Below are 54,723 nucleotides of genomic sequence, written 5' to 3' on the forward strand. Positions count from 1 at the left end.
GGCGCGGCCGGCGGCGGCGGCGGCACGGGCGGCTGGCTGTCGGGCGGCGGCGTGGCCATCAGAAGGCCTGCCCCAGCGAGACATAGACGGCGACCTTGGCATCGCCCGGCTGCGGATTGATCGGCGTGCCGACATCGACGCGGATCGGGCCGAAGCTGCTATAATAGCGCACGCCAAGCCCGGTGCCGACGCGCAGGTCACGGAAGCGCGGCAGGAAGGTGGTCGAGATATTGCCCGCGTCGAGGAAGGGCACGACGCCGAAATTGCCGAAGCGGATGCGCGCCTCGGCGGAAAATTCGATCAGGCTCTTGCCGCCGACCGGATCATCATCCGGGCCGTAGCGCGGGCCGATCGCCTGATAGCCATAGCCGCGCACCGACGCGCCGCCGCCGGCATAGAAGCGCCGCGAGGGCGCGATGCGATCGACGGTGGAGCCGAGGATGGTGCCGAGCCGGGTCCGCCCGGCGAGCACGACACGATCATTGATCGGCTGATAGGCGCTGGCGTCGACCTGCGCCTTGGCATAGCCGAAGGTCGACCCCTGAAAGGAGAGTTCGGGGCTGAGGCGGCCGCCGAGGCGGAAGCCCTTGCTGGGGTTGAGCAGGTCGTCGCTGCCATCATAGGTCAGGCTGAGCGGCACCGCGCCGATGAAGAAGGTACGGCGGCTGCCGCTGGAAAAGGCGTCCGCTTCGTCCGAGGCGATGAGTTCGGCGCCGACGCGCCAGACCCAATGTTTCTGGAACAGGATGTTGGTCTGCCGCTCCAGCCCGCCCGACAGGGTGATGGTGCGCGCGTCATAAGCGTCGCGGCGGATATTACTGTAGGAGACGAGACCGGTCAGCACATGGTCGCGCTCGCGGAAATTATTGCGGCGATAGGTCGCCTGCGCCGTCTGTTCCTGGGTGCCGAGAACGCCGCGCAGGGTGAGCGATCCTTCGGGCGGGAAGAGATTGCGATGCTGCCAACTGACCTCCGCGCGATAACCTTCACCCGTGCCATAGCCCAGCTCGCCCGCAATGGTGCGCATCGGCGCCGGGCGCAGATCGACATCCAGGTCGACATGTTCGCCATCGCCCGCATCCTTCGGCGTCAGGGTAACGGACGAGACGAGGCCGGTGGTGACGATGGCCCGGCGCAAATCCTCCACATCGGTGGCGCGGTAGGTTTCGCCCGGCTCGAACCGAGCCATGCGCTGGAGATGGCGGGCGCTGAACACATCATCATTGTCGAGCAAAATCTGGCCGAAGCTGCGATAGCCGCCGGGCGTGACGATGATGTCGAGATCGCCGTTGCGCGCTTCATGGTCGATCCGCACTTCGGGTTCGTCCACCCTGGCAAAGGGATAGCCATTTTCGCCCAGCGCCGTCGCCAGCGCGGTCTGGCCCGCAAGGATGCGGTCGGCGTTGATCGGATCGCCCGACTTCATCGTGAAGGCGCCGCGCAGCGTCTCCTCCCGCGGGCCGGTCTCGGCAAGGCCGGCAATCTCCACCGTGTCGAGGAGATAGAGAGGGCCCGACGTGACATCGAAGATGACGGACAGCTTGTCGCTGCCGGCGGGCGGCGGCGCGACGCTGCCGCGCACCCGCGCGGCATAATAGCCGTCGGCGCGCAATAACCGGTCGAGCAGGTCGCTGTCTTCCTTCACCCGGCGGTTGATCTGGGCAAGGTTGGCGGCCTTCCCCTCCCCCTGGTGCAATATCGACAGGCTGTCGAAGCGTGGCGCGATCTGATTGTCGCCGATCGCCTCGATACCGCGCAGGGTGACGCCATATTTGCGCTCCTCCCCCGCGTCGGTGAAGGTGACGACCTCCTCGGCCGGGCCGGTATCGGCGGCGTCCGCGGCCTGCTGCGCTGGCTGATCGGAGGTATCGGGTTCGCTGGCTGCAACCGGATCCTCCGGCAACGGGGCGACCGTATCGGGCTGGCCCATGTCGGGCCAGTCGATGCCGATGTCGGGCATGGCATCGAGCGATGCGGCCGGATCGACCGGCGGACTGGCGGGATCGGCAGCGGGATCAGGCGCAGGCTGGGCCGCCTGCGCGAACGCAGTGCCGGCGGTGCAAAGCGCCAGGGACAAGAGACATAGCCCTGCGGCGCGCGGATCAACGGGAAAGCGGCGCCCTGTCCGCAAGCCATGGGTCATGCGACCGGTCTAGACCAAGTCGGGGCGACTATGCCAGCCAAGAGATGGCGATGGCGCAATGGTCAGAAGGCGGTGTTGAGCCGATCCATGAGTGCGCGGGCCGGACTGTCGGCCAGCGGCGCGTCCGGCGACAGCATCCGCTCCTCCAGCCGAGCGACCCGGCCATAAAGCTCCTGGCTCGCCTCGATCAGCGAACGGGCGGCGAAGGGGAAGTCGCCGGCGATGCCCGGATCGGTGGCGGTGGCGCGGCCGAGCCGATATTTCTCATCGGCCACATCCGCATCGCCAATCTCGCCGCGCTGCCAGGCGCGCTGGCTGAGCAGCCAGGCGATGATGTGCATCAGCCGGGTCGTCACCTTGAGCGATTCACAGGCGAAGGAGACGCGACGCAGCGGATCGTCGGCGGCAAACTGTCCAGCCTCATCCGCGTCGAAATAGGAGCGCGCCTCATCCGCCATCACCATAGCCTCCATATAGAGGCCATCGACAAGGCGGCGATGAAGACCGGGATCAAGGGCGGCTGCGTTGCGCATAGGCCTAGCTGACATATCGCGGTGCGATTGTCAGGGCCGTGAATGGCGCCGGAAGCCCGCCTGTCCCATTTGGGATCGCTTTACGCCGCAGTCCCGCAATTTTGCGACGCGGCGGACGCATCAGGCGATGATGTCCGGGACCAGCGCGTCTTCGAGCGCAACGATCTCATCGCGCAGCCGCAGCTTGCGCTTCTTGAGGCGCGCGACCTGCATCTGGTCGCCCACCCCGCCATCGACCAGCGCCGCGATCGCAGCGTCGAGATCGCGATGCTCGACCCGCAGCAGCTCCAACCGGCGCATAATGTCTTCGCGGCTCACCAAGCCCCCGCCTTCTGAACCCAACATAGCCTCTCCTGATAGCCCGGCGCGGACGCGCGGGCCATCGCAATTTTACCGACGGCCCATCGCAAAGCGCGAATCATCGCGAGACAGGTCCGCCGAATCATGATCTACTTCGTCATCCATCACCCTCGTAAGGAGAATGTCATGGAAAATTCCCACGTTTCAGCTCTTTCCGCAAAGCATGCCGGGCTCGAAGCCCGGATCAAGGCCGAGTCGAGTCGGCCGATGCCCGACGACATTCTCGTCGCCTCGCTGAAGAAGCAGAAATTGCGGGTCAAGGAAGAGATGCAGGGCCGACATTAAGCCCATTCCGCACGGAAAAGGCCGGGGCCGGATCACCGGACCGGCCATTTTCCTGCCAGCGGGACGCAGCGCATCGATCCGGCCAGAACCCCGGCCAGATTTTCGACATAGTGCAACGGATGACGCCTAGCCGGGGAAGATGACCTGGCGATGACAGGCGTTCAGCGTGGCGGTCTTCGACTAACGCTCGCCCCAAGTGGAGGCGTCGCGGCGGCATGGAACAGGCCGCATATGAAAAAGCCCCACGCGGCGAACCGGCGGGGCCTTTTGCCAACCCATTTACATCATCGGTATCAACGGCGCGTGATCGTCGCCGAACGCAGATAGTCCGGCAACGCCTGCCGCGACACACCGTTGGCGACCGGCTTGCGCGCCAGTTGCGGGTCGATCGGCGCGTCGAAGGCAAAACCGATCTTGTCATCGCGCGACCAGGCGACCGAACCCTCGACCAGACCAACACCGCGCAGTTCGAGACGAAGACGCGTGCCGGCAGGAATGGCGCGTTCGCAATCCGCCATCAGGCCGGTGGCCGACAGATTGCGCACGCGCGCCTTGCCCAGATCGACGCCATCGATCGTGCTGAGGCTGGTGAGCAGGAACAGGCTGTCGCGCGGCGCGGAACGAGCCGGTCCCCGATCAGAATTTCCCGTTTCCTTGTCCATGACTATTCCCGCAAAATGACACTTGGCCAACAGGATAGTCATGCGACGTGGAGAAAGGGTTAACCGCCGCTGGGGGTTAATCGTCGCGGGAGACTTTTTCCTGACGCTCGTGCCGCTCCTGCGCCTCGACCGTCATGGTCGCGATCGGACGGGCTTCCAGCCGGCCCAGCGAGATCGGCTCGCCGGTGACTTCGCAATAGCCATATTCGCCTTCATCGATACGGCGGAGCGCCGCGTCGATCTTGGAGATCAGCTTGCGCTGGCGGTCGCGGGTGCGCAGCTCGATCGACCAGTCGGTCTCGCTCGATGCGCGGTCGTTGAGGTCGGGTTCGCGCAGCGGTTCATTCTGCAGCACAGCGAGCGTGCCTTCAGCTTCGGACAGGATCTGTTTCTTCCAGTCCCAGAGACGCTGCCGGAAATATTCCTGCTGCAGGGGGTTCATGAATTCTTCGTCAGCCGACGGACGATAATCGTCCGGGAGTGTTACGGTCGATTTTGGCGGCTTCACACCGTCTTTATCGGAATTCAGTACCGATGCCATCTGGCTCTCCGACTCGAGAGGCCCCGGCGCTGTAAGTTCCGGGCGCCCATGACTTTTGTTTGAGCGGGCCTCATAGCCACCGCGACGAGGCGATACAAGCGGACAATGCGCACTCCGGCGCATCCCCTAGGTCGGCTGACCCGCCCGGAACGGACGGCGCGACTCCATCCGGGTTTTCCCCGATCCGGCCATCGGGATGTCCACGCAGCCCATCCTTAACGTTCCACAATGACACGTTAACCATTGCAGTTGACTCAAACGCCCGATTTTTCGGACCTTTTACGGCGCAAAGATGGTTAATGCCCTTGCAGTTAACGCTTTATTTTGCGTTGGTATGCAGTAGGGAATGGCAGGGTTCACGCTACGGAAGGGTCCGATGGCGCGAATGGGTAAACAGGACTAGAGAAGATCCTATGTCGGTTCGGATGGCTTTGGCAAAATTGTGCGCCTGCACTTGTGGCGGCGCCATCATTGGCGGGGGCGCCGTCCATGTGGCGGAAAATGCGCGTCCGGCAACGGTCTACAGCACCAAGAGTGTGAAGGCCAAGCCGCGCCAGCGCGTCCTGGCCACGGCCAAGCGCCCGCCGGCCAAGAAGCCCGACCCGATCCGCGTGACTGTGACCACGCCGTCGCCGCCCATCCCACTGCCCCCGCCGCCGGTGCAGGCAGCCCTGCCCCTGATGGCTGGTGGACCGACTCCGACCGCAGCGCCGATCGGCGGCAGCAGCGGCTTTGGCGGCAGCAGCGGTTTCATCGGCGGCTTCTTTGGTGGCGGTAGCAGCGGTGGCGGCACGGTGGTGATCTCCACCACCGGTTCGACCGGTTCGAGCGGCTCCAACTCGCCCACGCCGCCAACATCGACGACCAGCGGTTCGGATTCGCCGACCCCGCCGACGTCGACCTCCAGCGGTACGACGTCGACCACGACGACCTCGACGTCGACCTCCACATCGACTTCGACGTCCACATCGACGTCGACATCTTCCTCGTCGGGCGCGACATCGACCTCGACGTCCAGTTCGACCTCGACCGGATCGTCGAGCTTCGGCAGCACGTCGACGAGCAGCTCGACCAGCAGTTCCACGTCGACCTCGACGTCGTCGGGCACGTCTTCGGGCACGCCGCCGCCTCCCGCGCCGCCGCCGCCGACCGATGTGCCGGCGCCGCCGATGGTACTGCTGTTCGGCGCCGGTGCCGCCGCACTGCTGATGCGCAAGCGCCTGGCCGATCGCAACACGGAGCTGTCGATCGAGGGCCATGGCCCGGCCAAGCCGATCCCGATCATCCGCACCGGCAATATCTGAGCCGGCACTGTCCGAGAACCAAAAAGGGCGGCAAGAGCCTGATCGTCTGAGGTGGAAGCGCTTCGCGCTTTCACCGATGGCGTGAATCAGGCTCTATTCCTTGATTCTAGACATTGATTCACGCTTCAGGCCGATTCAGGCTGAAGCGATCAATGTCTAGGAGCCGCCCTTTTCTTTTACCGACACGATCTCCCGCTCAACTGCGGGCGATGATCTTCTCGATCTCCGCCACAGGATGATTGGCCAGATCCTTGGCGATCTCGCCGACCAGCCGGTCCTGCACTTCCTTGTGATAATGTTTGCGCATCTCGCCCAATGCCGTCGGCGGGGCGACGATGATCAGCTTCTCATAATCCTGGGCAAAGGCGCGGCGCTTGAGCAGGTCGGCCGCCTCCGCCGCGAAGCGTGCCTCTTCCAGTTCATGGAAATCGGTCTGTTCCACGCTGCTGCGATGGCTGCCGACCGAATTGAAGGCCCGGCCCGGCGCATCCGACGCCTGATCGCGATCGGCCGGATTATCCTGCATCTTCACCTCTTCCGCCTCCAGTTGGGGAAAGGCGCGGTCGCCCTTGTTGCGGAAGAAGAGCAATTTGCGCCCGTCCGCCACCAGCACCATCGCATCATGATCGATCTGCATCGCCTTCTCCTTCATTTTGTGGACGCATCACCAACGGGTGAAGGCGCACAGGGTTGCGTGGCCCCGTTCGCGACGGCATAGGGCAGCCATGCACGACATCCGCTTCATCCGCGAAAATCCCGCCGCTTTCGACGCAGCCCTGGCGCGCCGTGGCCTGGCCCCGCTGTCCGCCGACATATTGGCGCTGGACGAGAAGAGCCGCGCGCTCAAGACGGAGCTGCAACAGGGGCAGGCCCGCCGCAACGAGGCGAGCAAGGCGATTGGCCAGGCGATGGCCGCCAAGGACATGGCCAAGGCCGAGGCGCTGAAGGCCGAGGTCGCGGCGCTCAAGGAAGGCACGCCGGCGCTGGAAGCCGAAGAGGCCGAGATCGGCGCGGCGCTCAATGCCATGCTGGCCGCGATCCCCAACTTGCCCGCCGACGACGTGCCGCAGGGCGCGGATGAAGCCGGCAATGTCGAGCTGAGCCGCTGGGGCAATATCCGCGAATTCGATTTCGCGCCGCAGGACCATGCCGATTTCGGCCCGGCGCTGGGGCTGGATTTCGAGGGCGGCGCGGCGCTGTCGGGCGCGCGCTTCACCGCGCTTCGCGGCCAGATGGCGCGGCTTCACCGGGCGCTGGCGCAATATATGCTCGACACCCAGAGCGGCACCAACGGCTATGAGGAAACCAACCCGCCGCTGCTGGTGCGCGACGAGGCGCTGTTCGGCACTGGCCAGCTGCCGAAGTTCGCCGAGGATCTGTTCCGCACCACCGATGGTCGCTGGCTGATCCCGACCGCCGAGGTATCGCTGACCAATCTGGTCGCCGAGCAGATCGTGCCGACCGACGCGCTGCCGGTGCGGCTGACCGCGCTGACCCCCTGTTTCCGGTCCGAGGCCGGATCGGCCGGACGCGACACGCGCGGCTTCATCCGCCAGCATCAGTTCGAGAAGGTCGAGCTGGTCGCGATCTGCGCGCCCGAGGAATCGGACGCGGAGCATGAGCGGATGGTGCAGGCGGCCGAGGGCATTTTGCAGGCGCTGAACCTGCCCTATCGCAAGATGCTGCTGTGCAGCGGCGACATGGGCTTTGGTGCGCGCAAGACCTATGATCTGGAAGTCTGGCTGCCGAGCCAGGCGACCTATCGCGAGATCAGCTCCGTATCCAACTGCGGCGATTTCCAGGCGCGGCGGATGAACGCCCGCTACAAGCCGGAGGGAGAGAAGGCGACGCGCTTCCTCCACACCCTTAACGGATCGGGCCTGGCCGTGGGCCGCACGTTGGTGGCGGTGCTGGAAAATTACCAGCAGGCCGATGGCAGCGTGATCGTGCCCGAGGTGCTCGCGCCCTATATGGGCGGCATCACCAAGCTGGAGCCACGATAAAAGGGAACGGGCGATGCGCATCCTCCTCACCAATGACGATGGCGTCCATGCGCCGGGGCTGAAGGTGCTGGAGGCGATCGCCCGCACCCTGTCCGACGATATCTGGATCGTCGCGCCCAGCGAGGAACAGTCGGGCGCGGGCCACAGCCTGACGCTGACGCGCCCGCTGCGCATTCGCAAGCATGGCGAGAAGCATTATAGCGTCACCGGCACGCCGACCGACGCGGTGATGATGGCGGTCGGCCATCTGATGAAGGACGCAAAACCCGACCTGGTCCTGTCGGGCGTCAATCGCGGCGCCAATCTGGCCGAGGACGTGACCTATTCAGGCACCGTCGCGGCTGCGATGGAGGGCGCGATTTCCGGCATCAAGTCGATCGCACTGAGCCAGGTCTATGCCCGCGAGGCGATGGGCGACGCGGTGCCCTTTGCCGCCGCCGAAGCCTGGGGCGAGCGGGTGCTGCGCCCGCTGATCGCGATGCCGGCCAGCCCGCGCCTGCTGTTCAACGTCAATTTCCCCGCGATCGACCCGGACAGGGTGAAGGGCGTGCGCGTGGTGCGGCAGGGCTTCCATGACATCGACCGGACGAAGATCATCGAGGGCACCGACCCGCGCGGCTATCGCTATTACTGGTTTGGCCTGGGCCGCAGCGATTCCGCGCCCGAGGGGACCGATCTGGCAGCCATTGCAGAAGACTATATCGCGGTGACGCCGCTCCATTATGATCTGACGCAGGATGGCGCGCTGGCGGCAACGGCGCAGGCATTTTCGGACTGACTTACGCTCCGGGGGGAGACCATATGGCTGGACATGACAAGGGGCGGCTCTGGCTGCCCATGGCGCCGCTGCCGCTGCTGCTGGCGGGTTGCATCCCTGCCCCCGTGCAGGACAGCGCGCCCTATGCCGCGCCCCTGCCCCCGGCCCAGCCGGCGCCGGCCATTCCGCCATCACCCAGCATGCCGCCGCAACCGGTCAGGCCCGAGCCGCAGATGATCGAGCGCAAACCGGTCTGGACGGCGCAGCAGGTGACGGCAAATGCGCGGACGGTGGCCGCCAGCCTCTACAGCGTGCAGCCGGGCGACACGCTGCGCGGCATTGGCAACCGCACCGGCGCGGGATCGGACGCGATCGCGCGGGCCAACGGGCTGGCCCCGCCCTATGCGCTGCGGCCGGGGCAGAGCCTGTCGATCCCCGGCGGCCGCTATCATGCGGTGGCGGAGGGCGAGACCGGCATCGCCATCGCCGTTGCCTATGGCGTGCGCTGGAGCGACATTGTCGACATCAATGGCCTGACCGAACCCTATGTGCTGCGGCGCGGGCAGCGGCTGCTGCTGCCCGGTGGCGAGATGCCGGCCGCCCCGGTGGCCGCAGCGCCGGTGCGGGCGCCCGCATCCAGCCTGGAGCAGCGCGCCGCCGCCTTCCGCATCGACATTGACGATGTGCTGACCGGCGGCCAGCCTGCCGTCGCGGAGGAGAAACCGCGCGCGGTGGCCAAGGCCCAGCCCCGCCCCCTGCCCTCCAATGTGCCGATCGCCCAGCCCGGCGGTTTTTCCGGTCCATTCGCCTGGCCGCTCAAGGGCAATATCCTCTCGCACTTCGGCCCCGGCGAAAGCGGCGCCAAGAATAACGGCATCGACATTGCCGCGCCGATCGGCACGCCAATCAGGGCCGCAGCGGACGGCGTCGTCGCCTATGCCGGCGATAGCATCGCGGTGTTCGGCGGCCTGGTCCTCATCACCCATGGCAGCGGCTGGGTCAGCGCCTATGGCCATGCTAACCGGATCGACGTGGTGCGCGGGCAGAAGGTGACGAAGGGCCAGGTGATTGGCCTCAGCGGTGACACAGGCTATGCCAGCAAGCCGAAGCTGCATTTCGAGCTGCGCAAGGACCGGGTGCCGATCAATCCCATGACCCAATTGCCCACCCCATGAAGATCGCGCCGCCGCCTTCGGCATCGCCCATGGCCGGCTTTCTGCGGCGGCGATCGGCGCTGCCGGTCTGGGCGGACCTCGCCTGGCGGGTCGTCCTGGTCTTTGGCTTGATCGCGATCGTGCTGGCGCTCCACTGGTTCGGGCGCGACGGTCTCAAGGACAATTATGATGACCAGATCAGCTTCATCGACGTGCTCTATTTCACCACGGTCACCGTCACCACGGTCGGCTATGGCGATATCGTGCCGGTCTCGCCCGAAGCGCGCCTGTTCGAATCCATCTTCGTCACGCCGATCCGGCTGTTCGTCTGGATCATCTTTCTGGGCACGGCCTATAATCTCTTCTTCCGCAACATCCTCTACAGGTGGCGCATGGCACGCATTCAGGCCGATCTGCACAATCATATCGTCGTCACCGGTTTCGGCACCAGCGGCCAGGAGGCGGTGAACGAGCTGCTGGCGCGTGGCACCGACCCGCGCGAGATCGTGGTGATCGACGGCAGCGAGAAAGCGCTGGACCATGCCGAGGCGCTGGGCTGCAACGTGCTGTGCGGCGACAGCACGCGCGACAAGACGCTGAAGGACGTGGCCATCCACCGTGCCCGCACGATGATCGTGTCGGCCGGGCGCGACGACACGTCGATCCTGATCACCTTGACCGCGCGTCACCTGGCCCCGCGCCTGCCGATCAGCATCGTCGTGCGCAACGAGGATAATGAAGTGCCCGCCCGCCAGGCCGGCGCCACCACCGTCATCAACCCGGTCAGCTTTGCCGGGCTGCTGCTGGCCGGCAGCACCAGCGGCAAGCATATCGCCGACTATATGGCCGATCTTGCCGCATCGGGCGGCCGGGTAAAGCTGCACGAACGGCCTGTCCTGCCGCAGGAAATCGGCCAGCCGCTCTCGGCGATCGGTACCGGGCTTGGCGTGCGCATCTATCGCGGCGACCATCCGATCGGCTTCTGGGAGGAAGGCGCAAAGCGGCTCCAGACGGGCGACTGCATCATCGAGATCGTGGAAGAAACCGGCGCCACACCCCGCGCCGACGATCAATAGGTTCAAACCAGCGACAGACTGAACATGTTTGTTGCGCCACAGCAACATATGGCAAAATTCGTGCTACCCAGGGTGCAGCGCAGCATGAGGCCAATTGCCTTGCTGTCATAGAATGGCAACACTCCCCCTCAGGTCTGATTTTTGAGGGGTAGAATATGCGCTTGAAAAATGTCCTGAAAACCGGCGTCCTGCTGTCCGCCTTCCTTTATAACGCACCGTCTTTCGCCCAATCCACCGCGCCGCAGGCCGATGATGCCGGGGCCATCATCGTCACCGGATCACGCATCCGCCAGAATCCGCTGGACCAGGACAAGCCGATCGTCACGGTCGATCAGGAAGCGATCGCGCGGACCGGCCTTTCCTCGATCGCCGACGTTCTGCAGCGCATCCCGAGCGCTGGCGGCGGCCTCAACACCAAGGTCAACAATGCGGGCAATATCGGCGGTCCGCCCGACGGCACCGGCGTCAGCTCCGGCTCGGCCGAAATCGACCTGCGTTACCTGGGCGCCAAGCGCACGCTGATCCTCGTCGACGGCATGCGCTATGTGAACGGCTCGGCGGCCGGCGGCATCCCTGCCTCGGTCGACTTGAACTCCATCCCCGCCAGCATGATCGAACGGGTCGAGGTGCTGCAGTCGGGCGCCTCCCCGCTCTATGGCTCCGACGCGGTTGCCGGCGTCGTCAACATCATTACCAAACAGTCGCAGAAGGGGTTCGATCTGTCCGCCCAGTTCGGCACCTACGAACAGGGCGATGGCGAAACCTATGACCTCAACGCCAGCTATGGCCTGCAGTCCGATCGGGTGTCGATCGTCTTCGGCGGCAATTATGTGAAGCAGCAGAGCGTCCGCACCGCCGATCGCTCCATCTCCCGCTTCCCCAATCCGGGCCAGACGAGCTGCGCCGACCCGATCGGCGGCTGTTCCGGTGCCACGCCCAATGGCCGCTTCATGATCGGCGACGATGATCTGACGCTGATCGCGCCGGTCAGCGGGCGCCCGACCTATCCGGGCGACTTCAAGAATTTCACCTCGGCCGATCGCTATAATTTCGCGCCGGAAAATTACCTGCTGACGCCGTCGGAACGCTATGGCGGCTTCCTCAACGCCAAGTTCGAATTTTCCGACAATGTCAGCCTGCGCACGCGGCTGGTCTATCAGCATCGCAGTTCGACCACCCAGGCCGCACCGCTGCCGCTGTTCGTCGGCCCGGATGCGGGCAACGGCAATCTGCTCGACACGATCAGCATCGATGCGACCAATCCCTATAATCCGTTCGGCTTCACCTTGTCGTCGGGTGCCAATGGCGAGCCGGCTACCTATTCGCTGATCGCCCGCCGCTTCGTCGAGGGCGGGCCGCGCATCTTCAGCCAGGATGTCGACACCTTCACCATGCAATCGACGCTCGAAGGCTCCTTCGGGGTCGGCGACAAGACATGGTATTGGGACGTCAACGGCATGTATGGCAGCAATGACGCGCATCAGGTGTTCACCGGCAACCTGAACGCCGCCAAGCTGGCCCAGGCGCTGGGGCCAGTCGCGGGCTGCACCGGCGATTGCGTACCGTTCAACATCTTCGGCGGGGCCGGGTCGATCACCCAGGCCATGCTCGACTATGTGACCTTCGACCAGAAGGATCGCAGCACGCAGGAATTGTGGGACGCCACCGCCAACCTGTCGGGCGAATTGTTCGACCTGCCGGGCGGCGCGGTCGGCTTCGCCGTCGGCTACGAGCATCGCAACCAGCGCGCCAGCTACACCCCCGACCCGATCATCACCGCGGGCCTGGGCGCCGACGTGCCGACCAGCCCGGCCGCCGGCAGCTTCAATGTCGATGAAGTCTATGGCGAAATCCGCATCCCGATCCTCGCCGACGTGCCCTTCTTCCAGAAGCTGGAACTGGACGGCGCGGTGCGCCATTCCAACTATAGCAGCTTTGGCAGCAACACGACCTTCACCGTGTCGGGCCTGTGGAAACCGGTCAGCGACCTGCTGCTGCGCGGCGGCTATGCCGAGAGCCTGCGTGCGCCCAGCATCGGCGAAATGCATGCCGGCCGGTCGCGCACCGATCAGACGATCAACGACCCCTGCACCAGCGCAGCGGGCGGATCCTGGGACAATCCGACCGTGCGCGCCAACTGCATCGCCAATGGCGTGCCGGCCGATGGCAGCTATGACGAGCCGACCGGTGGCCAGCTGGGCGTCTTTTCCAGTGGCTCGACCAACCTGAAGCCGGAAACCGCCAAGACCTGGACCGCCGGCATGGTCTACAGCCCGGCCTGGGCACGCAACGGCTTTGCCAGCGCGCTCAGCCTTGAGGTCAATTATTATAATATCCGCCTCAAGAACGCGATCGACTCGGTGCCTGCGACGCTGACCCTGCGCCGCTGCGCCTTCGATGCCGATCCGGTCAGCTGCGCATCGATCAGCCGCACGCCCAGCGGTCTGGTCGCCGGCATCGACGCCACGCTGCAGAATCTCAACGCCATCAACACCGACGGCATCGACGGATCTTTGATCTATCGCTCCAAGCCGGTGGGCGAAGGCACGGTCGGGCTGACGGTCAACGCCGCCTATCTGCTGAGCTATGACATCAAGGCTCCGGCCGAGCTGAATGCACCGACCATCAAATGCGCCGGCACCGAACGCTGCGGTTCGGTCGACCAGGCCTATCCGCGCTTCAAGGCGACCACCACGCTCGACTATTCGGCCGATGCCTGGGGTGTTTCCTTCACCGGCCGCTATATCAGCAAGGTGACCGAGAGCGACGGCCATGTCATGGGATCGACCTTCTATGGCGACATGCAGGCCTATTTCTCGCCGGCCTGGCTCGACCATCGCACCCGGCTGACGATCGGCGTCAACAACCTGTTCGACAAGGATCCGCCGGCCTGCTTCACCTGCGACAGCGCCAATTTCGACCCGACCACCTATGATGTGCCGGGCCAGTTCGGCTACATCCGCCTGTCCTACAAGATGTGATAGATTAGTCGCTTAGCCATGGCGAAGGGCGCGTCCATCCGGGCGCGCCCTTTGTCTTTTCGGCTACCCCGTGACATTTGGCGCAAAAATCCCTATGTGCGCGCCGATCATGGCAACCAAAATCCCAGACGCGCCGAAGATCGGCATGGTTTCGCTCGGCTGTCCGAAGAACCTGGTCGACTCCGAACGTATCCTGACCAAGCTGCGTTCCGACGGCTATCAGATGTCCGCCGACTATGCCGGCGCCGACGTCGTGCTGGTCAACACCTGCGGCTTCCTCGATTCCGCCAAGGAAGAATCGCTCGAAGCGATCGGCGAGGCCATGGCCGAAAATGGCCGCGTCATCGTCACCGGTTGCATGGGCGACGAAGCGGACGTGATCCGCGCGAAATTCCCGCAGGTGCTGGCCGTCACCGGCGCGCATCAATATGAGCAGGTGGTCAATGCGGTGCATGACGCGTCGCCGCCCATCCCCAACGCCTTTGTCGACCTGGTGCCCGAAGGCGGGCTGAAGCTCACCCCGCGCCATTACAGCTATCTGAAGATTTCAGAGGGCTGCAACCACCGTTGCTCCTTCTGCATCATCCCCTCGATCCGCGGCGACCTGGTGTCGCGGCGCATCGACGCGGTGCTGCGCGAGGCGGAAAAGCTGGTCGCGGCCGGCACCAAGGAATTGCTGGTCATCAGCCAGGACACCTCGGCCTATGGCGTCGACACCCGCCACGAGCCGCGCATGTGGAAGGGCCGCGAGGTCCGCGCCCATATGACCGATATGGCACGCGAACTGGGCCAGTTGCGCACGGCGGACGGCGTCGCCCCCTGGGTCCGCCTCCATTATGTCTATCCCTATCCCCATGTCGACCATGTCATCCCGCTGATGGCCGAGGGGCTGCTGACGCCCTATCTCGACATCCCCTTCCAGCATGCCTCGCCGAGCGTGCTCAAGGCGATGAAGCGCCCGGCCAACGAAGCCAAGGTGCTCGATCGCATCCGCAAGTGGCGCGACATCTGCCCCGACATCGCGATCCGTTCCAGCTTCGTCGTCGGCTTCCCCGGCGAGACCGAGGCGGACTTCCAGTATCTGCTCGACTGGCTGGACGAGGCCCAGCTCGACCGCGTCGGCGCCTTCCGCTTCGAGCCGGTCGAGGGCGCCCCCGCCAATGACCTGCCGGGCGCCGTGCCCGAAGAGGTCAAGGAAGAACGCTACCAGCGGATCATGGAAAAAACCGCCGCGATCAGCGCCGCCAAGCTGCAGGCCAAGGTCGGCCGGGTCATGCCGGTGATCATCGACGAGGTCGGCGAGCCCGACGAGGAAGATGGCAGCATCGGCGCCACCGCGCGCAGCCAGGCCGACGCGCCGGAAATCGACGGCAATGTCTTCCTGCGCGACGTCGGCGAAGGCCGCAAGGCGGGCGACATGTTCGACGTGCTGATCGAGGATGCCGACGATCACGACCTGTACGGCGTGCCGGCCTGACCGATCGGGAACCGGATATCAGGGCCTGACGAACGCGTCCTGATATTCGGTCTTGATCGCCTTGTAGGTCGCCGCATCGACCGGCAGCTTGATGTCATAGCTGCCCTCGGCATAGGGGCCGGCGCCATAGGGGCCGATCGTCACCTGGATGCCGTCGATCAACTTGCCGTCGCGCGATGTCGGCGCCAGCACCTGCTTCATCGGATCGATGCATTTGGTGAAGTCGTCATCGCCCGGCACCACCGGCGCGCCGCGCTTTTCCGCCCGCGCCCGGTCCAGCGCCTCGCAGAAACTGTCATGGATCGCCGCTGCAAAGGCCGCTTCGGAGGTCAGCAGCGCGCCGAAATCGGTTTCGCGCCGCCGCTCCCTGTCCCACAGCAGCGCTTCATAGCCGGTCATGCCATGGGCGCCGCCAGTATACATGTAATTGGCGGATTCGAGCGCCAGGAAGCGCGGCGTATCGGCCATCACGCTCCAGCGCGTCTCGCGGCTGTGGGCGTGGAAGGGGAAGCCCGCTTTCCTGGCCGAATCCCGGTCCTGCGTCGCCATCTTGAGCGCATCGGCCTTGTTCTCGGCCATGGCGTGGGCGAAGCGATCGACCAGCGTCGGGATCGCCGCCGCCTGCGCCGGATAGGCGTAGAGAAATTCCAGCAGCTCGGTCTTGTCCGTCTGCTCGAATGGTTCGGCGGGTGGGGCAGCGGGTCGCGTGGTGCCGGCCATGCGGTCGACAAAGGCGCGCATCGTCGCATTGGCGGGCATGTTGCCGCCGGGCGTGTCATCCTCAGTCGATTTCGAGCAGCCGGACAGCAACAGGGCTGCGAGCAGCAGCCCCGTCGTCCCGTTCCCCCACCCTGCCCGCATCAGTGCGGCTTGGCCGTCAGGCAGCGTTCGCTGATCGCCTTGCGCGCATAGTCGCCGGCGAGCGCGCGATGGATATTGGGCCAGCCTTCGGCCACCAGCGCCTGCTCGACCGCATGGGCGTTGGCGAACTGGCCGCTTTCGGCCAGCGCATAGGCGCGGGCGCGCAGCGCCTGCAGGCCGCTATTGTCGGAACGGATCATGGCTACTCTCCTTGCCGTTTATTATGAACTGGAACCTAGGCACTCGGGCCACAATAGGCAAATGCCCTGACGGCCGGCCGGGTTTCCACCGGGACGAAAGAAGATGCAAAAATGGCCCGTTCCCATGTGGAGCGCTTTCTCCTACATCCCTGTGCATGACCGAATTTGCCGACCTGCTCAAAGCCGATAATGGCCAGCCCGCCCGTTCCATCCAGCTGATCGAAGCGGCCGAACTGGACGCCTGGTTCACCGCCCAGCCCGAGCGGGTCCGCGCCCTGATCAGCGCCCAGAAATTCCACGCCAAGCCGAACGAATATGCGATCGTCCCCGGCGAGGGGCAGAGCGACTGGTCGGTCGTGGCCGGGGTCGCCAAGCGCGACGCCCTCGGCAGCTGGTGCCTGGCCAGACTGGCCGAGAGCCTGCCCGAGGGCAGCTATCGCCTGGCCGAAGGCAGCACCGGCGCGGCGGCGCTGGGCTGGCTGACGGCGCAATATCGGTTCGAACGCTATCGCAAGGATGAAGGCGCGGCCGGGCCGCGCGTGTTGCTGACCAGCGACGTCGCCCGGATCGAGGCGATCGTGCAACAGGCTGAAGCGGTAGCGCTGGTCCGCGACCTGGTGAACACGCCGGCCGCCGACATGGGGCCGCAGGATCTGGAAGATGCCGTGCGCCAGCTAGCGCAGGCCCATGGCGGCGACGTGCAGGTGACGCGCGGCGACGCGCTGGAGCAGGGTTTCCCGATGATCCACGCCGTCGGCAAGGCGGCGGACAAGAGCTTTGCCCCGCGCCTCATCGAAATGGCCTGGGGCGACCCCGCCGCGCCGCGCATCGCCGTGGTCGGCAAGGGCATCTGCTTCGACAGCGGCGGCCTCGACATCAAGCCATCATCGGGCATGCGCCTGATGAAGAAGGATATGGGCGGCGCGGCCCATGCGATCGCGCTGGCCCGGCTGATCATCGGCGCACGACTGCCGGTGCGGCTGCACCTGCTGGTGCCGACCGCCGAAAATGCCATCAGCGGCAATGCCTTCCGCCCCGGCGACATATTGCGCAGCCGGCAGGGGCTGACGGTGGAAATCGGCAATACCGACGCCGAAGGGCGGCTGGTACTGGGCGACGCGCTGACCCGCGCGGGTGAGGAAAAGCCAGAGCTGATCGTCGATTTCGCGACCCTGACCGGCGCGGCGCGCGTCGCCGTCGGCCCGGACCTGCCCGCGCTGTTCACCAATGACGAGGCACTGGCGAGCGACATCGCGGCGGCCGGCACGGCGGTCGACGACCCGACCTGGCGCCTGCCGCTGTGGGACGGTTATTATGACATGCTGAAGTCCGACATTGCCGACATGAACAATGCCGGCGAAGGCGGCTTTGCCGGCGCGGTGACCGCCGCCTTGTTCCTGCAGCGCTTCGTGCCGGAGGGCACGGCCTGGATCCACCTCGACACCTTCGCCTGGCGACCGGCGGCCCGTCCGGGCCGGCCCAAGGGCGGCGAGGCCCTGGGCCTGCGCGCAGTCTTCCGCCTGCTCCAGCAACGCTATGACGGCGCGCGATAGTCAAACTGCAATATCCTGCGATCCGTTACGCAACCGGATTGGCTATCATGCGTTAGGGGGGCATGAACGCGCTCGCTTCCCCGCAACAGGCCGCCCAGATCGACCGTCCCGGCATACAGCCGCTCAGCCAGTGGATGCGGACCCTGGTGGATTATGTGCGGTCGGGAAAACCCGACCTCACCAACCGCCAGATGGCCCTGATGCTGACCGTCTATATCGGCGATGGCCCGCATACGGTGCGCGGCCTGGCCGAACAGTTGCATGTGTCCAAGCCGGTCATCACCCGCGCGCTGAACAAGCTTTCGGCGCTCGGCTATCTCCGACGAGAGCGGGATGCGGCCGATCGGCGCAATATTTTCATCACCCGCACGTCGAAGGGCGCGGAATTCCTTGACGCCTTTCACCATTTCATCGCAGGAACCGCGCGCGATGACAGGCCAGATCAACACCACGCGGAACGCACCGCCTGAAAGAACCCGGTTCAAGCTGGACGGCAGATCCGTAGCGCTCGACCACCGCGTCCATGCGGCGCGTGGCGACCTTGCGGACATCTCGCTCGCCGGCGTGCTCTTTTCCGCCCATTATGCCCGCGCGGTCGAACTGACCTGCGTGGCGCCCGGCGCGCCGATCCTGTCCCAGCCCTCGCACAATGCCGAGGCGGTCAGCGAATTGCTGCGCGGCGAAAGCTTCCATGCGCTCGACGTCACGACCGACTGGGCCTGGGGCTTCTGCGGGCATGACGGCTATGTCGGCTATATCCGCCGCGACGCACTGGACGTGAAGGAGGCGGTGAGCCACCGCATCGTCAACCAGAGCGCGCCGCTGTTCAGCCGCGCCGACATCAAGGCACCGATCGCCGATCACTGGCCGCTGGGCGCCCGCTTCGGCGGCGAGGCCGAGGACAGCTTCCTCGCGACCGGCGACGGCTTCATCCATGGCCGCCATGCCGCACCGCTCGACTCGCGGGAAAGCGACTGGGTCGCGGTGGCGCAGCGCTATCTGGGCCAGCCCTATGTCTGGGGCGGCCGTGGCCATCGCGGCATCGACTGTTCGGGGCTGGTGCAGGTTGCGCTGGGCGAATGCGGCATCGCCGTGCCGCGCGACACCGACCTGCAGTGCGAGGGCATTGGCGCGCCGATCGAGGCGAGCGTGCCGTTGCAGCGCGGCGACCTGATCTTCTTCCCCGGCCATGTCGGGATCATGACCGACGCCACCCATATGCTGCACGCCAACGCCCATTGGATGGCCGTGGTGGTCGAGCCGCTGGCCGATGTCGTCGCCCGGCTGGCGCCCGACCATGAACAGCCGATCATCGCGCGGCGGAGGATTGCCCCATGACCACGAAGATCTTCATCGACGGCGGCCATGGCACCACCGGCATCGAGATTGCCGATCGCCTGGCCGACCGGCCCGAACTGTCGCTGATCACGGTCGATGAAAAGGATCGCCGCAACATGGCGGCCCGGCGCGACGCGCTGAACGCGGCCGACATCGTGATCCTGTGCCTGCCCGACGATGCCGCACGCGAATCCGTGTCGATGATCGACAATGACCGCACCCGCGTGATCGACGCATCGACCGCGCACCGCGTCGCCGACGGCTGGACCTATGGCTTCCCCGAACTGGAACCGGGCCATCGCGAGCGGCTGGCCAACAGCCGCTTCGTCGCCAATCCCGGCTGCTGGCCGACCGGTTTTCTGGGGCTGGTCCGTCCGCTGGTGCTGGCCGGCCTGCTGCCGGCCGACTGGCCGGTGACGGTATCGGGCGCATCGGGCTATTCGGGTGGCGGCAAGGCGATGATCGCCGAATATGAGGGCGCCGAGGGCGCGCCGACCGCCTTCCGCGCCTATGGCCTGAGCCTGGCGCACAAACATGTGCCGGAAATGACCCGCTATTCGGGTCTGGCCCATCCGCCGCTGTTCGCGCCGGCCGTCGCCAATGCCTATCGCGGCATGCTGGTGGAAGTGCCGCTGCAGCTGCGCGCCATGCCCGGCACGCCCGCCCCGGCGGACATCCACGCCGCGCTGGCCGCCGCCTATGCAGGATCGCCGATCGTCAGCGTGACGCCCTTGGCCGACAGCAGCGCCATGGCACAGATTGATGTCGAGCATGTCGGCGCGACCGATCGCCTGTCGCTGTCGGTGTTCGGCAATGCGCAGAGCGGCCAGGTCCGTCTGGTCGCCACGCTCGATAATCTGGGCAAGGGTGCGGCAGGCGCCGCCGTGCAGAATCTCAACATCCTGGCCGGCTTGCCGGAAACCGCCGGCCTGCGGCTCTAAAGCGCCGTCAGCCAGACAGCAAAAAGGGCCGGAGCGTTCCATGACGCTCCGGCCCTTTTTGCGTTCAGACTATCAGTGGATCGTGCCGAGCGGCTGGTGATGGGCGAGCAACACGATCAGCCGCTCGATCTGGCGCCAGTGGCAGAAATGGATGTGGTTGCCGAGGTCGCGGCTGCGATCGGCCCGCGCCGCCGCCTCATAGCCGGCATTGGCGCCAAAGGTCGCGATCAGTTCCGTCGCATCCTCATAGCTCTTTCGATCCGAAAGATATGGCATGTGCATGCGACCCCCGATTTTTTGCGCGCCCTTTCCCCTCCCCTATCAACCCCCATGCCAGTTTGGCGCTTTGGCGCAGCAGGCCGATGACGAGGGTGAACAGCCGGTTAGCCAAGTCCCGCAGCGGGACAGGCGCGCCATTTCGGGACGCGAGCCGTTCCGATCCGGGACAGGGGAGACGCGGGCGACAAGCGACTGGCCATGGGCGGCGGGCCATGGCAAGGATGGGCCATGAACAAGGCGAAGAATCCGACCGGCGCGGGCGCCATCATCGCATTGCTGATCATGGCCGGGGCGATCGGCGGCGGCCTGCTGGGACAGCCCAGCATCGGCCTGCTGGTCGGCACCGGAGCCGGCATCCTGATCGCCCTGCTGCTGTGGCTGCGCGAACGAAAGGCTTAACTAACCACCCGCGCAACGGAGCGCCTTGCCGGGCGTCGCATCGCCGCATAGATGTGGCGACATGAAGAAGCATTTCATCGCCATCCCCCTCGTCGCGCTGGTCATTGCCGGCGGCGCCTTCCTCTACTTCGCGCAGGGCGACACGGCCCAGTTGCCGGCCGGTGCCGATGTCGGCCGGGAACCGCGCTTCACCACGCCGCGCAACGAGTTTTTCCCGACCGTTAACATCGCCGAGGTCAAGCCGTGGAAGGCTGGAGAGAAGCCGGTCGCGGCCAAGGGTCTGGTGGTCGAGCGCTTTGCCGAGGGGCTGAGCCATCCGCGATCGCTGCTGCGCCTGCCCAATGGCGACATATTGACGGCCGAGACCAACAGCCAGCCCCGCCCGCAGACCGGCATCGTCAGCCGGGTGATGAATTTCCTGATGAACAAGGCCGGCGCCGGCGTCCCCTCGCCCGACCGCATCAGCCTGCTGCGCGACACCGATGGCGATGGCAAGGCGGACACCAAGACGGTGTTCCTGAGCGGCCTCTATTCGCCCTATGGCATGGCGCTGATCGGCGACACCCTCTATGTCGCCAACACCAATGCGCTGATGGCCTTCCCCTATAAGGAAGGCGAGACCAAGATCAGCGACAAGGGGCGGAAGATTCTGAACCTGCCGGCCCAGGCGCCGAACATGCACTGGACCCGCAGCCTGACCGTCGGCCCCAACGGGCTGCTCTATGTCGGCGTCGGATCGAACAGCAATATCGGCGAAAATGGCCTGGAAAGCGAAGCCAACCGCGCCGCCGTGCTGGAGGTCAATCCCAAGACCGGCGACTATCGCATCTATGCGTCGGGCCTGCGCAACCCGGTCGGCCTGGCGTTCGAACCCAGGAGCGGCGTGCTGTGGGGCGTGGTCAATGAGCGCGACATGCTGGGCGGCGACCTGGTCCCCGACTATCTGACCCGCGTCGAATTCGGTGCCTTCTATGGCTGGCCGTGGAATTACTGGGGCGGCTATGAGGATCGCCGGGTCCAGCCGCAGCGGCCGGAAATCCGCGAATATACCAAGCGCCCCGACTATGCGCTGGGCAACCATGTCGCGCCGCTGGGCCTGAGCTTCTCCAAGGATGCGCAGCTTGGCGCCACCTATGGCAATGGCGCCTTTGTCGGCCTGCATGGCAGCTGGAACCGCAAGCCGGCCGCGGGCTACAAGGTCGTGTTCATTCCGTTCGAGGATAATGGCGAAGTCGGCAAGGCCAAGCCGGTCGACGTGCTGACCGGATTCCTGGACGCACAGGGCGCGGCGCGAGGCCGGCCGGTCGACGTGACCGTGGACGCCAAGGGTGCGCTGCTGGTGGCGGACGATGTCGGCGGCGTCGTCTGGCGGGTGACCCGCGCACAATAATCATGGCTCGCCCGGCCGAAGCGTCGAAAAAACTTGTTCGCAAGACCAGACGCTTAATTTCGGCCGGGCAACAGTAGGGATATATTGCCCCGTTCGCGCGCTGATACGCGATGCGACAGGCGTCCAAGATGAAACCGATCGAACCGGCGGAGCTATATCAGCTGCGGGCGGACAGCGCGCGGCGATCCCTTCATCACTTGCGCATGGAAGCGCTGGGCCAGCCGGACCGACGACAAGGCTATGACCTGGAGCATGATCGGCGGCTGGCGGAAATGTATTTCAACACCTTCGCCGCCCTCGCCCATCGACAACGTCACAGCGACACGCTGAGCCTGGCCCGCGTCATCAAGACGATGGCCGATGCCGCGCCGCTATGCGACACCGCCGTCGATCCGCCGCGTTGCCGCAAGGAACTGGACCGACTGGTCGACGAATTTCTGAGCCTTGCCGAAAAGGACGGCGACTGAGAATCAGACCGAGAGGCCGTGACGGCCGGCGAGTTCGACCACATATTGCCAGGCCACACGGCCCGAGCGGCTGCCCCGCTGCGTTGCCCACTGGATCGCGTCGAGCGGCTCGACGCTGAGACCCAGCGCCTGCGCATAGCCCTCGACAATGGCGACATAGGCATCCTGGTCGAGCGCATGGAAGCCCAGGCTGAGGCCGAACCGGTCCGACAGCGCCATCTTGTCATCGACCACGTCGCGCGGATTGATCGGATCATCCTGCTCCGACAGGTTGCGCGGCACGATATGGCGGCGGTTGGACGTCACATAGAGGCGGACATTGGCCGGACGCGCGGCGGTGCCGCCCTGGAGCAGCGAACGCAGCGCACGGGCATCGCCCACGCCTTCGTCAAAGCCCAGATCGTCGAGGAACAGGATGAAGGGTCGGGTCGTGCTGCGCAGCAGGGTGAAGAGCGCCGGCAGGCTGGCCAGTTCATCGATCGCGCATTGCAGCAGGGCGATGTCCTGCCCTTCCGCCTGCAGCTTGCCGACCACCGAAGCCACGGTCGCCGACTTGCCGGTGCCGCGCGCGCCCCACAGCAGCACGTCATGCGCGGCATGGCCGGCGGCATGGCGGCGGCTATTGTCGAGCAGCGCACTCTTTTGCGCATCGATGCCGGTCAGCAGATCATAATCCACCGGGGCGAACGCATCCACCGCGCGGATCGCCACCCCGTCCCACACATAGGCGGGAGCAGCCGCAAGGTCGGCAGAGGAAGCCGGCGGCGGCGCGAGCCGTTCCAGCGCTTCGGCGATACGGGTCAGCAGGGCGTCGTTCATGGCGCGGGATTAGCCGGGCCGCGCCGTTGCGGCAAGCTTTGCCAACAATGTCATGTCACTGTCGCAATGGCCTTTTACTGCAGCGTTCCGGGGTCTATATCGCGGGGGTCGTGACTATCCCAAATCCAGCCTTTTCCACCAGGGTCTGCCGCTATGGCGCGGAAGCGCTTCGCGAGGCAGCCTTGCTGATCCGCGCCGGCGAGCCCGTCGCCGTTCCCACCGAAACCGTCTATGGCCTGGCCGCCGATGCCACCGATTCCCAGGCGGTCGCGGGCATCTACAGCGCCAAGGGGCGGCCCAGCTTCAACCCGCTGATCGTCCATGTCGCCGACATGGAGATGGCGCGGCGGCTGGCCGATTTTTCGCCCCAGGCCGAGCAGCTTGCCGCCCGCTTCTGGCCGGGCGCGCTGACCATGGTGCTGCCGGTGCGGGCCGATAGCGGCCTGTCGCCGCTGGTGATGGCTGGCCTGCCGACCGTGGCGCTGCGCCTGCCGGCCCATCCCGCGATGCGCGCGCTGATCCGCGAGAGTGGCCGGCCGCTGGCTGCGCCTTCGGCCAATCGCAGCGGATCGATCAGCCCCAGCCGGGCCGAGCATGTGCTGGCCAGCCTCAACGGCAAGATCCGCATGATCCTGGACGAAGGCCCGACCAGCGAAGGGCTGGAATCGACCATCGCCGCCCCCGAAGCGGACCGCATCCGCCTGCTGCGCCCCGGCCCGGTCACGGCCGCGATGCTGGAGGAGGCAAGCGGCCTGCCGGTCATCACGGGGAAGGACAATGCGAAGATCGAAGCACCCGGCCAGCTCGAAAGCCATTATGCGCCGTCGAAGCCGGTGCGGCTCAACGCGCTGCGGGCGGAAAAGGATGAATATCTGATCGGCTTCGGGCTGATGCCCTGCCATCTGAACCTGAGCGTCGACGCGGATCTGCGCGAGGCGGCAGCCAATCTGTTCGCGGCGCTGCACGTCGCCGACGCCAGCACCCAGGAGCGGATCGCGGTCGCGCCCATCCCTGACGAGGGGATCGGCACCGCCATCAACGACCGGTTACGCCGCGCCGCGGCCTGACCGGTCGATCCGGCTCAGCCGCAATTGTCGTAGCCGGCCTTGCGGCATTCGCGGCGGCGCTGTTCGTCGGCCTTCTTGCGCGCCTTGCCTTCCTCGGCCTCCTGCTTGCGCATCTTGCGGCCATAATTGCGGTCGGCCTCGTCCTGGCTGGTCGTCGCCCAGTCGGCCGCCTGCGCACCTGCGCGCACCGGCAAGGTCACGATATCCACCGCCGTCCTGGCAATACAGCCCGGCAGCATCAGCAGCATCGCCGGCGCCAGCAGCATGATCGTCTTGGTCATTCTCAAAGTCCCCCGACTCGTCCGTTGCGCTGCATCTGCCATGGTCGACATTAACCATAAGCTAAGAACGCGGCGAAACGGGACGAGCGGTCGGGAAATCGGCCAGGCCGAGGATTATTCCTCGATGCGCGCGGCAAAACCCTTGCGCAGCTTGGCCAGCTTGGGCGGAATCACCGCCATGCAATAGGGATTCTGGTCGCCGACCCGCTCCCAATATTTCTGGTGATAATCCTCGGCCGGATACCAGGGGGCGTCCGCCTCGATCGCGGTCACCACCGGATCGACCTGGTCCACCTGCGCCCGCGCGATGCCGGCCAGCGCCTCGGCCTGCTGCTCGGCCGAATGGGGGAAGATCGCCGAACGATATTGCGTCCCGATGTCGTTGCCCTGGCGGTTCAGCGTCGTCGGATTGTGGGTGGCGAAGAAGATGTCGAGCAGGTCGGCATAGCTGATGACGGCCGGGTCGAAGGCGATGCGGATCGCTTCGGCATGGCCGGTATTGCCGGTGCAGACCTCCTCATAGGTCGGATCGACCTTGGTCCCGCCGATATAGCCGCTCTGGACCGATTCCACGCCCTTGAGCGTCTGGTAGACTGCTTCCGTACACCAGAAGCAGCCACCAGCCAGCGTTGCGATTTCCTGCGCCATATATCGATAATCCTTATCCAGCTTTGGCGCGCTAGATAGGAGCAATCAGGCCGCGGTTCCAGTCTGCGCCGCATTCTGCGCCATTGCCTGTTCGGCCTTGGCGCGTTCTTCGGCGACCAGTTCCTTGCGCGACAGCTTGCCGACCAGCGTCTTGGGCAGGCTGGCCCGCACCTCGACCTCGCAGACCCGCTCATGCTTGCCCAGTTGCGGGTTGAGCCAGTCCTTGAGCCCCGGCCCGTCGATGGTCGCGCCTTCGTTCAGGGTCACGAACGCCTTGGGCTGCTCGCCGCGATAACGGTCGGGCACGCCGATCACCAGCGCTTCCTTCACCGATTCATGATGATAGAGGACCGATTCCACCTGGCTCGGGAAGACCTTGAAGCCACCGACGGCGATCATGTCCTTGAGGCGATCGACGATCCGCACATAACCATCGTCATCAACCTCGCCAACGTCGCCGGTGCGCAGGAACTCGCCCACGAACACCTGCGCGTCCGCGTCCGGCCGGTTCCAATAGCCCTTCATGATCTGCGGACCGGCGAACATCAGTTCGCCCGGCTCGCCCGCGGGCGGCGGCTGGGTCGGATCCTCGCGGCTGACGATCTTGACGCGGGTGCCCGGCACGGGCTGACCGACGGTGCCGGTCTTGTTCAGCCCCTCATAGGGATTGGCGCAGACGATCGGGCTGGTTTCGGTGAGGCCATAGCCCTCGATCAGCCGCGCGCCGGTCACCGCCTCGAACTTCTGCTTCACCTCCATCGGCAGCGGCGCGCCACCCGAAATGCAGGTGCGCAGCGACGAGAAATCGATGTTCGGCAGGGCCGGATGATCGAGCAGCGCCTGATACATGGTCGGCACGCCGGGCAGAGACGTCGCCTTGGTCCGCTGCACGGCCGAAAGCACCTGCACCGCCTCGAACCGGGGCAGCATCACCATCTCGCCGCCATTCATGACGGTCCGGTTCAGCGTGCAGGTGTTGGCGAAGACGTGGAAGAAGGGCAGCACCGCGATGATGCGGTCGTCGCCCTCGCCCGCATGCGGGTCGATCGCCTGCGCCTGGCGCGCATTGGCGGTCAGATTCTGGTGGGTCAGCATCGCGCCCTTGGGCGTGCCGGTGGTGCCGCCGGTATATTGCAGCAGCGCGACGTCGTTGACCGGATCGATGTCGGCCACGATGCATTCGCCTGCATTGGCGATCAACCGGTCATAGCGGATGACGCGCGGATCATGCGGCAGCGGCGTCGTCTCGCCGCGCTTGAACAGGCGGAAGAGGATACTCTTGGCGGTCGGCAGCACCTCAGCGATCGAGCCGACCACCAGCTTTTCGAGGCTGCTATTGTCCAGCACCTTGAGCGCGGTCGGCAGCAATGCCTTGGCCGACAGGGTGAACAGGATCTTGGTGCCGCTATCCTCGACCTGATGCTCCAGTTCGGCGGCGGTGTAGAGGGGGGAGAAGTTGACGACGATCGCGCCGGCCAGCAGCGCGCCATAATAGGCCGCGACATAATGGGGGGTGTTGGGCAGGTAGAGACCGACCCGGTCCCCCTTCTTCACGCCCATGGCCTGCAAACCACAGGCGATGCGCCTGATGTCGTCCATCATCGCGCCATAGCTGAACTTGCGCCCCATGAAGTCGATCATGTGGGCCTGCGGGTGGGCGGTGGCGCTCTGCGTTACCATGTCCCCCATCGACATCGGCGGGAACGTCTGCTCCCACGGCGTAGGGTGCTGATAATGCTCGCGCCAGATCTTTTCTCTGCTCTCCATTTACAGAAGTGTAAGTGGCCCGAGCGCTTTACGCAAGCGTCAACCTGTGTCTGGATTGTAGCAAAAAGGCCGCGCCCGAAAGCCGGCGCGGCCCTTGAGAATGCTGCATCGCAGCGGGTCGGAAAGAGCGTCGGATGACGCTACGTCTTCAGACCTCGCCCTTGTTGCTGCTGAACGGATCAAGGATGGTCGCGGCGCCCGAAATCAGCTCGGACTCGCTCTTGAGCGCCTGCTCGATGCGGCGCGCATTATCCTCGCGCTCGCGGCGCAGTTCCTCGATCAGCGCCTCACGATCGCCATCCAGACGCGAATCGGTCGGCATCTCGATGCCGGCCTTCTTCGCCGCCTTGCTGACCAGCGCATCCAGTTCGCGCTGCGAGCACAGGCCCAGCGTCACCGGATCCTTGGGCGTGATGTTGCTGATGTTCCAGTGGCTGCGATCGCGGATCGCGGCGATGGTGGTGCGGGTGGTGCCGATCAGCTTGCCGATCGCGCCGTCCGAAATCTCCGGATGGTTGCGCAGGATCCAGGCGATGCCATCGGGCTTGTCCTGGCGCTTGCTTACCGGGGTGTAGCGCGGCCCCTTGGTGCGGCGGACCGGTTCGGGGCCCTTGAGCATCTTGAGCTTGTAGTCGGGATTGCTCTCGCCCTTGTGGATTTCATCCATGGTGATTTCATGGGCGCGCACCGGATCGCGGCCGGTATATTTGATGCCGGCAGTGTCATCGGCGATGGCCTGGACTTCCAGGATGTGGAGCCCGCAAAATTCCGCGATCTGGTCAAAGCTCAGAGCGCTATTGTCGACCAGCCAGCTGGCGGTCGCATGGGGCATGAGGGGCTGGGACACGGGGTCTTCTCCGGCTCTAAAAACGATAAGGGCCGCCCAAGCAGGGCGGCCACGACATGTCAGGGATAGAGCATCGCGGGGCTTGCGGCAAGGAAAAGCGTCAGGCGGCGCTGTCCATCACCACCGGATCGATCGGATGCAATCCGGCCAGGAATTCCTGCGCGCTGCGTTCCCAGCTGAAGCTGCGGCCATAGGCGGCACAGGCTGCCCGATCGCACAGCAGCGCGGCGGCGATGGCATCCTCCAGCCGCTCCGACAGCGCGCCGGTTTCCGGCGTGACGATATCGATCGGCCCGGTGACCGGATAGGCTGCGACCGGCGTGCCGGCGGCCAGCGCCTCGATCATCACCAGCCCGAACGTGTCGGTGCGGCTGGGGAAGACGAACACGTCCGCGCCGGCATAGATCGTCGCCAGATCGGCACCGAACTGCGCACCCAGGAAACGGGCGTCGGGATAAGCCCGTTCCAGCGCCCCGCGCGCCGGGCCGTCGCCCACGATCACCCTGGTTCCGGGATGCTCGCTGGCCAGAAAGGCTTCCAGATTCTTCTCGACCGCGACCCGGCCGACATAGAGCTGGATCGGGCGCGGCAGGTCCGCCAGCAGGGACGAGGGGGCGACACCGCCGGCAAAGGTCTTGAGGTCCACGCCCCTGCCCCATTTGCGGACATTGGCGACGCCATGGGCACGCAATTGCTGCCGCACCGACCGGGTCGACACCAGCACCGCCTGCGCCGGGCCATGGAACCAGCGAATATAGCGCCAGAACCAGGCCGCCGGCAGCCCGGTGCGCTGCGACACATAATCGGGGAAATGGGTGTGATAGGCGGTGGTGAAGGGCACATTGCCGCGCAGGCACCAGCGCCGGGCGGCAAAGCAGAGCGGCCCTTCGGTCGCCAGATGGACGGCGTCGGGACGGAAGGCGGCGATCGCCTGCCCCACCACGCCCGATCGCACCAGTGCCAGCCGGATTTCGGGATAGGTCGGACAGGGAATGGAGCCATAGAGATCGGGCGAGATCACTTTCACCTCATGGCCCATATGCTCCAGTTCGGCCTGGATCGTCTGCAGCGTGCGCACCACGCCATTGACCTGCGGCGTCCAGGCGTCGGTGACGATCGCGATCCGCATGGCCCCTCTCCGCGTCAGGCCGCCATCAGCGCCGGCGTCTTTTCGCCGCGCTTGGCGATCTCGTCGGCCCAGTGCAGCACCTCCATCGCGCCGCTGGCATGTTCGACCAGCGCGGTGCAGCCCTCCACCCAGTCGCCATCATTATAATATTCGATGCCCTCGATCTCGCGCATCTCGGCATTGTGGATATGGCCGCACACCACGCCGTCGACGCCGCGCGCGCCGGCTTCATGCGCCACCACTTCCTCGAAGCGGGAGATGAAGGACACGGCATTCTTGACCTTGTGCTTGGCCATCTTGGACAGTGACCAATAAGGCAGGCCCATGCGCCGGCGCACCGCGTTGACCACCACGTTGAGGCGCATCAGCGTCGTGTAGGCTGCGTCACCCACAAAGGCGAGCCAGCGATGCGCCAGCATGATCGTGTCGAACTCGTCGCCATGCAGCACCAGCAGCTTGCGCCCGTCGGCGGTCTCGTGGATCGCCTTGCGCCGGATCTCGACGCCGCCGAAATTCATGCCGGTGAACTGACGGAACATCTCGTCATGATTGCCGGGGATATAGACGACACGGGTGCCGCGCTTGGCCCGCTTCATGATCCGCCACAGCACGTCATTATGCGCGGCGGGCCAGTAGAAGCGCTTCTTGAGCCGCCAGCCGTCGATGATGTCGCCGACCAGATAGATGGTGTCGCTGTCGACGCTGTCCAGGAAATCGATCAGCATCGTGGCGTTGCAGCCGCGCGTGCCCAGATGGATGTCGGAAATCCAGATGGTGCGATAGCGGCGACGCGCGCCTTCCCGTTCAGGGATGTGGAAGCGGTCGTCAGCCCCCTCTTCCAGTTCGCTCAGGAAGGGCAAGCGCGTGATGGCGTTCATGTCTACGTCCTCAAGGGCTGTTGTCCTTGAGGCCGAATCCTTAGCGCCGCTCTGTTACAACTCCGCACCGAATATGACGGAAATGCTACGACCTTCGACCATCCAATGCAGGGTGCCAAGTGACTTTCCCTCCCCAATGCCGCGCGAACTCAGTAGCTCGCTGCCGCAATTCAGGAGTGGCGTCTAAAAGGAAAAATGCTCGCGCAGTTCCCACTGCCGACCTGAGCGCATCAACCTTAAAACCCAATTCCGCGAGGCGCTCACCCCAGTGCATCAACTCCACGATGTTGCCGCCTGCCATCCTTGTATGATGGTGATAGACCACAATGGTCCGACCATCTCGTTGCAACGCCTTTAATTCTGCCAAAGCCACACTTTTACCGGCCTTGGCAGATCCGACACTATAGGTCGCTGGTTCAAGGCCGTTGTCGGGATCTACAAATATAAGATCGCAACCATCCACAAACTCGGCGGCTCGCGCGAACCAAGATGCTCGCAAGGCGCGTCTGGATTTTGCATCGCCAGCAGGAAGCATCGCGTTGTGATAGACAGCACCGTCAATCAGTCCGGCCCGCTCCAAAGCATCCACACTACGATCGTTGCGCTGAACAATAAGCTTCAACTTATCAAACAACACCGGATCAATGGCGCGCCATATCTGTGGTCGATCCAAATAGGCTATGTGCTTACCATCCGCATTATGGGCTTCATCAGGGTATAGCCACCACAGAACACCCAGTTTCAACCCTGGCGCCAATCGACGCAACATCGACAGCTTCACATAATCGCCGACGTCAGCGACATAACGGTTCTGCACTAAACTATCCTCACACCGTCAGCACGATCTTCCCGAAATGTTCGCCCGCATCCATGCGGGCATGGGCCTTGGCCGCGTCGGCGAGGGCAAAGCGCTGGTCCATCGCCGGGCGCAGCTTGCCCTGTTCGACGAAGGGCCAGACGGTGCGCATGATCTCGTCCGCGACCAGGCTCTTGAAGCCCGATGAGCGCGGCCGCAGGGTTGATCCGGTCAGGGTCAGGCGCTTGGACATCACCGTCGGCAGGAAGATGCTGGTCTTGGCTCCACCCAGCACCGCGATCGACACATGGCGGCCATCTTCCGCCATGCATTCGATGTTGCGCGGGACATAGTCGCCGCCGACCATGTCGAGCACCGCCTGCACCCCCTGCCCACCGGTAATGCGCTTCACCTCGGCGACATAGTCCTGGCTCTTGTAATTGATCGCATGGGAAGCACCCCATTCGAGCGCCTGGGCGCTTTTGTCGTCGCTGCCGCAGGTGACGATGATCTCTATGTCGAACAGGCGGCAGAGCGAGATCGCCATCGTGCCGATGCCGCTGGTGCCGCCATGGACCAGCACCCGGTCGCCGCCGACCACATAGGCGCGCTCGAACAGATTGGTCCACACGGTGAACAGGGTTTCGGGCAGCGCCGCCGCCTCGACCAGGTCATAATCCGCCGGCACCGGCAGGCACTGGCCGGCCGGGGCAATCGCATATTCGGCATAGCCCCCGCCCGGCAGCAGCGCGCAGACGCGCTGGCCCACCAGCATGTCGGCGGACCGGCCGGCGGCGACGATCGTGCCCGCCACTTCGAGTCCGGGAATGTCGGACGCGCCGGGCGGCGGCGGATATTTGCCCTGCCGCTGCAGCACGTCGGGCCGGTTGACGCCGGCGGCGGCGACGCGGATCAGCACCTCATCCTCGCCGGGCACCGGCACCGGCCGCTGTTCGGGCACCAGAGCGTCGGGACCGCCCGGCACCGGGATGCCGATGGCCGTCATCTGCGATGGAATCGTGAAACTGTCGAGGATCATATGTGCCCCCCCGGGCCAGAGATATTGCGCCGCACCCAAAATCGACGGACGGAGCTTCGCTTCTTATTGACAGACTAGCCTACAGGGTCAACATTACCCTTTATGGACATGGACAATGATCTGCCGAGAAAGGCCGATGATCCGCTGGCCCAACTGCTCCGACAGGATCTGGGTCCCCTGTCCGTTGCGGAACTGGAAGCGCGCATCAGGGCGCTGGAAACCGAAATCACCCGCACTCGAACAAAAATTGAAAGCGCCGTTAACCATAAGGCAACTGCCGAGGCGTTATTCAAGCGATGAACCCGCGCCTCGCCCCTGACGGCCCGACCATGGGCTCCACCGGGCATGGGCAGTCTGGCAATTCCGGCGGTCAGGGCCTCTCCCTTGAACCGTCGTCGAGCAATGCCGACATAAGGTTCAAGTCAGCCCCTAACCGGGGCCAGGAGTAGAAAAGACATGCCATCTTTCGCAGCCGCCCTTGAAACCACCCTGCACAATGCGCTGACCCATGCGTCGGAGCGCAAGCATGAATATGCGACGCTGGAGCATCTGCTTCTCGCGCTGATCGACGATGAACATGCGTCGAAGGTGATGCAGGCGTGCGGCGTGGAACTGGGCGAACTGGCCGATGCCGTCACCCAGTATCTCGACACCGAACTTGACAGCCTGAAGGTGGAGGGCGCCAGCGACCCCTCGCCCACCAGCGGCTTCCAGCGCGTCGTCCAGCGCGCCATCCTCCATGTCCAGTCGTCCGGCAAGGATGAGGTGACGGGCGCCAATGTCCTCGTCGCGCTCTTCTCCGAACGCGAATCCTATGCCGTCTATTTCCTGCAGCAGCAGGACATGAGCCGCCTCGATGCCGTCAGCTATATCAGCCACGGCGTCGGCAAGGGCACGCCCACGCCCGAGCGTCAGGAGACCAAGGGGGCAGCCGAGGAGGAAAAGAAGGTGCAGGACGGCAAGGGCAAGAAGGATAGTGCCTTGGAGCAGTTCACCGTCAACCTCAACGAGAAGGCGGAACGCGGCAAGGTCGATCCGCTGATCGGCCGGTCGTCGGAAGTCGACCGCACCATCCAGATCCTGTGCCGCCGTTCGAAGAACAACCCACTTTATGTCGGTGATCCGGGCGTCGGTAAGACCGCGATCGCGGAAGGCCTGGCGCGCAAGATCGTCGAGGGCGAAGTGCCCGACGTGCTCAAGGAAGCGGTCATCTATTCGCTCGACATGGGCGCGCTGCTGGCCGGCACCCGCTATCGCGGCGATTTCGAGGAGCGGCTGAAGGCGGTCGTCACCGAACTGGAGAAGATGCCGCACGCGGTCCTCTTCATCGACGAGATCCACACCGTGATCGGTGCCGGCGCGACCAGCGGCGGCGCGATGGACGCCTCGAACCTGTTGAAGCCGGCCCTGTCGGGCGGGACGATCCGCTGCATCGGTTCGACCACCTACAAGGAATTCCGCAATCATTTCGAGAAGGACCGCGCGCTGCTGCGGCGCTTCCAGAAGATCGACGTAAACGAGCCTTCGGTCGAGGATACGATCAAGATCCTGACCGGCCTGCGCACCGCGTTCGAGGAACATCATCACGTCAAATATACGCCGGACGCGATCAAGGCGGCGGTCGAGTTGTCGGCCCGCTACATCAACGACCGCAAGCTGCCGGACAAGGCGATCGACGTGATCGACGAAGTGGGCGCGATGCAGATGCTGGTGGTGCCCTCCAAGCGCAAGAAGACGATCACCCCCAAGGAGATCGAGGCGGTCATCGCCACCATGGCGCGCATCCCGCCCAAGACCGTGTCGTCGGACGACAAGAGCGTGCTGGAATCGCTGACCACCGATCTGAAACGCGTCGTCTTCGGCCAGGATCAGGCGATCGAGGTGCTGTCGTCCGCGATCAAGCTGTCGCGCGCCGGTCTGCGCGATCCCGACAAGCCGATCGGCAACTATCTCTTCTCCGGCCCCACCGGCGTCGGCAAGACGGAGGTGGCACGCCAGCTCGCGACCCTGCTCGGCATCCCGCTGCAGCGGTTCGACATGTCGGAATATATGGAACGCCATTCGGTCAGCCGCCTGATCGGTGCCCCTCCGGGCTATGTTGGCTATGACCAGGGTGGCCTGCTGACCGATGCCGTCGACCAGCAGCCGCACAGCGTGCTGCTGCTCGACGAGATCGAGAAGGCGCATCCCGACCTGTTCAACATCCTGTTGCAGGTGATGGACAATGGCCGCCTGACCGATCACCACGGCAAGACCGTCGATTTCCGCAACACCATCCTCATCATGACCACCAATGCGGGTGCGTCGGACATGGCGAAGGAATCGATCGGCTTTGGCGAGCTGACCCGCGAGGATGTGCAGGAAGACGCGGTGAAGAAGCTCTTCACCCCCGAATTCCGCAACCGCCTCGATGCGATCGTGCCGTTCGGCTATCTGCCGCCGGAAATCGTCGCCCGCGTCATCGACAAGTTCGTGCTGCAACTGGAACTTCAACTGGCCGATCGCGACGTCCACATCACGCTGGACGAGGAGGCCAAGGCCTGGCTCACCAAGAAGGGCTATGACAAGCTCTATGGTGCCCGCCCGATGGGCCGCCTGATGCAGGAGAAGATCAAGCAGCCGCTGGCCGAGGAATTGCTGTTCGGCAAGCTGGTCCATGGCGGCGAGGTCCATGTCCACATGAAGGACGAAGCCCTCGCCTTCCAGATCACCCCCGCCGCGCCCAAGAAGGGCGGCAAGAAGGGCGGCAAGGCCAAGGCGCCGGAAGGCACGAAATAAGCGGCTTCACAGGCCCACGGGAAAGGCGGCTCGAGAGGGCCGCCTTTTTTATTCCTCCCCGGCACAAGGAGCGGGACCGTGCGCAGCACGGTGGAGGGGCACGCGCCACAAAGAGCCACATCCCCGCGCAGCTGCTGCTCCCCTCTTTTTCCGTCATTGCCGCACAGGCGGTTAGCCCTCATCCACTATCTCCGTGCCGCCGCGGCTCCGCGCGAAAATGAATCACGCGGAGGCGCGGAGAAGAAAAGGGAAGGCCAACTTGGGTGGTTTGCTGACTGTCGGCTGTTGGGAAGACAATCGGCGGAAGCTGACGTTGTGCGGACAAATCGTTCTACAACAGTTGCAGCAGTTTCGGACATTCACCCTAGCTCTGGTGCGCTATAAATATCGAGATGGAGGCACAAACCGCGATCTCCAAGACGAGCGAGCGTTTCAGAACGGAGTGCAAGGCCCTCGTTGCTATCTTCAAGAAAGAGGCCGCAAAATACGCGACTTCTAAATCGCTGCGAGAAAGCCTGCCACGATACGATGTCATCAGACAAACCATCTAACAGATCGTTGATTTGTCGATCGAGATCAGCCGGCTGCTGATCTTTTGCAGTCACCTGCCATGACCCCGTGCGGGCGATCTTGTCCCTGCCTCCGAGGGTCTGAAATGTTCCGCCCATCTTCACGGCGATAGTCGGCTCACCAAGTCGTTCTGTTATCTCTGTCGGGTCGAGATCATCTCCATAAAATCCTATTGATGCTGCCGATCGGTGTAAGACGCCCATATCGGAGCCTAACATAGGCGGCGGCTTCCTACCAAATTTCGTCGTTCAGCATCTGACGTACCATCTGAATGAGTGGCCGGTTTCAACGATGCGTATGGCCTAAGCGAGTGACGAAGAATGGTCGTTACTTGCCAGTCACAGCCACCGTCATCCTGACGGAAGTCAGGATCCATTCTGCGCTACGGCGGATGGGGAGCGCTGAATGGATCCCGGATCAAGTCCGGGATGACGAAGATGGTGAAGGTAGCTTCTGGTCGTCAGCCGTCAAAGCCCGGCATCGTCGCTCGCGATGACGGGGGTGGTCGCTTCCAGACCATCCTCCCCTGCAAGGTTCGGCAGAGTCGCGTGCCTCTGCCGAACCTTGCAGGGAGGAATTCACAGCCGCTTCTGGTCGTTAGCACCCTCCCCCTAAACCCACATGCCCTTGCCTGCGTAAGCATTGCATGACACCCATGCCATCATGCAGCCCCACACCCAGTCCGTCATCCTCCTCCACGGCTTTGGCGGTCATCAGGTGCAGACCGCGCTGCTTGCCCGACGGCTGCGCGGGGAGGGCTACGACGTTGCCAATATCGGCTATCCCAGCTGGCGCTGGCCGCTGGCCCGCGTCGTCGATCATCTCCACGCCCGCATCATCGCCAGCCCGGCCTATCATGCTACGACCGTTCATTGTGTCGGTCATTCGATGGGCGGCCTCATGCTCCGCGCCTGGCTCGCGCGCCATCGCCCCGATCATCTCGGCCGCGTCGTCATGCTAGGCACGCCCAATGGTGGCAGCGAGATTGCCGACCTTCTCTACCGCCTGCACCTTCATCCGCTGATCCTGAACCAGGCCGGCGCGCTGCTACGCACTCGCCGCGATGCGATCACGCTGGCGGCGCTGGGTGAGGTCGACTATCCGCTCGGCATCATCGCGGGCGACCGGCCGATGAATGGCCTGCTCCCCAGCCGCATCTTCCGCGCGCCCAATGACGGCAAGGTCAGCGTCGCCGCCACCCATTGTCCGGGCGAAGGCGACCATATCACCCTGCCCGTCGCCCACACCGCGATGATCTACACCCGCCCCGTCGCCGATCAGGTCGTGCATTTCCTGCGCCATGGGCATTTCGCGCGCACTTAGCCGCCCTCTCCCCGCCCCCCTTAAATTCTGCTAAGCCGACTCCAGAACAGAAAGGTCGCATGTCTTCCACGCTTTCATAGGGGAATGCATGTCCACTTCGCTTCATCTGCGGTCCGCCGCGCCACGCGCCGCGCTGCTCAGCATCAGCTTCGTCCTTCTCGCCACGCCCGGCGCCAGCCAGCAGGCCGGCGGACCGATCGCCCGCTATGCGATGGATGCCGGCACCATGTCCGGCATGGCCGCAATGGCGGGCGGCGGTGGCATGGGCGGGGCCATGTCGATGATGATGGGCGGCGGCAACCAGCCGATCCATGAACTGGTGCTGCGCCTGGGATCGACCCAGACCGCGAGCGGCTCGCCGGCGGCCGAACATTATATGCCCGCCGGCGCCCGGCTGGGCGCCTCCGTCCCGCTGGTCACGCCAAAGGTCACGCCGAGCGACGAGCCGGCGCTGCCCGGTGAGAAGCCCAAGGGGCGGCTGCTCATCTATTGGGGATGCGGCGCGACCGCAGGGCCGAACCAGCCGGTGGTGATCGATTTCGCCAAGGTCGCGCGCGGCCAGTTTCCGCCCGGCCTCTACATGACCGGCGCGGCGATCCCGCAGGAATGGCAGGTCCGCTTTACCAACAGCAAGACCTATGGCGAATGGCCCAATGGTCAGACGCGCAAGACGCTGTCGGGCAATTCCTCGCTGATCGGCGACCATCGCATCGCCGGCAATTATTCGCCCGAGATCAAGTTCGCGCTGAACCAGGACTTCATGCCGCCGATCACGGGCCGCGCCAGCCCGGCGGCGGGCGGCGCCACCCAGTTGAGCTGGAACGCGGTGCCCAATGCGACCGGCTATTATGCCTGGGTGTTCGCGGCCAAGCAGGGCGGCGACATGGTGTGGTGGGCGTCATCGGCCAGCCAGGCGTTCGGCGGGCCGGTATGGGACTGGCTATCCCCCGGTGCCGTGCGCAAGCTGATCGTCGACAAGATCGTCATGCCGCCCAGCCAGACCAGTTGCACCGTGCCGTCACAGGTGGTGCAGTCGGGCGGCGAGATGCTGATGGGCAGCCTCTACGCCTATGGCCCGGAAGCCAATTTCGCCTATCCACCGCGCCCGGCCGATCCCAAGATCGCCTGGAAACCAGAATGGATCGCCCGTGTGCGCTATCGCTCCAACACCATGTGGATGCTCAACGGGCCGGACATGGGATCGATGATGAGCCAGGGCAGTGACGACAGCGCCGACGCCTCCGGCGACAATTCGCCACCCAAGAAGAAGAAATGCAAGGGCGGCCTTGGCGGCATGCTGGCCGGCGCGATGGGCGCGGGCTGCTGAAGCTCTGGTCGGGGCGCGGCACCAGCTATCGCGCCCCGGCCACGACTTGCACTTGAAACGAAAGGAAAATCCGGCAAGTCTCGCGCCATTCTTCCGTTTCGAGGTTTTCATGCGACACAAGCTACTGGCCGCGCTGCTGCTCGGCGCCGCCCTCTCCCCCCTGCCGCTCGCCGCCCAGTCGGCTGCCCCGTCGTCCAGGTTCGAGGGCCGCGACATCTTCGCGCTGCAGGTCGCGACCGATCCGCAGATCAGCCCCGACGGCAAGAGCGTCGCCTATGTCCGCCGCCAGGGCGACATCATGACCGACCGGCAGAAGGGCGCGATCTGGCTGGTCGACACCGCCACCGGCGCGCAGCGCCCGCTGGTCACCGACGCCAGCCAGCCGCGCTGGTCGCCCGATGGCAAGCGCATCGCCTATATCGCCGCCGATGCGGGCAAGCCGCAATTGTTCGTGCGCTGGCTCGACACCGGCGCGACCGTGCGCGTCACCACCCTGCCCGACGGCCCGCAGTCAGTCACCTGGTCGCCCGACGGCAAGTCCCTCGCCTATATCATGCGCGTGCCCGCCGACCCGATGAAGCTGGGCAAGGCGCCCGACAAGCCGGAGGGCGCCGAATGGGCCAAGCCGCTGGAGGTGATCGACCGGGTCGATTATCGCAATGATGGCGGCGGTTATGTCCAGGCCGGCTATGACCATATCTTCCTGGTGTCGGCCGATGGCGGCCCGGCCCGGCAGCTGAGCTTTGGCGACTATCAGGATGGCGGCCCGTTGAGCTGGACGCCCGATGGCCGCGCCATCCTGTTCAGCGCGGTGCGCAAGCCCGACTGGCAGCAGAAGGTTTTCGACCCGGAAATCTATGCGCTCGACATCGCCTCGGGCGCGATCAGCCCACTCACCAGCCGCGAAGGCCCGGATGTGGCGCCGGTCGTATCGCCCGACGGCAGCAAGGTCGCCTATCTCGGCTATGACGACAAGCGCCTCTCCTACCAGAACACTTACCTCTACGTCATGAACCGCGACGGCAGCGGCGCCCATGCGATCACCGCCAGTTTCGACCGCAGCATCGACCGCGCCTATTGGGCGGCCGACGGCAAGTCGCTCTATGCCCAATATGACGAGCGCGGCGTCAACCGCCTCGCCCGCATCAGCCTCGACGGCCATGTCACCGAACTGGCGAGTGGCCTTACCGGCACGGCGTTCGACCGGCCCTATAGCGGCGGCGATTTCAGCGTCGCGGCCAATGGCACTTTGGCCTTCACCAGCGGATCGGCGTTGCGCCCGGCCGACCTGTCGGTCAGCAGCGGTGGCAAGAGCCGCCAACTCACCCGCCTCAACGAGGATTTCCTGGGCCACAAGGCGCTGGGCCAGGTCAAGGAACTGGCCGTCACCGCGCCCGACGGCCGCACCGTGCCGGCCTGGCTCGTCACCCCGCCCAGCTATCAGCCCGGCACCCGCGTGCCGTTGCTGCTGGAAATCCATGGTGGCCCGCACACCGCCTATGGCCCGCATTTCTCGACCGACGACCAGCTTTATGCCGCCGCCGGCTATGCCGTGCTCTACACCAATCCCCGCGGCTCCACCTCCTATGGCGAGGAATTCGCCCAGCTGATCCATCATAAATATCCCGGCGACGACTATGGCGACCTGATGGCCGCGGTCGATGCCGCGATCGCTGCGGGCGTGGCCGATCCGGACAATCTGTTCGTCACCGGCGGTTCGGGCGGCGGCGTGCTCACCAGCTGGATCATCGGCAAGACCGACCGGTTCAAGGGCGCCGCGACGCAGAAGCCGGTGATCAACTGGATCAGCGAGGCGCTGACCATGGACAATACCCTCTTCACCTCGCGCTACTGGTTCCCGGCCAAGCCCTGGGAAGATCCGATGGGCTATTGGAACCGCTCGCCGCTCAGCCTGGTTGGCAACGTCAAGACGCCGACCCTGGTGGTCGTGGGCAGCGAGGATTATCGCACCCCGGTCAGCGAGGCGGAGCAATATTATGGCGCGCTGCAGATACGGGGCGTGCCGACCGCGCTGGTGAAGGTGCCGGGTGCCAGCCATGGCGGCATCGCCGCCCGCCCGTCGCAATCGGCGGCCAAGGCGGCGGCTATCATCGCCTGGTTCGATCGCTATCGCGACAAGCCTGCGGCGGCGGCCACCGCACCGGCTCAATGATCCGGCTGGCCGGAGCATATTGTTCATGATATGTTCCGGCCACTTTCCAAGGAGAATGCATGATGGCGGACCCGGTTCTTCTCTATACCAACCCCATGTCCCGCGGGCAGATTGCCCGCTGGATGCTGGAGGAGGTCGGCGCCCCCTATGAGGCGGTGATCCTGGATTATGCCGGCGGGATGAAGACCGCCGACTATCGCGCCATCAACCCGATGGGCAAGGTGCCGGCGATCGTCCATGGCGGCAAGGTGGTGACCGAATGCGCCGCCATCTGCGCCTATCTGGCCGACGCCTTCCCGGCCGCCGGCCTGGCGCCGGCGACCGATGACCGGGCCGATTATTATCGCTGGCTCTTCTTTGCTGCCGGACCGGTGGAGGCCGCCGTCACCAACAAGGCGATGGGCTTCGTCCTGCCCGAGGGACGCGAGCGCAGCGCGGGCTATGGCTCGCTCGACGACACGCTCGATACGCTGGAAACGGCGGTCACCGGCCGCAGTTGGATCTGCGGCGGCACCTTCACCGCGGCGGACGTCTATGTCGGCGCGCAGATCGACTGGGGGCTCGCCTTCGGCACCATCCCCAGCCGCCCGGCGTTCGAGGCCTATGCCTCCCGGCTGCGCGAGCGCCCAGCCTATAAAAGGCAGAAGGAGATGGACAACGCCCTGATCGCCGAGATGCAGAAACAAGGCTGAGCCTGCCCCCTTCCCCACAAAGCAAAAGGCCCGGCGGAGATGTCCGCCGGGCCTTTTTTGACTTGCCGTTCGACCGCTATCAGCGACGATCGCCGAACAGGCGCAGCAGGAACAGGAACATGTTGATGAAGTCGAGATAGAGGTTCAGCGCCCCCATCACCACCGACTTGCCCATCATCTCCGTGCCGGCGACATAAGCATAGATGCTCTTGATCTTCTGCGTGTCATAGGCGGTGAGGCCCGCAAACAGCAGCACGCCAACGGCGCTGATGACCAGATCCATCATGCTGGAGCGCAGGAAGATGTTGATCAGGCTGGCGACCAACAGGCCGACCACGCCCATGATCAGGAAGGTGCCGAAGCCCGACAAATCCTTCTTGGTGGTGTAGCCGAACAGGCTGAGGCCGGCGAAGGCCGCAGCGGTCGCGAAGAAGGTCTGCGCGATCGACGTGCCGGTATAGACCAGGAAGATCGACGACAGCGACAGGCCCATCACGGCGGCATAGGCCCAGAACAGGCTCTGCATCGCGACGGTCGACAGCTTGTTGATGCCAAAGCTCATCACCATGACGAAAGCCAGCGGCGCGAACATGATGACATATTTCAGGATGCCGGGGCCGGCGAGGATTTGGAGCGCCAGACCGCTCGACGCGAACAGCATCGCGACGACACCGGTCAGCAGCACGCCGCTCGCCATATAATTATAGACCGACAGCATATATTTGCGCAGCCCGGCATCGAACGCCTCGCTGCGCGCGGCGCTGGCATTGCCAAAGCCTGCGATGTCGGAACGGGGGTCGGACCAATTGGCCATGGGTAAAATCTCCTTGGACGGCCTTTCTCGGCCGATCGTCATAGTATCGGCGCTAACGCCTCTCAGTTCAAGCGAAAGCCGAAGGCTAACAGCGATGTCATGCCTGAAGGCTACGCTAAAAGATCATGTCAAATTGACTTGCGCGAAGGCTCGGACCGGGAATGTGCCCATGCCGACGATCTTGGGCGGCACCGCGGTGAAGGCGAAGCCGGCATCCGGCAGCATGGCCAGATTGGTCATATGTTCGCAGATCAGCACGCCCGCCCCCAACAGCTCGCGATGGACCGGGCGGCCGGTGCCGGGCCGCGTATCGTCGATATTATGGCTGTCGATGCCGACCAGCCGGGCGCCGCGCGCCACCAGCATCTGCGCCGCCGCTTCGGTCAGGAAGGGGTGATCCTCATAATAGGCGGGCGTGCGCCAGTGCCGGTCCCAACCGGTGTGGACCAGCACCGCGCGGCCGGCGACATCGATCCCATCCAGATCGGCGGCGTCGGTCGCCAGGCCCACGGCCTCGAACGGCCTGCGCACCACGATCGCCGGCAGGCTGGCCAGCCGGTCGAGGTCGAGCATGGAGAGATCATCGCCCTCCTCGAAGCGGTGGAAGGGCGCATCGAGATAGGTGCCGGTGTTCGACACCATGTCGATCCGTCCCATCTGAAACGCGCTGCCATCGGCATAGTTGGCGCGCGACTGTTCGCGGGTCCAGTAATCGCAGATATGCGGCGCGGCGACGCCCTTATAGGTGGTCATGCCATGTTCGATGGCGTGGCTGAGATCGATGAAGCGGGTCATGACGGGGACATTCTCCTACGGAAGATGCGCCACAGGGTGGAAAAGCCGACGACCGCCCAGATGATGTTGAGCACCATCGAGGGAAAGGCGCCATGCCACCAGGTGTTGAGGATGAAGAAGGCGGCGCCGACGGCGTTGAGCCACTGGAAGGTCGCCGACCCGCCCGACAGCCGCCCGGTCGAGACGCCGACATAGGCGATCAGCACCAATATCGCGCCGGCCCAGCCGACGATCTCCACGAACAGCGCCACCATCCACCCCCAAATGAAAAGGGCTCCCTCCTCACGGAGAGAGCCCTCATTCCTTAGCTCAGCGCGTCAACCGATCAAGCGCTCAGGCGGCGAGCTTGCGCAGCACATATTGCAGGATGCCGCCATTGAGGAAATATTCCAGCTCGTTGACGGTATCGATGCGGCAGAGCGCGGTGAAGCTGAAGGTCGAACCGTCGGCGCGGGTGACCTGCACTTCGACATCCTGGCGGGGCTTGAGGTCGGCGACACCGGTGATGGTGAAGCTGTCATCGCCCTTGAGGCCCAGCGTGTCGCGGGTCTGGCCGTCCTTGAACACCAGGGGCAACACGCCCATGCCGACCAGGTTCGAGCGGTGGATGCGCTCGAAGCTTTCGACGATCACGGCGCGCACGCCGAGCAGGTTGGTGCCCTTGGCCGCCCAGTCGCGCGACGATCCGGTGCCATATTCCTTGCCGCCGATCACGACCAGCGGCGTGCCGTCGGCCTTGTGCTTCATCGCCGCGTCATAAATTGGCATGACTTCGCCCTGATAGCTGGTCATGCCGCCTTCGACGCCGTCGAGCATCAGATTCTTGATGCGGATATTGGCGAAGGTGCCGCGCATCATGACTTCATGATGGCCACGGCGCGAGCCATAGCTGTTATAGTCGGCCTGGGCGACCTGATGCTCGCTCAGCCACTTGCCTGCGGGCGAGGTCGCCTTGATCGAACCGGCCGGCGAGATGTGGTCGGTGGTGATCGAGTCGCCGAAGATCGCCAGCGGCATGGCGCCGATGATGTCCGTGACCGGCGCCGGGGTCATGGTCAGCCCCTCGAAATAGGGCGGGTTGGCGACATAGGTCGACCCGGCACGCCACTTGTAGGTGTCCGACCCGGTCACCTCGATCGCCTGCCAATGGGCGTCGCCCTTGTAGACATTGGCGTAGCGGGCGCGGAACATCTCCCGGTCGACCGCCCCCGCCAGGGTGGTCGCGACCTCGTCATTGGTCGGCCAGATGTCCTTGAGATAGACCGCTTCGCCATCCTTGCTCGTGCCGATCGGGGTGGTGATGAAATCCTCGATCACCGTGCCCTTGAGCGCATAGGCGACGACCAGCGGCGGCGAAGCGAGGAAGTTGGCGCGCACGTCGGGCGAGACGCGACCTTCGAAGTTGCGGTTGCCCGAAATGACGGCGGCGGCAACCAGGCCATTTTCGTTGATCGCCTTGCTGATCGGCTCGGCGAGCGGGCCCGAATTGCCGATGCAGGTGGTACAGCCATAGCCGACGAGGTTAAAGCCGATCGCGTCGAGATGCGCCTGGAGGCCCGCCTTTTCCAGATAGTCGGTGACGACCTGGCTACCGGGCGCCAGCGACGTCTTGACCCAGGGCTTGGGCTTCAGGCCCAGCTCATTCGCCTTCTTGGCGACGAGGCCGGCGGCGATCAGCACATTGGGGTTGGAGGTGTTGGTGCAGCTGGTGATCGCGGCAATGGTGACGTCGCCATCGCCAATATCATAATCCTTGCCCTCGACCGGAACGCGGGTCTGCGCCTTCTTGTAGGTATTCACCATGTCCGCGTTGAACACATCGTCCACTTCGGGCAGCGCGACGCGGTCCTGCGGGCGCTTGGGGCCGGCGAGGCTCGGCACCACGGTCGAGAGGTCCAGTTCCAGCGTATCGGTGAAGATCGGCTCTATCGACGGATCGATCCAGAAACCCTGCTGCTTGGCATAGGCCTCGACCAGCGCGATATTCTCGTCGCTGCGGCCGGTCAGGCGCATATAGTCCAGCGTCTTGTCGTCGATGCCGAAGAAGCCGCAGGTCGCGCCATATTCGGGCGCCATATTGGCCAGCGTCGCGCGGTCGGCTAGACTGAGCGTGGCAAGGCCGGGGCCGAAATATTCGACGAAGCGGCCGACCACGCCACGCGCGCGCAGCATCTGGGTGCAGGTCAGCACCAGATCGGTGGCGGTGACGCCTTCCTTCAAATTGCCGGTGAACTTGAAGCCGACAACTTCGGGGATCAGCATCGACACCGGCTGGCCCAGCATCGCGGCCTCCGCCTCGATCCCGCCCACGCCCCAGCCCAGCACGCCCAGGCCATTGACCATGGTGGTGTGGCTGTCGGTGCCGACGCAGGTGTCGGGATAGGCGATGGTGGCGCCGTCGGAGCCTTCGCTCGACCAGACGCCCTGGGCGATATTTTCCAGGTTCACCTGATGGCAGATGCCGGTGCCCGGCGGCACGGCGTAGAAGTTGGCAAGGCTCTTGCTGCCCCATTTCAGGAAGTCGTAGCGCTCCATGTTGCGCTGATATTCGATCTCCATATTGTCCTGGAACGCGCGGGGCGTGCCGAACTCGTCGACCATGACACTGTGGTCGATGACGAGGTGGACGGGCACCTGCGGGTTGATCTTGCTGGCATCGGCGCCCAGCGCATTCATCGCGTCGCGCATGGCGGCCAGGTCGACGACGCAGGGCACGCCGGTAAAGTCCTGCAGCAGCACGCGCGCCGGGCGATACTGGATCTCGCGCTCGGCCTTGCCCTTGTCATTCTGCCAGTCGACGATCGCCTTGATATCGTCGGTGGTGACGGTCACGCCGTCCTCGAAGCGCAGCAGATTTTCCAGCAGCACCTTCATCGAGAAAGGCAGGCGCGAAACGTCTCCAAGCTTCGCAGCAGCCTTTTCCAACGAATAATAGGCGATGTCCTTGCCGCCGACATTGAGCGTGTCGCGCGTGCCGAGAGTATCCTGTCCGGTGGCGGTCATAAGATATGCGTCTCCTCGCATAGGCCCGGCCATGCGGAAGGAAGCGTCGCGTTCCCACCAGAAGCCACGAAGACGCGGCAAGGTGGAGGGAGGCGCCCCAACCTATGGTCGAAGCAAGTGTGTCCCGATGAGCGGTGGCATACAGATTGCCACCGCCAAGTAAAAGGGACAAAATGGTCGAAACCGCCTTTATTTCCGCCATTTTTGCTTACTGAAAATCATTCGCAGCGACGCGCACAAGGGCCGCACTTTTATTGTGCGCGGGGCGTGGAAATCACGCCCGCCCCGCCCCATATCTTGCCTTTATCAGCGCGCCTTTTCCGCTGCGATCCAGCCGTCGATCTGGCTTTCCAGCACGGTAAGCGGCACCGCCCCCTGCGACAGTACCGCATCATGGAAACGGCGCAGGTCGAACTTGGGCCCGAGCTGCTGTTCCGCCCGCGCCCGCAGCTCGCGGATCTTGATCTCGCCCAGCTTGTAGCCCAGCGCCTGCCCCGGCCAGCTGATGTAGCGATTGACCTCCGCATCGATATTGGCGTCGCTCAGGGCGCTGTTCGCCTTCATGAAGGCGACGGCCTTCGCCTTGTCCCAGCCCTTGGCATGGATGCCGGTGTCCACCACCAGCCGGCAGGCGCGCCACATCTCATAGGACAGGCGGCCCATCATCTTTTCGGGCGTGTCGTAGAGGCCCATCTCCTCGCCCAGATATTCGGTGTAGAGCGCCCAACCCTCGACATAGGCGGTGAAGCCGGCGAGATATTTGCGGAAGGGCGGCAGCGGCAATTCCTGCTGCAGTGCGATCTGATTGTGATGGCCCGGCACCGCCTCATGCGCGGTCAGTGCCGGCAATTCCCAGAAGGGCCGCTGGTCCAATTTCGACGTATTGACCCAGTAGGTGCCCGATATCCCCGCTTCGGGCGCGCCGGGGCCATAATAGGCGGTGGTCGTCCCTTCCGCCTCGGCCGCCGGGATCGGCTTGATGCCATAGGGCAGGCGCGGCAGCGTGGCGAAATAGCGCGGCAGCAGGCCGTCGATCATCTTGGCCTGGCGCGCGGCGACGCGCAGCAATTCCTCGGGCGTCTTCGCGTAATAGCTGGGGTCGGTACGCAGATGCTGGATGAAGGCGGCACGGCTGGGATAGCCCGCCTTGGCCGCGATCGCGTCCATCCGCTTGCCGATGCGGGCGACCTCATCCAGCCCGATCTGGTGGATTTGATCGGGGGTCAGGTCGGTGGTGGTGTGGGTGCGCACCCGGCTGGCATACCAGGCCGCGCCACCCGGCAGCGTCGATGCGCTGTCGCTCTTGCGGCATTTGGGCAGATAGTCCGCCACGAACAGGTCGTGCCATTTGCCATATTCCGGCGTGATGACATCGCGGATCACCGCCACCGCGCGCGCCTGTAGCGCCGCCCAGTCGGCATCGCTGATGTCGCGCGGCTTGGTGCGGGTGAAGGGCTCGTAGAAGCGCGTTCCTTCCGGCGCCCCGGCGACGATGCCGCTGATCCCCTTGGCAAAGCCGCCCAGCACCGAACAGGGCAGCACATAGCCGCCCTTGATCGCCTGGCGAGTGATCACCATGCCATCGCCATTCTGCTTCGGGTAAAGGGCCAGGCGCTTCAGATAGCTCTCATAATCGGCGCGGGTGTAGAAAGGCAGGCCGTCGGCCATGCCGGAAAAGCCCTGATGCCAGCTATAATAGGTGGTGAAGAGCATCAGCCGTTCGGCCTGATGCTTGTCGCTGGCGATATCGTCGCGCAGCATCCATAGCAGCACCGCGCGATTGACCTTGTCAGCGGCGTCCAGCCCTGTCTCCGGCACCGCATCCAGCCGGGTGACGAAGCCCTGTTCCGCCTTGATCTGGGCATCGCGGGCGCCAAGCGACAGGTCGGAAATCTGGTCGTCATAGTCGCGCACGCCGCGCGCCGTCGCCTCCACCGGATGGACCGACAGATACCATGCCCAGTGATCGTCGATCACCTTGGTCAGCTGGTCATGGGGAGTCTGGGCGTGAGCCAGAGCGGGCGCCGCAACGGCGAGCATCAGGGAAATGATCTTGCGCATGGGCGCAACTGATCGCGCGGCGCAACGATTCTGGCAAGATGGCCCGATGCCGGTTCAGGCGGCGGCTACGCCGTCCGCTTCGACAATGTCGTCGCCGGCATAATAGCCGCGCACCCGGACCCGCTTTTCCACATGGTCGACCGGCACCCGCAGCAGCACCAATCGCCAGGTGCCGCCAAGATCACGCTGGAGCAGGAAGCCGGCCTCATCGCGCAGCAACCGCCCGGTTTCATCCACTCCAGCGCCAATCTCGATCATGCGTGTCAGTCTATCGCGTCCTTGATGCCCTTGCCAGCCAGAAGGCCCAGAACAAGGAAGATCAGGAACAGGGCGATGGCGATGCCGAACAGCAATTTGGCGATGCCGACGAAGGTGCCGGCGGCGCCGCCGAAACCGAGGACGGCGAGCACGGCCGCGATCACAAGGGCAATGATGGCAAGACGAATCATGGTGGGATTCCTTCCGTTTCTCTGATGTTTCCAAACGGAGGAAGGCGCGCATTGTTCCGCGCGCGCAGCGTTCAGACCCAGCCTTCAAGCACCTGATTGGGCGGGCGGTGGCCGTCGGCCCAGGTGCGGATATTGGCGATGACGCGCGCGCCGGTGGCGTCGCGCCCCTCGAAGGTCGCCGAGCCGACATGGGGCAGCAGGGTGACATTGGCGAGCGCCAGCAGCCGCGGATCGACCGCCGGCTCATGGGTGTAAACGTCAAGCCCGGCGCCGGCGATCCGTGCTTCGGCAAGCGCGGCGATCAGCGCCGGCTCGTCGGTGATTTCCGCGCGGGAGGTGTTGATGAGATAGGCGTCGGGCCGCATCAGGCCGATCCGCCGCGCATCGATCAGGCCGCGGCTGTCGGCATTGAGCGGGCAATGAATCGACACGATGTCGCATTCGCGCAGCAGCGCGTCGAGATCGTCATGCCAGCTGGCCTCCAACTCCTGCTCCACCTCGAACGGCAGGCGATGGCGGTTATGATAGGCGATGGAGAGGCCGAACGCCTTGGCGCGGCGGGCGACGGCGCGACCGATGCGGCCCATGCCAATGATGCCCAGCTTCTTGCCGCCGATGCGGTGCCCCAGCATGCCCGACGGGCTCCAGCCATGCCACTGGCCCGAGCGCACCAGCTTCTCCCCCTCCGCCAGGCGGCGGGGCACGGAGAGGATCAGCGCCATGGTCATGTCGGCCGTGTCTTCGGTCAACACGCCGGGCGTGTTGGTGACGATCACGCCCCTGGTCCGCGCGGCGGCCAGGTCGATATGGTCGACGCCGCTGCCGAAGCTGGCGATCAGTTGCAGCCGGTCGGGCGCGCCGGCGATCAGTTCCGCATCGATCTGGTCGCTGATGCAGGGCACCAGCACGTCGCACTGCGCCATGGCGGCGGCGAGTTCGGCCCGGTTCATGGGAATGTCGCCGGTGTTGAAGCTGGCGTCGAACAGTTCGGCCATGCGCGCCTCCACATTGGGGGGCAGGCGACGCGTCACGATGACGCGCGGCGTTGCGGGGCGCGGTTTCCTGGCCATAGCATGGCCGCTATTCCCGCCTGCCCCGCCGGTCAAGCGGATATGCTGCCGCCTGCGATTGAAAGCTTGTCGCGACCGGCCGGACAAGCGTATGGAAAGACCATGGGTGATATGGGCAAAGGGTCGGGCATGAAGCGCCTGCTGCTGGGCGCGGGCATGATCGCGGCACTGACCAATATGAGCGGCGCGGCGGCGGCCCCGGCCAAGCCGGTGCCCTATTGGGCGTCGCTGTCGCATGACGAGGCGCGGATGCGCGTCGGCCCCAGCCTCGATTACCCGTCCAACTGGGTCTATCAGCGCCGCGACCTGCCGGTGAAAGTGGTGCAGGTGCTGGGCCTGTGGCGCAAGGTGGAAGACCCTGACGGTGCCCAGGGCTGGATGCATGTCCGCCTGCTGAGCGATACCGCCACGGCGATCGTCACCGCGGCGCAAGCACCGATGCACGAGGGCGCGAGCGAAACCAGCCGCACCCTGTTCCGCGCCGAAAAGGGCGTGGTCGGCCGGATCGGTTCCTGCTCGAGCGGCTGGTGCGCATTCGACGTAAAGGGCCAGAAGGGCTTCGTGAAGGCGAGCGACGTGTGGGGCGCCACCAGCGGCTGAACCCGGCGCGGCAAAATAGGAAATGCCGCGCTTAACTTCGCATATTTCCCGCACATCCTGACATTTTCGTGCCGATGATGGAAATTATCGTGCGAGACCATGGATGCGCGCGGACGATGGGAAAGAGCCGGCGACGGTATAGCGGAAAGCCGGCGCTGTAGGACAGACGCCACGGCCCCGGCGCCATCGCCCCTAAGGATTTTCCGCCATCGGCCATCCGGAATAGCCCGATTGTTTCGCACCCGACATCGTCATAGCAATCCGTTTGTCGCAGCGCGCCGGGATTGACCCCGACATCTGCCTGGACATGGGGGACAGCGATGGCTTGGAGCAGGCGCGCATTCATCGGCGCAACGGCAGCATCGGTCACAGGCCTGTCCCTGATACCGGGCCTGATACCAGCCAGGGCGAATGCGCAGGCGAACCGGCAAAAAACCTATGGCGTCGTCGAAATCCGGCGGGGCGGAATGAGCGTCGCAGCCTACCGGTTTGACCGTGACCAGCTGGGCCGACGAAAGCTTTCAGGCTTCGAGCGCATGGCGCCGGAACCCACCGGCAAGGCCTTCGTGGAAACCGAACTGGCCAGCCCACTTGGCCCCGCAGCGGATGACGCCATGGCCGCCCAGAGCGTCGACATTGTGGCTGGCCATATCGATCGGCTGAAGTCCCAGCATGGATTGCAGACCAGCGACATTGCCGTGCTGGTCTCGGGCGGCCTGATCGACTTCGCGCCAGGCCGGGTGGAGCAATTCATCGCCGCCCTTCCCGCACGAACGGGCATCACCCCCGAAATCATCTCGATCAAGGATCAGGCGCGGCTGGGCTATGACTGGATCGTGCGCCCCGCTGATCGCCGCAATGTGATGCACGTCAACATCGCCAGCGGCACTATCAAGGGCGGCTATTATGACCAGCATGGCCAGTTTGTCGCCCTTTCGGCACCCTATGGAGCCAAGACGATGGCCGGCGCGGTCAAGCTTCGCTGGCCGGACGTCCGCACCGCCACCGTCGGCCAAAGGGCATCGGAATTTTACGGCGACACCGTGGCTCCGGTGCTGGCGCCACAGATTGCGACGGAACCCCCACCCCAGCAACGCCCGACCGTCTATCTGACGGGAGGGATCGTGACGGCAACCGCCGTGATCTTCCGCCCGAAGGCCATTCTCCAGCCTCATCATTGGGTAGAGATGCAACCCGATGATTTTGCGAACCTGCTCGGCCTGATCGCAAGCGGCACCCCTTATGGTGGGCCATTACCCGCGACCCTGACCGGCGAGGAAGGCGACCGCGTGCGCGACGCCCTGCACCGGGTGCGGAACAGCTTCAACCCGCACGAGATGGCCGCCGGGGCGGCCATCGGCGATGGGCTGGCGCGGCAGCTGCGCTTTGACCAGCGGATCAGGCTGGCGCTGCCCCAATTGGCTGGCACCCAGATCTGGGTCTCGCAATATCTGCTCGAAAAATTCGGCTGATGCCCCGCGCGATCTACCATCAGAACAAGGAGAGGTTGATGATGCTGGAGCTTCTCACGCGCCCCTCGATACAACGGTCAGCCGCCATTCTGCTGGGCCTTATCGCCGCATCACCGGTACAGGCGCAGAACCGGCTCGACAATTTCGACCAGCGCGTCCTGGCCGCCCATAATGCGGAGCGTGGCCAGATTGGCGTGCCCAACCTTAGCTGGAGCCCGGCGCTCGCCGCCGACGCGGCGCGATGGGGCGCCAATCTCCAGACGCTAAGCGATCTCGAACATGATGGTTCGCTGGTCGCCGAGGGCGAGAATCTGTGGCGGGGCAGCAAGGGCGCCTATACGCCCGAAGACATGGTGACGATGTGGATCGACGAGAAGGCGGCGTTCAAGAATGGCGTGTTCACCGATGTGAGCACATCGGGCCAGTGGGAAGATGTCGGCCATTACACGCAGGTGATCTGGCGCGACACGACGCAGGTGGGATGTGCGCTCGTCACCGTGGCCAGCGGCGAGGATGAGATACTGGTCTGCCGCTATCTCGACGGCGGCAATGTCACCGGCCAGATGACCTACTGATCGCGCGAGATCATGCGGCGCCTGTCGCGCAGGGAGGGCAGCATTCCTGTCAGAAGTCGACCATGACCGAGAGCCAGAGGCGGCGCCTTTCCCGGTTAATCGAATGGGTCGGCAGGTCGCGCCATGGACTGCCCTTTCGAACAGTCCACAGCACGACTTCCATGAATAGCTGATTGTTCTTGCCGCTACGTCCGGGGGCAGTTTGCCCAGATAGTGCGCTTCTATCGTCGCCCAGCTGGATTCACGGCCCCTAGAACAGGCTGCCGTCTATATCCGGCTCGGGGCTGTCCTGCATGCCTCTGGTCTGGATGGCCATTTCGACTTCGCCCGCCAGCAGCGCGGCGTCGTTGCCGGTGAAGCCGCTTTCGGCATCGATCAGATCATCCAGTTTGAAGCGGGCGGCAAACATCTGGAACCGCTCGAGGGCTTCGTTCAGTTCATCGGGCATGGGGCCTCTCCTATCGCGGTTGCGTCCTGCCCCAACGAGGCAGGGTTGCCTTTGGTGCCATGGCCCCCGCATTTTGCCGGCAGATGTGCGCGGCATGAAAAAGGGGGCCGTGGCCCCCTTCCCCATCTTACCATTCATAGGCCTTGGGCAGGCTGCCCTCGGTCGGGGTGGCGTAGCGGTCGCGCAGCTTGGTCTGGCGGTTGTCGATCGGCTGCTGGATGCCGTCGATCCACACCGCGACCGGCGCCGATTCCATTTCCAGCGGATCGCCGTCCCAGATCACCACGTCGCCCGCCTTGCCGGCCTTGAGCGAGCCGATCCGGTCGCCCAGCCCCATCGCCTCGGCCGGGGCGGAGGTGATGCTGCGCAGCGCCTGGCCCCAGCTGAGGCCAGTGGCGCCCGGCACCTTGTTGAGCGCGACCATATTGCCCGCCTGCTGGGTGGCGAGGCGCAGTTGCAGCGCTTCGTCCCGGTCCATCAGGCCCATGGCGACGGGCACGCCGGCCTTCACCATGCGGCCGACATTGCTCTGGGTCGCCGCCAGCTTCTCGAAGCTGGAGGGCAGGTCGTCGAGCCCGCCGGCGATCACCGGCACCTTGGCGGCGGCGATCTGGCTGGCGACCATCCAGCCTTCGGTCGCGCCGGCGAGGATCAGCTTCAGCGCCGGGAAGTCCTTCCTGAGCGCCAGCACGCCGAGAATGTCGCGCGCGCTTTCGACATGGATCATCAGCGGCATGGCGCCGGTGACGACCGGGACCAGCGCCTCGGCATCGACGCGGTTGAGCAAAGCGTCCTTCGACCGGCCATCATAGCTGGCCGGGGCCTTGGCATAATCCTGCGCCTCGCGCAGCATCATCTTGAAGGTGAGATAGGCGGCCGGTCGGCTGCCGCCGGCATCCTCCGCCCCTTCTTCGCCCATCTCGACATATTGGAAGGCGCGCGCCTTGGTGATCGGGTCCATGTCGGCCCCCAGATCGACCACGGCGCCCTGCCCGGCAAAGATGCCGTTGCCGGTCGCGGGCACCACCACCGCGCGGGTCACGCCGGCGGTGCGGCTGATCGCGATCGGGTTGGCCAGCGGGTTGATTGCCGGTGCAACATCGATCGCGGCCGAGAAAGGCGTGCGGGCGTTGATGTCGTTGGTTTCCTTGACGCCGGGCACTTCGGCCAGGCCCACGCGCGAGAAGCCCGAGACGATGCCGGGCGTCACCCATTTGCCGCTGGCGTCGATGGTCTTGGCGCCAGCCGGCACGGCAACGCCGGCCCCGGCGGCCACCACCTTGCCGGCGGAAATGACCACGGTGCCATTCTGGATCGGTTCCGACCCGTCACCGATCGCTAGGGTGGCGCCAGTGATGGCGATGGTCTGGGCCAGGGCCATGGGCGAGGCGGCAACGGCCAGCAGCGCGGCGGCGGCGCGGATTGCGGTCTTCATCGTCATTTCACGTCTCCCGCGCCGATCTGGCCGAGTTCGAAGTCGGTTACCGGGCGCCGCTTGGGATCATTGGCGTCATAGAGCAAGGCGCCGTCGACCCAGACCTTTTCCGGCCGGGTATAGGTGCTGAACGGATTGCCGTTCCACAGCACGACGTCGGCCATCTTGCCGACCTTCAGGCTGCCGGTCTGGTCGGCGATGCCCATCGCCTTGGCCGGGTTGATGGCGAGCCAGGTCCAGGCGATCTCGTCAGGGATATTCAGCCCCATGCGACGGCCCGCGCCCAATGCCTTGGCCGCTTCCTGGTTCAGCCGCTGAATGCCATTCTCGTCGTCGGAATGGACGATGGCGCAGGCGCCGGCCTGGTGGACGAGCGGGACATTTTCCTTGATCCCGTCATAGGCTTCCATCTTGAAGCCATACCAGTCGCCCCACATGGCGGCGCAGATGCCGTTCTCGCGCAGCAGGTCGGCGATCTTGTAGGCCTCGACCGCGTGGTGGAAGGCGGTGACCTTGTAGCCGAACTCCTTCGACATATCGATCACATTGGCCATCTCGTCGGCGCGGTAGCAATGGTTCTGGACCAGGATCTTGCCTTCCAACGCGTCGGCCAGCGTCTCCATGCCCAGGTCACGGGTCTGGTCCTTACCGGCGGCGCGCTTCTTCTGATATTCGCGCGCCTTGATCCAGGTCTGGCGATCGACCGCCATATTGCCCATGCGGGTGCTGGGCTCGCGCCCCTTGGCGCCGTAGACGCGCTTGGGATTTTCGCCGCAGGCCATCTTCAGGCCATAGGGCGCGCCGGGGAACTTCATCCCCTGCATGGTGCGGGCCTGGACATTCTTCAGGATCACGCTGCGACCGCCGAACAGATTGCCCGAACCGGGCAGGATCTGAAGCGTGGTGACGCCGCCATTGGCGAGCGCACGGCCAAAGCCGGGGTCCTGCGGCCAGACCGAATGTTCGGCCCAGACATGGGGCGTGACCGGCGAGGTCATTTCATTGCCGTCCGAATGCGCGTCCACAGCAGGCGAGGGATAGACGCCCAGATGGCTGTGAATGTCGATGACGCCGGGCGTCACGAACTTGCCGGTGCCGTCGAACACCGCGATGTCGGCCGGGATCGGCGTGTCGGGGCCGCCGATCGAGGTGATCTTGCCACC

57 protein-coding genes and 1 pseudogene (1 of these 58 only partly in view) are annotated in these 54,723 nt (G+C 64.9%); 25 read left to right on the plus strand and 33 right to left on the minus strand.

Annotated elements, in window-relative coordinates; all coding sequences use genetic code 11:
* Window positions 1–58: 58 nt before the first annotated feature.
* The 3 genes from A0U87_RS05805 to A0U87_RS05815 all read right to left on the minus strand — a co-directional run bounded on the left by A0U87_RS05805 (window position 59) and on the right by A0U87_RS05815 (window position 2,976).
* Complete coding sequence (locus tag A0U87_RS05805; RefSeq protein ID WP_137405286.1) at window positions 59–2,077, minus strand: BamA/TamA family outer membrane protein; 2,019 nt, start codon at window positions 2,075–2,077, stop codon at window positions 59–61.
* 128 nt (window positions 2,078–2,205) lie between these two features.
* Entirely contained in the window at window positions 2,206–2,676 is a 471-nt protein-coding gene (locus A0U87_RS05810; protein WP_010337951.1) for a DUF1465 family protein, read from the minus strand.
* A 120-nt stretch (window positions 2,677–2,796) separates the two neighbouring features.
* A complete protein-coding gene (locus tag A0U87_RS05815) occupies window positions 2,797–2,976 on the minus strand; it encodes a DUF465 domain-containing protein (protein ID WP_037492086.1) in 180 nt (59 codons plus the stop codon).
* Window positions 2,977–3,162: 186 nt separating this feature from the next.
* On the opposite strand from A0U87_RS05815, the gene A0U87_RS05820 reads away from it, so the two are divergent.
* Window positions 3,163–3,321 (plus strand): YdcH family protein, encoded by a 159-nt coding sequence (locus A0U87_RS05820; RefSeq protein WP_010337949.1) that lies wholly within the window; start codon window positions 3,163–3,165, stop codon window positions 3,319–3,321.
* A gap of 293 nt (window positions 3,322–3,614) precedes the next feature.
* On the opposite strand, the gene A0U87_RS05825 is transcribed toward A0U87_RS05820, so the two are convergent.
* The 3 genes from A0U87_RS05825 to A0U87_RS05835 all read right to left on the minus strand — a co-directional run bounded on the left by A0U87_RS05825 (window position 3,615) and on the right by A0U87_RS05835 (window position 5,644).
* Entirely contained in the window at window positions 3,615–3,983 is a 369-nt protein-coding gene (locus A0U87_RS05825; protein WP_048939094.1) for a PilZ domain-containing protein, read from the minus strand.
* 76 nt (window positions 3,984–4,059) lie between these two features.
* Window positions 4,060–4,524 carry an RNA polymerase-binding protein DksA gene (gene dksA, locus A0U87_RS05830; RefSeq protein ID WP_004211401.1) on the minus strand — a complete coding sequence of 155 codons (465 nt, stop codon included), beginning with the start codon at window positions 4,522–4,524 and terminating at the stop codon, window positions 4,060–4,062.
* Between the two features lie 520 nt (window positions 4,525–5,044).
* The gene (locus tag A0U87_RS05835) at window positions 5,045–5,644 is read right to left on the minus strand and encodes a hypothetical protein (protein WP_234415744.1); all 600 of its coding nucleotides are present in this window, start codon (window positions 5,642–5,644) and stop codon (window positions 5,045–5,047) included.
* A 49-nt stretch (window positions 5,645–5,693) separates the two neighbouring features.
* Here A0U87_RS05835 and A0U87_RS26995 point away from each other — a divergent pair, with 49 nt between their 5' ends.
* Window positions 5,694–5,828, plus strand: a complete 135-nt coding sequence (locus A0U87_RS26995) for a hypothetical protein (protein WP_017501572.1) — start codon at window positions 5,694–5,696, stop codon at window positions 5,826–5,828.
* A 196-nt stretch (window positions 5,829–6,024) separates the two neighbouring features.
* On the opposite strand, the gene A0U87_RS05840 is transcribed toward A0U87_RS26995, so the two are convergent.
* Window positions 6,025–6,465, minus strand: a complete 441-nt coding sequence (locus A0U87_RS05840; protein WP_048939100.1) for a host attachment family protein — start codon at window positions 6,463–6,465, stop codon at window positions 6,025–6,027.
* Window positions 6,466–6,553: 88 nt separating this feature from the next.
* On the opposite strand from A0U87_RS05840, the gene serS reads away from it, so the two are divergent.
* The 6 genes from serS to rimO all read left to right on the plus strand — a co-directional run bounded on the left by serS (window position 6,554) and on the right by rimO (window position 15,276).
* Window positions 6,554–7,831 carry a serine--tRNA ligase gene (gene serS, locus A0U87_RS05845; protein WP_048939092.1) on the plus strand — a complete coding sequence of 426 codons (1,278 nt, stop codon included), beginning with the start codon at window positions 6,554–6,556 and terminating at the stop codon, window positions 7,829–7,831.
* Between the two features lie 13 nt (window positions 7,832–7,844).
* Window positions 7,845–8,609, plus strand: coding sequence for a 5'/3'-nucleotidase SurE (surE, locus tag A0U87_RS05850; RefSeq protein ID WP_004211396.1), 765 nt, complete (start codon window positions 7,845–7,847; stop codon window positions 8,607–8,609).
* Window positions 8,610–8,668: 59 nt separating this feature from the next.
* Complete coding sequence (locus A0U87_RS05855; RefSeq protein ID WP_048939099.1) at window positions 8,669–9,763, plus strand: M23 family metallopeptidase; 1,095 nt, start codon at window positions 8,669–8,671, stop codon at window positions 9,761–9,763.
* A complete protein-coding gene (locus A0U87_RS05860) occupies window positions 9,760–10,818 on the plus strand; it encodes a potassium channel family protein (RefSeq protein ID WP_048939091.1) in 1,059 nt (352 codons plus the stop codon). Before A0U87_RS05855 ends, A0U87_RS05860 begins: the two co-directional genes overlap by 4 nt.
* Before the next feature lie 155 nt (window positions 10,819–10,973).
* On the plus strand, window positions 10,974–13,799 hold the full coding sequence (locus tag A0U87_RS05865) for a TonB-dependent receptor (protein ID WP_048939090.1): 2,826 nt from the start codon (window positions 10,974–10,976) through the stop codon (window positions 13,797–13,799).
* Window positions 13,800–13,893: 94 nt separating this feature from the next.
* A complete protein-coding gene (gene rimO, locus A0U87_RS05870; protein ID WP_170978359.1) occupies window positions 13,894–15,276 on the plus strand; it encodes a 30S ribosomal protein S12 methylthiotransferase RimO in 1,383 nt (460 codons plus the stop codon).
* A gap of 18 nt (window positions 15,277–15,294) precedes the next feature.
* On the opposite strand, the gene A0U87_RS05875 is transcribed toward rimO, so the two are convergent.
* Window positions 15,295–16,137: a DUF4163 domain-containing protein gene (locus A0U87_RS05875; RefSeq protein WP_048939089.1), complete on the minus strand. Its 843-nt coding sequence runs from the start codon at window positions 16,135–16,137 to the stop codon at window positions 15,295–15,297.
* The gene (locus tag A0U87_RS05880; protein ID WP_004211387.1) at window positions 16,137–16,337 is read right to left on the minus strand and encodes a hypothetical protein; all 201 of its coding nucleotides are present in this window, start codon (window positions 16,335–16,337) and stop codon (window positions 16,137–16,139) included. Before A0U87_RS05880 ends, A0U87_RS05875 begins: the two co-directional genes overlap by 1 nt.
* 155 nt (window positions 16,338–16,492) lie before the next feature.
* Here A0U87_RS05880 and A0U87_RS05885 point away from each other — a divergent pair, with 155 nt between their 5' ends.
* The 4 genes from A0U87_RS05885 (at window position 16,493) to argC (ending at window position 20,169) form a co-directional block, all read left to right on the plus strand.
* Complete coding sequence (locus A0U87_RS05885; protein ID WP_048939088.1) at window positions 16,493–17,890, plus strand: leucyl aminopeptidase family protein; 1,398 nt, start codon at window positions 16,493–16,495, stop codon at window positions 17,888–17,890.
* A 62-nt stretch (window positions 17,891–17,952) separates the two neighbouring features.
* The gene (locus A0U87_RS05890) at window positions 17,953–18,360 is read left to right on the plus strand and encodes a MarR family winged helix-turn-helix transcriptional regulator (protein WP_004211384.1); all 408 of its coding nucleotides are present in this window, start codon (window positions 17,953–17,955) and stop codon (window positions 18,358–18,360) included.
* The gene (locus A0U87_RS05895; RefSeq protein WP_048939087.1) at window positions 18,320–19,228 is read left to right on the plus strand and encodes a C40 family peptidase; all 909 of its coding nucleotides are present in this window, start codon (window positions 18,320–18,322) and stop codon (window positions 19,226–19,228) included. The genes A0U87_RS05890 and A0U87_RS05895 overlap by 41 nt, the downstream gene beginning before the upstream one ends.
* Window positions 19,225–20,169, plus strand: coding sequence for an N-acetyl-gamma-glutamyl-phosphate reductase (gene argC / locus A0U87_RS05900; protein ID WP_048939086.1), 945 nt, complete (start codon window positions 19,225–19,227; stop codon window positions 20,167–20,169). Before A0U87_RS05895 ends, argC begins: the two co-directional genes overlap by 4 nt.
* Before the next feature lie 72 nt (window positions 20,170–20,241).
* Here the strand turns inward: argC and A0U87_RS05905 are convergent, their stop codons facing one another.
* Window positions 20,242–20,445, minus strand: coding sequence for a hypothetical protein (locus tag A0U87_RS05905; RefSeq protein ID WP_004211380.1), 204 nt, complete (start codon window positions 20,443–20,445; stop codon window positions 20,242–20,244).
* Between the two features lie 231 nt (window positions 20,446–20,676).
* Here A0U87_RS05905 and A0U87_RS26120 point away from each other — a divergent pair, with 231 nt between their 5' ends.
* From A0U87_RS26120 to A0U87_RS05915, 3 genes are all read left to right on the plus strand, one after another.
* Window positions 20,677–20,847, plus strand: coding sequence for a hypothetical protein (locus tag A0U87_RS26120; protein WP_010337933.1), 171 nt, complete (start codon window positions 20,677–20,679; stop codon window positions 20,845–20,847).
* 61 nt (window positions 20,848–20,908) lie between these two features.
* Window positions 20,909–22,237, plus strand: a complete 1,329-nt coding sequence (locus A0U87_RS05910) for a sorbosone dehydrogenase family protein (protein WP_122928201.1) — start codon at window positions 20,909–20,911, stop codon at window positions 22,235–22,237.
* 128 nt (window positions 22,238–22,365) lie between these two features.
* Window positions 22,366–22,704 (plus strand): hypothetical protein, encoded by a 339-nt coding sequence (locus A0U87_RS05915; RefSeq protein WP_230588606.1) that lies wholly within the window; start codon window positions 22,366–22,368, stop codon window positions 22,702–22,704.
* Between the two features lie 3 nt (window positions 22,705–22,707).
* On the opposite strand, the gene A0U87_RS05920 is transcribed toward A0U87_RS05915, so the two are convergent.
* Entirely contained in the window at window positions 22,708–23,523 is an 816-nt protein-coding gene (locus A0U87_RS05920; RefSeq protein ID WP_048939084.1) for an ATP-binding protein, read from the minus strand.
* Between the two features lie 110 nt (window positions 23,524–23,633).
* On the opposite strand from A0U87_RS05920, the gene A0U87_RS05925 reads away from it, so the two are divergent.
* Window positions 23,634–24,590 carry an L-threonylcarbamoyladenylate synthase gene (locus A0U87_RS05925; protein WP_029547760.1) on the plus strand — a complete coding sequence of 319 codons (957 nt, stop codon included), beginning with the start codon at window positions 23,634–23,636 and terminating at the stop codon, window positions 24,588–24,590.
* Between the two features lie 14 nt (window positions 24,591–24,604).
* Here the strand turns inward: A0U87_RS05925 and A0U87_RS05930 are convergent, their stop codons facing one another.
* The 8 genes from A0U87_RS05930 to A0U87_RS05965 all read right to left on the minus strand — a co-directional run bounded on the left by A0U87_RS05930 (window position 24,605) and on the right by A0U87_RS05965 (window position 31,975).
* Entirely contained in the window at window positions 24,605–24,871 is a 267-nt protein-coding gene (locus A0U87_RS05930) for a hypothetical protein (RefSeq protein WP_004211370.1), read from the minus strand.
* 114 nt (window positions 24,872–24,985) lie between these two features.
* Window positions 24,986–25,519 (minus strand): peptide-methionine (S)-S-oxide reductase MsrA, encoded by a 534-nt coding sequence (gene msrA, locus A0U87_RS05935; protein WP_004211369.1) that lies wholly within the window; start codon window positions 25,517–25,519, stop codon window positions 24,986–24,988.
* Between the two features lie 45 nt (window positions 25,520–25,564).
* Window positions 25,565–27,286: a long-chain fatty acid--CoA ligase gene (locus A0U87_RS05940; protein WP_048939083.1), complete on the minus strand. Its 1,722-nt coding sequence runs from the start codon at window positions 27,284–27,286 to the stop codon at window positions 25,565–25,567.
* A 148-nt stretch (window positions 27,287–27,434) separates the two neighbouring features.
* Entirely contained in the window at window positions 27,435–28,118 is a 684-nt protein-coding gene (locus A0U87_RS05945; protein ID WP_010337928.1) for a cell cycle transcriptional regulator TrcR, read from the minus strand.
* 115 nt (window positions 28,119–28,233) lie between these two features.
* Window positions 28,234–29,262: a glycosyltransferase family 1 protein gene (locus tag A0U87_RS05950; RefSeq protein ID WP_048939082.1), complete on the minus strand. Its 1,029-nt coding sequence runs from the start codon at window positions 29,260–29,262 to the stop codon at window positions 28,234–28,236.
* A 14-nt stretch (window positions 29,263–29,276) separates the two neighbouring features.
* Window positions 29,277–30,140, minus strand: coding sequence for a UDP-2,3-diacylglucosamine diphosphatase (locus A0U87_RS05955; protein WP_048939081.1), 864 nt, complete (start codon window positions 30,138–30,140; stop codon window positions 29,277–29,279).
* A gap of 85 nt (window positions 30,141–30,225) precedes the next feature.
* Entirely contained in the window at window positions 30,226–30,957 is a 732-nt protein-coding gene (locus tag A0U87_RS05960) for a hypothetical protein (protein WP_137405287.1), read from the minus strand.
* 10 nt (window positions 30,958–30,967) lie between these two features.
* On the minus strand, window positions 30,968–31,975 hold the full coding sequence (locus tag A0U87_RS05965; RefSeq protein WP_048939079.1) for an NAD(P)H-quinone oxidoreductase: 1,008 nt from the start codon (window positions 31,973–31,975) through the stop codon (window positions 30,968–30,970).
* Between the two features lie 102 nt (window positions 31,976–32,077).
* On the opposite strand from A0U87_RS05965, the gene A0U87_RS05970 reads away from it, so the two are divergent.
* Window positions 32,078–32,275, plus strand: a complete 198-nt coding sequence (locus tag A0U87_RS05970; RefSeq protein ID WP_004211362.1) for a DUF1192 domain-containing protein — start codon at window positions 32,078–32,080, stop codon at window positions 32,273–32,275.
* A 156-nt stretch (window positions 32,276–32,431) separates the two neighbouring features.
* Complete coding sequence (gene clpA, locus A0U87_RS05975; RefSeq protein WP_048939078.1) at window positions 32,432–34,753, plus strand: ATP-dependent Clp protease ATP-binding subunit ClpA; 2,322 nt, start codon at window positions 32,432–32,434, stop codon at window positions 34,751–34,753.
* Between the two features lie 359 nt (window positions 34,754–35,112).
* Here clpA and A0U87_RS05980 read toward each other — a convergent pair whose 3' ends face one another.
* The gene (locus A0U87_RS05980; protein ID WP_199909698.1) at window positions 35,113–35,541 is read right to left on the minus strand and encodes a DUF4279 domain-containing protein; all 429 of its coding nucleotides are present in this window, start codon (window positions 35,539–35,541) and stop codon (window positions 35,113–35,115) included.
* A 445-nt stretch (window positions 35,542–35,986) separates the two neighbouring features.
* Between A0U87_RS05980 and A0U87_RS05990 the strand changes: the two genes are divergently transcribed.
* The 4 genes from A0U87_RS05990 (at window position 35,987) to A0U87_RS06005 (ending at window position 40,838) form a co-directional block, all read left to right on the plus strand.
* Window positions 35,987–36,646 carry an alpha/beta fold hydrolase gene (locus A0U87_RS05990; protein WP_170978360.1) on the plus strand — a complete coding sequence of 220 codons (660 nt, stop codon included), beginning with the start codon at window positions 35,987–35,989 and terminating at the stop codon, window positions 36,644–36,646.
* 88 nt (window positions 36,647–36,734) lie between these two features.
* Window positions 36,735–37,973 (plus strand): hypothetical protein, encoded by a 1,239-nt coding sequence (locus A0U87_RS05995; protein WP_122928203.1) that lies wholly within the window; start codon window positions 36,735–36,737, stop codon window positions 37,971–37,973.
* A 109-nt stretch (window positions 37,974–38,082) separates the two neighbouring features.
* Window positions 38,083–40,146: a S9 family peptidase gene (locus A0U87_RS06000; RefSeq protein WP_048939097.1), complete on the plus strand. Its 2,064-nt coding sequence runs from the start codon at window positions 38,083–38,085 to the stop codon at window positions 40,144–40,146.
* A 62-nt stretch (window positions 40,147–40,208) separates the two neighbouring features.
* Window positions 40,209–40,838 carry a glutathione S-transferase family protein gene (locus tag A0U87_RS06005; protein WP_048939096.1) on the plus strand — a complete coding sequence of 210 codons (630 nt, stop codon included), beginning with the start codon at window positions 40,209–40,211 and terminating at the stop codon, window positions 40,836–40,838.
* A 79-nt stretch (window positions 40,839–40,917) separates the two neighbouring features.
* On the opposite strand, the gene A0U87_RS06010 is transcribed toward A0U87_RS06005, so the two are convergent.
* From A0U87_RS06010 to A0U87_RS06045, 8 genes are all read right to left on the minus strand, one after another.
* Complete coding sequence (locus A0U87_RS06010; protein ID WP_048939075.1) at window positions 40,918–41,652, minus strand: Bax inhibitor-1/YccA family protein; 735 nt, start codon at window positions 41,650–41,652, stop codon at window positions 40,918–40,920.
* 123 nt (window positions 41,653–41,775) lie between these two features.
* A complete protein-coding gene (locus A0U87_RS06015; RefSeq protein WP_048939074.1) occupies window positions 41,776–42,447 on the minus strand; it encodes a cyclase family protein in 672 nt (223 codons plus the stop codon).
* Window positions 42,444–42,701, minus strand: coding sequence for a hypothetical protein (locus A0U87_RS06020; RefSeq protein WP_037515777.1), 258 nt, complete (start codon window positions 42,699–42,701; stop codon window positions 42,444–42,446). Before A0U87_RS06020 ends, A0U87_RS06015 begins: the two co-directional genes overlap by 4 nt.
* A gap of 79 nt (window positions 42,702–42,780) precedes the next feature.
* Window positions 42,781–45,450 (minus strand): aconitate hydratase AcnA, encoded by a 2,670-nt coding sequence (acnA, locus tag A0U87_RS06025; RefSeq protein ID WP_048939073.1) that lies wholly within the window; start codon window positions 45,448–45,450, stop codon window positions 42,781–42,783.
* Between the two features lie 306 nt (window positions 45,451–45,756).
* Window positions 45,757–47,511, minus strand: coding sequence for a DUF885 domain-containing protein (locus A0U87_RS06030; RefSeq protein ID WP_122928204.1), 1,755 nt, complete (start codon window positions 47,509–47,511; stop codon window positions 45,757–45,759).
* A gap of 54 nt (window positions 47,512–47,565) precedes the next feature.
* Entirely contained in the window at window positions 47,566–47,769 is a 204-nt protein-coding gene (locus A0U87_RS06035; RefSeq protein WP_004211342.1) for a DUF5818 domain-containing protein, read from the minus strand.
* 5 nt (window positions 47,770–47,774) lie between these two features.
* Entirely contained in the window at window positions 47,775–47,960 is a 186-nt protein-coding gene (locus tag A0U87_RS06040) for a DUF1328 domain-containing protein (RefSeq protein WP_004211340.1), read from the minus strand.
* Window positions 47,961–48,031: 71 nt separating this feature from the next.
* Entirely contained in the window at window positions 48,032–49,030 is a 999-nt protein-coding gene (locus A0U87_RS06045; RefSeq protein ID WP_010337376.1) for a D-glycerate dehydrogenase, read from the minus strand.
* A gap of 102 nt (window positions 49,031–49,132) precedes the next feature.
* Here A0U87_RS06045 and A0U87_RS06050 point away from each other — a divergent pair, with 102 nt between their 5' ends.
* Window positions 49,133–49,630, plus strand: a complete 498-nt coding sequence (locus A0U87_RS06050) for an SH3 domain-containing protein (protein WP_004211336.1) — start codon at window positions 49,133–49,135, stop codon at window positions 49,628–49,630.
* A gap of 31 nt (window positions 49,631–49,661) precedes the next feature.
* Here the strand turns inward: A0U87_RS06050 and A0U87_RS06055 are convergent, their stop codons facing one another.
* Entirely contained in the window at window positions 49,662–50,000 is a 339-nt protein-coding gene (locus A0U87_RS06055) for a hypothetical protein (RefSeq protein WP_137405288.1), read from the minus strand.
* Window positions 50,001–50,166: 166 nt separating this feature from the next.
* On the opposite strand from A0U87_RS06055, the gene A0U87_RS06060 reads away from it, so the two are divergent.
* Together A0U87_RS06060 and A0U87_RS06065 are read left to right on the plus strand one after the other, a co-directional pair.
* Window positions 50,167–51,102, plus strand: coding sequence for a hypothetical protein (locus A0U87_RS06060; protein WP_137405289.1), 936 nt, complete (start codon window positions 50,167–50,169; stop codon window positions 51,100–51,102).
* 38 nt (window positions 51,103–51,140) lie between these two features.
* Window positions 51,141–51,677 carry a CAP domain-containing protein gene (locus A0U87_RS06065; RefSeq protein ID WP_234415741.1) on the plus strand — a complete coding sequence of 179 codons (537 nt, stop codon included), beginning with the start codon at window positions 51,141–51,143 and terminating at the stop codon, window positions 51,675–51,677.
* A 109-nt stretch (window positions 51,678–51,786) separates the two neighbouring features.
* Here A0U87_RS06065 and A0U87_RS06070 read toward each other — a convergent pair.
* The 4 genes and pseudogenes from A0U87_RS06070 to A0U87_RS06085 all read right to left on the minus strand — a co-directional run.
* Window positions 51,787–51,873 (minus strand): annotated as a pseudogene (locus tag A0U87_RS06070) (IS5/IS1182 family transposase); the annotation flags it as partial.
* A 54-nt stretch (window positions 51,874–51,927) separates the two neighbouring features.
* Window positions 51,928–52,125: a hypothetical protein gene (locus tag A0U87_RS06075; protein ID WP_004211334.1), complete on the minus strand. Its 198-nt coding sequence runs from the start codon at window positions 52,123–52,125 to the stop codon at window positions 51,928–51,930.
* A gap of 127 nt (window positions 52,126–52,252) precedes the next feature.
* The gene (locus A0U87_RS06080; RefSeq protein ID WP_048939430.1) at window positions 52,253–53,566 is read right to left on the minus strand and encodes an amidohydrolase family protein; all 1,314 of its coding nucleotides are present in this window, start codon (window positions 53,564–53,566) and stop codon (window positions 52,253–52,255) included.
* Window positions 53,563–54,723 carry the 3' portion of an amidohydrolase gene (locus A0U87_RS06085; protein WP_048939431.1) on the minus strand. 243 nt of this gene lie beyond the right edge of the window, so only the last 1,161 of its 1,404 coding nucleotides appear in the window; its start codon lies beyond the right edge, outside the window — the gene reads right to left on this strand; the stop codon is at window positions 53,563–53,565. The genes A0U87_RS06080 and A0U87_RS06085 overlap by 4 nt, the downstream gene beginning before the upstream one ends.

The organism is Sphingobium sp. MP9-4, assembly GCF_005281675.1.
In the GTDB taxonomy this organism is placed as follows: domain Bacteria; phylum Pseudomonadota; class Alphaproteobacteria; order Sphingomonadales; family Sphingomonadaceae; genus Sphingobium; species Sphingobium yanoikuyae.

Excerpts from the sequence above, each read along its gene's own strand:
- A0U87_RS05920 (WP_048939084.1), bottom strand. The coding sequence starts at position 23,523 with ATGAACGACGCCCTGCTGACCCGTATCGCCGAAGCGCTGGAACGGCTC.
- A0U87_RS05810 (WP_010337951.1), bottom strand. The coding sequence starts at position 2,676 with ATGCGCAACGCAGCCGCCCTTGATCCCGGTCTTCATCGCCGCCTTGTC.
- A0U87_RS06040 (WP_004211340.1), bottom strand. The coding sequence starts at position 47,960 with ATGATTCGTCTTGCCATCATTGCCCTTGTGATCGCGGCCGTGCTCGCC.
- A0U87_RS05915 (WP_230588606.1), top strand. The coding sequence starts at position 22,366 with ATGAAACCGATCGAACCGGCGGAGCTATATCAGCTGCGGGCGGACAGC.
- A0U87_RS05995 (WP_122928203.1), top strand. The coding sequence starts at position 36,735 with ATGTCCACTTCGCTTCATCTGCGGTCCGCCGCGCCACGCGCCGCGCTG.
- A0U87_RS05815 (WP_037492086.1), bottom strand. The coding sequence starts at position 2,976 with ATGCGCCGGTTGGAGCTGCTGCGGGTCGAGCATCGCGATCTCGACGCT.
- A0U87_RS05895 (WP_048939087.1), top strand. The coding sequence starts at position 18,320 with ATGACAGGCCAGATCAACACCACGCGGAACGCACCGCCTGAAAGAACC.
- A0U87_RS05950 (WP_048939082.1), bottom strand. The coding sequence starts at position 29,262 with ATGCGGATCGCGATCGTCACCGACGCCTGGACGCCGCAGGTCAATGGC.
- A0U87_RS06015 (WP_048939074.1), bottom strand. The coding sequence starts at position 42,447 with ATGACCCGCTTCATCGATCTCAGCCACGCCATCGAACATGGCATGACC.
- A0U87_RS05885 (WP_048939088.1), top strand. The coding sequence starts at position 16,493 with ATGACCGAATTTGCCGACCTGCTCAAAGCCGATAATGGCCAGCCCGCC.
- A0U87_RS05860 (WP_048939091.1), top strand. The coding sequence starts at position 9,760 with ATGAAGATCGCGCCGCCGCCTTCGGCATCGCCCATGGCCGGCTTTCTG.
- msrA (WP_004211369.1), bottom strand. The coding sequence starts at position 25,519 with ATGGCGCAGGAAATCGCAACGCTGGCTGGTGGCTGCTTCTGGTGTACG.
- A0U87_RS06075 (WP_004211334.1), bottom strand. The coding sequence starts at position 52,125 with ATGCCCGATGAACTGAACGAAGCCCTCGAGCGGTTCCAGATGTTTGCC.
- A0U87_RS05855 (WP_048939099.1), top strand. The coding sequence starts at position 8,669 with ATGGCGCCGCTGCCGCTGCTGCTGGCGGGTTGCATCCCTGCCCCCGTG.
- A0U87_RS06045 (WP_010337376.1), bottom strand. The coding sequence starts at position 49,030 with ATGGCCAGGAAACCGCGCCCCGCAACGCCGCGCGTCATCGTGACGCGT.
- A0U87_RS05980 (WP_199909698.1), bottom strand. The coding sequence starts at position 35,541 with ATGTTAGGCTCCGATATGGGCGTCTTACACCGATCGGCAGCATCAATA.
- A0U87_RS26120 (WP_010337933.1), top strand. The coding sequence starts at position 20,677 with ATGAACAAGGCGAAGAATCCGACCGGCGCGGGCGCCATCATCGCATTG.
- A0U87_RS06080 (WP_048939430.1), bottom strand. The coding sequence starts at position 53,566 with ATGACGATGAAGACCGCAATCCGCGCCGCCGCCGCGCTGCTGGCCGTT.
- A0U87_RS05990 (WP_170978360.1), top strand. The coding sequence starts at position 35,987 with ATGCAGCCCCACACCCAGTCCGTCATCCTCCTCCACGGCTTTGGCGGT.
- A0U87_RS05875 (WP_048939089.1), bottom strand. The coding sequence starts at position 16,137 with ATGCGGGCAGGGTGGGGGAACGGGACGACGGGGCTGCTGCTCGCAGCC.
- A0U87_RS05955 (WP_048939081.1), bottom strand. The coding sequence starts at position 30,140 with ATGAACGCCATCACGCGCTTGCCCTTCCTGAGCGAACTGGAAGAGGGG.
- clpA (WP_048939078.1), top strand. The coding sequence starts at position 32,432 with ATGCCATCTTTCGCAGCCGCCCTTGAAACCACCCTGCACAATGCGCTG.
- acnA (WP_048939073.1), bottom strand. The coding sequence starts at position 45,450 with ATGACCGCCACCGGACAGGATACTCTCGGCACGCGCGACACGCTCAAT.
- rimO (WP_170978359.1), top strand. The coding sequence starts at position 13,894 with ATGTGCGCGCCGATCATGGCAACCAAAATCCCAGACGCGCCGAAGATC.
- A0U87_RS05880 (WP_004211387.1), bottom strand. The coding sequence starts at position 16,337 with ATGATCCGTTCCGACAATAGCGGCCTGCAGGCGCTGCGCGCCCGCGCC.
- A0U87_RS06005 (WP_048939096.1), top strand. The coding sequence starts at position 40,209 with ATGGCGGACCCGGTTCTTCTCTATACCAACCCCATGTCCCGCGGGCAG.
- A0U87_RS05970 (WP_004211362.1), top strand. The coding sequence starts at position 32,078 with ATGGACATGGACAATGATCTGCCGAGAAAGGCCGATGATCCGCTGGCC.
- A0U87_RS06065 (WP_234415741.1), top strand. The coding sequence starts at position 51,141 with ATGATGCTGGAGCTTCTCACGCGCCCCTCGATACAACGGTCAGCCGCC.
- argC (WP_048939086.1), top strand. The coding sequence starts at position 19,225 with ATGACCACGAAGATCTTCATCGACGGCGGCCATGGCACCACCGGCATC.
- A0U87_RS06050 (WP_004211336.1), top strand. The coding sequence starts at position 49,133 with ATGGGTGATATGGGCAAAGGGTCGGGCATGAAGCGCCTGCTGCTGGGC.
- surE (WP_004211396.1), top strand. The coding sequence starts at position 7,845 with ATGCGCATCCTCCTCACCAATGACGATGGCGTCCATGCGCCGGGGCTG.
- A0U87_RS05865 (WP_048939090.1), top strand. The coding sequence starts at position 10,974 with ATGCGCTTGAAAAATGTCCTGAAAACCGGCGTCCTGCTGTCCGCCTTC.
- A0U87_RS05940 (WP_048939083.1), bottom strand. The coding sequence starts at position 27,286 with ATGGAGAGCAGAGAAAAGATCTGGCGCGAGCATTATCAGCACCCTACG.
- A0U87_RS06000 (WP_048939097.1), top strand. The coding sequence starts at position 38,083 with ATGCGACACAAGCTACTGGCCGCGCTGCTGCTCGGCGCCGCCCTCTCC.
- A0U87_RS06020 (WP_037515777.1), bottom strand. The coding sequence starts at position 42,701 with ATGGTGGCGCTGTTCGTGGAGATCGTCGGCTGGGCCGGCGCGATATTG.
- A0U87_RS05945 (WP_010337928.1), bottom strand. The coding sequence starts at position 28,118 with ATGCCCCATGCGACCGCCAGCTGGCTGGTCGACAATAGCGCTCTGAGC.
- A0U87_RS05820 (WP_010337949.1), top strand. The coding sequence starts at position 3,163 with ATGGAAAATTCCCACGTTTCAGCTCTTTCCGCAAAGCATGCCGGGCTC.
- A0U87_RS05825 (WP_048939094.1), bottom strand. The coding sequence starts at position 3,983 with ATGGACAAGGAAACGGGAAATTCTGATCGGGGACCGGCTCGTTCCGCG.
- A0U87_RS26995 (WP_017501572.1), top strand. The coding sequence starts at position 5,694 with ATGGTACTGCTGTTCGGCGCCGGTGCCGCCGCACTGCTGATGCGCAAG.
- A0U87_RS06010 (WP_048939075.1), bottom strand. The coding sequence starts at position 41,652 with ATGGCCAATTGGTCCGACCCCCGTTCCGACATCGCAGGCTTTGGCAAT.
- A0U87_RS05840 (WP_048939100.1), bottom strand. The coding sequence starts at position 6,465 with ATGCAGATCGATCATGATGCGATGGTGCTGGTGGCGGACGGGCGCAAA.
- A0U87_RS05890 (WP_004211384.1), top strand. The coding sequence starts at position 17,953 with ATGAACGCGCTCGCTTCCCCGCAACAGGCCGCCCAGATCGACCGTCCC.
- A0U87_RS05905 (WP_004211380.1), bottom strand. The coding sequence starts at position 20,445 with ATGCCATATCTTTCGGATCGAAAGAGCTATGAGGATGCGACGGAACTG.
- A0U87_RS05930 (WP_004211370.1), bottom strand. The coding sequence starts at position 24,871 with ATGACCAAGACGATCATGCTGCTGGCGCCGGCGATGCTGCTGATGCTG.
- A0U87_RS05965 (WP_048939079.1), bottom strand. The coding sequence starts at position 31,975 with ATGATCCTCGACAGTTTCACGATTCCATCGCAGATGACGGCCATCGGC.
- serS (WP_048939092.1), top strand. The coding sequence starts at position 6,554 with ATGCACGACATCCGCTTCATCCGCGAAAATCCCGCCGCTTTCGACGCA.
- dksA (WP_004211401.1), bottom strand. The coding sequence starts at position 4,524 with ATGGCATCGGTACTGAATTCCGATAAAGACGGTGTGAAGCCGCCAAAA.
- A0U87_RS06030 (WP_122928204.1), bottom strand. The coding sequence starts at position 47,511 with ATGCGCAAGATCATTTCCCTGATGCTCGCCGTTGCGGCGCCCGCTCTG.
- A0U87_RS05910 (WP_122928201.1), top strand. The coding sequence starts at position 20,909 with ATGAAGAAGCATTTCATCGCCATCCCCCTCGTCGCGCTGGTCATTGCC.
- A0U87_RS06035 (WP_004211342.1), bottom strand. The coding sequence starts at position 47,769 with ATGATCGAGATTGGCGCTGGAGTGGATGAAACCGGGCGGTTGCTGCGC.
- A0U87_RS06060 (WP_137405289.1), top strand. The coding sequence starts at position 50,167 with ATGGCGCCGGAACCCACCGGCAAGGCCTTCGTGGAAACCGAACTGGCC.